The sequence below is a fragment of the Fibrobacter sp. UWB16 genome (assembly GCF_900215325.1).
Classification (GTDB): domain Bacteria; phylum Fibrobacterota; class Fibrobacteria; order Fibrobacterales; family Fibrobacteraceae; genus Fibrobacter.
Genome location: NZ_OCMS01000002.1, coordinates 115,344 through 173,014 on the forward strand (window position 1 = coordinate 115,344; position 57,671 = coordinate 173,014).

At 49.4% G+C, this 57,671-nt stretch carries 46 protein-coding genes (1 of these 46 only partly in view); 19 read left to right on the forward strand and 27 right to left on the reverse strand.

Annotation, left to right across the window (positions count from 1 at the left end):
- Positions 1-70: 70 nt before the first annotated feature.
- Positions 71-1,201, reverse strand: a complete 1,131-nt coding sequence (locus tag CRN95_RS05910) for a GGDEF domain-containing protein (protein ID WP_097020356.1) — start codon at positions 1,199-1,201, stop codon at positions 71-73.
- A 64-nt stretch (positions 1,202-1,265) separates the two neighbouring features.
- Between CRN95_RS05910 and CRN95_RS05915 the strand changes: the two genes are divergently transcribed.
- Positions 1,266-2,102, forward strand: coding sequence for a site-specific integrase (locus tag CRN95_RS05915; protein WP_097020357.1), 837 nt, complete (start codon positions 1,266-1,268; stop codon positions 2,100-2,102).
- An 86-nt stretch (positions 2,103-2,188) separates the two neighbouring features.
- On the opposite strand, the gene CRN95_RS05920 is transcribed toward CRN95_RS05915, so the two are convergent.
- A complete protein-coding gene (locus tag CRN95_RS05920; RefSeq protein ID WP_097020358.1) occupies positions 2,189-3,031 on the reverse strand; it encodes a hypothetical protein in 843 nt (280 codons plus the stop codon).
- 261 nt (positions 3,032-3,292) lie between these two features.
- Positions 3,293-4,798, reverse strand: a complete 1,506-nt coding sequence (locus CRN95_RS05925; RefSeq protein WP_097020754.1) for a radical SAM protein — start codon at positions 4,796-4,798, stop codon at positions 3,293-3,295.
- Positions 4,799-4,848: 50 nt separating this feature from the next.
- On the opposite strand from CRN95_RS05925, the gene CRN95_RS05930 reads away from it, so the two are divergent.
- The gene (locus CRN95_RS05930; RefSeq protein WP_097020359.1) at positions 4,849-5,469 is read left to right on the forward strand and encodes a toxin-antitoxin system YwqK family antitoxin; all 621 of its coding nucleotides are present in this window, start codon (positions 4,849-4,851) and stop codon (positions 5,467-5,469) included.
- 1 nt (position 5,470) lies between these two features.
- On the opposite strand, the gene CRN95_RS05935 is transcribed toward CRN95_RS05930, so the two are convergent.
- The 6 genes from CRN95_RS05935 to CRN95_RS05960 are packed head-to-tail and all read right to left on the reverse strand — an operon-like array spanning position 5,471 to position 12,137.
- Positions 5,471-6,229: a DedA family protein gene (locus CRN95_RS05935; protein WP_097020360.1), complete on the reverse strand. Its 759-nt coding sequence runs from the start codon at positions 6,227-6,229 to the stop codon at positions 5,471-5,473.
- Between the two features lie 18 nt (positions 6,230-6,247).
- Positions 6,248-7,852: a hypothetical protein gene (locus tag CRN95_RS05940; protein ID WP_097020361.1), complete on the reverse strand. Its 1,605-nt coding sequence runs from the start codon at positions 7,850-7,852 to the stop codon at positions 6,248-6,250.
- A 7-nt stretch (positions 7,853-7,859) separates the two neighbouring features.
- Positions 7,860-8,489 carry a hypothetical protein gene (locus tag CRN95_RS05945; protein ID WP_088630710.1) on the reverse strand — a complete coding sequence of 210 codons (630 nt, stop codon included), beginning with the start codon at positions 8,487-8,489 and terminating at the stop codon, positions 7,860-7,862.
- On the reverse strand, positions 8,486-9,862 hold the full coding sequence (locus tag CRN95_RS05950) for a hypothetical protein (protein ID WP_088630709.1): 1,377 nt from the start codon (positions 9,860-9,862) through the stop codon (positions 8,486-8,488). Before CRN95_RS05950 ends, CRN95_RS05945 begins: the two co-directional genes overlap by 4 nt.
- Positions 9,862-11,433: a hypothetical protein gene (locus CRN95_RS05955; RefSeq protein WP_088630708.1), complete on the reverse strand. Its 1,572-nt coding sequence runs from the start codon at positions 11,431-11,433 to the stop codon at positions 9,862-9,864. The genes CRN95_RS05950 and CRN95_RS05955 overlap by 1 nt, the downstream gene beginning before the upstream one ends.
- On the reverse strand, positions 11,430-12,137 hold the full coding sequence (locus tag CRN95_RS05960) for a hypothetical protein (RefSeq protein WP_088630707.1): 708 nt from the start codon (positions 12,135-12,137) through the stop codon (positions 11,430-11,432). Before CRN95_RS05960 ends, CRN95_RS05955 begins: the two co-directional genes overlap by 4 nt.
- Positions 12,138-12,199: 62 nt before the next feature.
- Between CRN95_RS05960 and xseB the strand changes: the two genes are divergently transcribed.
- Together xseB and CRN95_RS05970 are read left to right on the forward strand one after the other, a co-directional pair.
- Entirely contained in the window at positions 12,200-12,367 is a 168-nt protein-coding gene (gene xseB, locus CRN95_RS05965) for an exodeoxyribonuclease VII small subunit (RefSeq protein ID WP_235002902.1), read from the forward strand.
- Complete coding sequence (locus CRN95_RS05970) at positions 12,367-13,191, forward strand: ABC transporter ATP-binding protein (RefSeq protein WP_088630706.1); 825 nt, start codon at positions 12,367-12,369, stop codon at positions 13,189-13,191. Before xseB ends, CRN95_RS05970 begins: the two co-directional genes overlap by 1 nt.
- 190 nt (positions 13,192-13,381) lie before the next feature.
- Here CRN95_RS05970 and CRN95_RS05975 read toward each other — a convergent pair whose 3' ends face one another.
- The 4 genes from CRN95_RS05975 to CRN95_RS05990 are packed head-to-tail and all read right to left on the reverse strand — an operon-like array spanning position 13,382 to position 16,785.
- Entirely contained in the window at positions 13,382-13,978 is a 597-nt protein-coding gene (locus tag CRN95_RS05975) for an ABC-type transport auxiliary lipoprotein family protein (RefSeq protein WP_088630705.1), read from the reverse strand.
- A 15-nt stretch (positions 13,979-13,993) separates the two neighbouring features.
- Entirely contained in the window at positions 13,994-14,917 is a 924-nt protein-coding gene (locus CRN95_RS05980; RefSeq protein ID WP_014546865.1) for an MlaD family protein, read from the reverse strand.
- Positions 14,918-14,929: 12 nt separating this feature from the next.
- A complete protein-coding gene (locus tag CRN95_RS05985) occupies positions 14,930-15,712 on the reverse strand; it encodes an ABC transporter ATP-binding protein (protein WP_088630704.1) in 783 nt (260 codons plus the stop codon).
- Positions 15,713-15,720: 8 nt separating this feature from the next.
- Positions 15,721-16,785 carry an ABC transporter permease gene (locus tag CRN95_RS05990; RefSeq protein ID WP_088630703.1) on the reverse strand — a complete coding sequence of 355 codons (1,065 nt, stop codon included), beginning with the start codon at positions 16,783-16,785 and terminating at the stop codon, positions 15,721-15,723.
- Between the two features lie 180 nt (positions 16,786-16,965).
- Here CRN95_RS05990 and CRN95_RS05995 point away from each other — a divergent pair, with 180 nt between their 5' ends.
- The 4 genes from CRN95_RS05995 (at position 16,966) to CRN95_RS06010 (ending at position 20,384) form a co-directional block, all read left to right on the forward strand.
- On the forward strand, positions 16,966-18,393 hold the full coding sequence (locus CRN95_RS05995) for a class I SAM-dependent RNA methyltransferase (RefSeq protein WP_088630702.1): 1,428 nt from the start codon (positions 16,966-16,968) through the stop codon (positions 18,391-18,393).
- Positions 18,394-18,442: 49 nt separating this feature from the next.
- A complete protein-coding gene (locus tag CRN95_RS06000; RefSeq protein ID WP_088630701.1) occupies positions 18,443-18,886 on the forward strand; it encodes a hypothetical protein in 444 nt (147 codons plus the stop codon).
- A 12-nt stretch (positions 18,887-18,898) separates the two neighbouring features.
- Complete coding sequence (locus CRN95_RS06005) at positions 18,899-19,825, forward strand: hypothetical protein (RefSeq protein WP_097020362.1); 927 nt, start codon at positions 18,899-18,901, stop codon at positions 19,823-19,825.
- 115 nt (positions 19,826-19,940) lie between these two features.
- On the forward strand, positions 19,941-20,384 hold the full coding sequence (locus tag CRN95_RS06010; RefSeq protein WP_145993966.1) for a hypothetical protein: 444 nt from the start codon (positions 19,941-19,943) through the stop codon (positions 20,382-20,384).
- Positions 20,385-20,575: 191 nt separating this feature from the next.
- Here CRN95_RS06010 and CRN95_RS06015 read toward each other — a convergent pair whose 3' ends face one another.
- Positions 20,576-24,124, reverse strand: coding sequence for a PD40 domain-containing protein (locus CRN95_RS06015; RefSeq protein WP_097020364.1), 3,549 nt, complete (start codon positions 24,122-24,124; stop codon positions 20,576-20,578).
- 276 nt (positions 24,125-24,400) lie between these two features.
- A complete protein-coding gene (locus CRN95_RS06020; protein ID WP_097020365.1) occupies positions 24,401-26,413 on the reverse strand; it encodes a carbohydrate binding domain-containing protein in 2,013 nt (670 codons plus the stop codon).
- A 207-nt stretch (positions 26,414-26,620) separates the two neighbouring features.
- Between CRN95_RS06020 and CRN95_RS06025 the strand changes: the two genes are divergently transcribed.
- On the forward strand, positions 26,621-28,003 hold the full coding sequence (locus CRN95_RS06025; RefSeq protein WP_097020366.1) for a nitroreductase family protein: 1,383 nt from the start codon (positions 26,621-26,623) through the stop codon (positions 28,001-28,003).
- Between the two features lie 207 nt (positions 28,004-28,210).
- Here the strand turns inward: CRN95_RS06025 and CRN95_RS06030 are convergent, their stop codons facing one another.
- A complete protein-coding gene (locus CRN95_RS06030) occupies positions 28,211-28,879 on the reverse strand; it encodes an LrgB family protein (RefSeq protein WP_088630695.1) in 669 nt (222 codons plus the stop codon).
- A gap of 12 nt (positions 28,880-28,891) precedes the next feature.
- Positions 28,892-29,248 carry a CidA/LrgA family protein gene (locus tag CRN95_RS06035; protein ID WP_097020367.1) on the reverse strand — a complete coding sequence of 119 codons (357 nt, stop codon included), beginning with the start codon at positions 29,246-29,248 and terminating at the stop codon, positions 28,892-28,894.
- A gap of 150 nt (positions 29,249-29,398) precedes the next feature.
- Here CRN95_RS06035 and fmt point away from each other — a divergent pair, with 150 nt between their 5' ends.
- The 4 genes from fmt to CRN95_RS06055 are packed head-to-tail and all read left to right on the forward strand — an operon-like array spanning position 29,399 to position 33,895.
- The gene (gene fmt, locus CRN95_RS06040) at positions 29,399-30,322 is read left to right on the forward strand and encodes a methionyl-tRNA formyltransferase (protein WP_097020755.1); all 924 of its coding nucleotides are present in this window, start codon (positions 29,399-29,401) and stop codon (positions 30,320-30,322) included.
- A complete protein-coding gene (locus tag CRN95_RS06045) occupies positions 30,316-31,587 on the forward strand; it encodes a transcription antitermination factor NusB (RefSeq protein WP_097020368.1) in 1,272 nt (423 codons plus the stop codon). The genes fmt and CRN95_RS06045 overlap by 7 nt, the downstream gene beginning before the upstream one ends.
- On the forward strand, positions 31,584-32,186 hold the full coding sequence (locus tag CRN95_RS06050; RefSeq protein WP_097020369.1) for a hypothetical protein: 603 nt from the start codon (positions 31,584-31,586) through the stop codon (positions 32,184-32,186). The genes CRN95_RS06045 and CRN95_RS06050 overlap by 4 nt, the downstream gene beginning before the upstream one ends.
- On the forward strand, positions 32,186-33,895 hold the full coding sequence (locus tag CRN95_RS06055; RefSeq protein WP_097020370.1) for a hypothetical protein: 1,710 nt from the start codon (positions 32,186-32,188) through the stop codon (positions 33,893-33,895). Before CRN95_RS06050 ends, CRN95_RS06055 begins: the two co-directional genes overlap by 1 nt.
- A 60-nt stretch (positions 33,896-33,955) precedes the next feature.
- Here the strand turns inward: CRN95_RS06055 and CRN95_RS06060 are convergent, their stop codons facing one another.
- The 7 genes from CRN95_RS06060 to aroE form a co-directional block, all read right to left on the reverse strand.
- Positions 33,956-35,176, reverse strand: a complete 1,221-nt coding sequence (locus CRN95_RS06060) for an A/G-specific adenine glycosylase (protein ID WP_097020371.1) — start codon at positions 35,174-35,176, stop codon at positions 33,956-33,958.
- 73 nt (positions 35,177-35,249) lie between these two features.
- Positions 35,250-36,680 (reverse strand): glycosyltransferase, encoded by a 1,431-nt coding sequence (locus tag CRN95_RS06065; RefSeq protein ID WP_088630688.1) that lies wholly within the window; start codon positions 36,678-36,680, stop codon positions 35,250-35,252.
- Positions 36,643-37,425 carry a phosphoribosylformimino-5-aminoimidazole carboxamide ribotide isomerase gene (gene hisA / locus CRN95_RS06070; protein ID WP_097020372.1) on the reverse strand — a complete coding sequence of 261 codons (783 nt, stop codon included), beginning with the start codon at positions 37,423-37,425 and terminating at the stop codon, positions 36,643-36,645. Before hisA ends, CRN95_RS06065 begins: the two co-directional genes overlap by 38 nt.
- On the reverse strand, positions 37,425-38,477 hold the full coding sequence (locus tag CRN95_RS06075; RefSeq protein ID WP_088630686.1) for a lipocalin-like domain-containing protein: 1,053 nt from the start codon (positions 38,475-38,477) through the stop codon (positions 37,425-37,427). Before CRN95_RS06075 ends, hisA begins: the two co-directional genes overlap by 1 nt.
- A gap of 102 nt (positions 38,478-38,579) precedes the next feature.
- Positions 38,580-39,563: a GDP-mannose 4,6-dehydratase gene (locus tag CRN95_RS06080; protein ID WP_014546883.1), complete on the reverse strand. Its 984-nt coding sequence runs from the start codon at positions 39,561-39,563 to the stop codon at positions 38,580-38,582.
- Positions 39,564-41,186 carry a 3-dehydroquinate synthase gene (gene aroB / locus CRN95_RS06085; RefSeq protein ID WP_073423296.1) on the reverse strand — a complete coding sequence of 541 codons (1,623 nt, stop codon included), beginning with the start codon at positions 41,184-41,186 and terminating at the stop codon, positions 39,564-39,566.
- Position 41,187: 1 nt separating this feature from the next.
- Positions 41,188-42,105: a shikimate dehydrogenase gene (gene aroE, locus CRN95_RS06090; protein WP_097020373.1), complete on the reverse strand. Its 918-nt coding sequence runs from the start codon at positions 42,103-42,105 to the stop codon at positions 41,188-41,190.
- Positions 42,106-42,583: 478 nt separating this feature from the next.
- Here aroE and der point away from each other — a divergent pair, with 478 nt between their 5' ends.
- The 4 genes from der (at position 42,584) to CRN95_RS06110 (ending at position 48,556) form a co-directional block, all read left to right on the forward strand.
- On the forward strand, positions 42,584-44,011 hold the full coding sequence (der, locus tag CRN95_RS06095; protein ID WP_014546886.1) for a ribosome biogenesis GTPase Der: 1,428 nt from the start codon (positions 42,584-42,586) through the stop codon (positions 44,009-44,011).
- Positions 43,959-44,585 carry a glycerol-3-phosphate 1-O-acyltransferase PlsY gene (gene plsY / locus CRN95_RS06100; protein ID WP_159462283.1) on the forward strand — a complete coding sequence of 209 codons (627 nt, stop codon included), beginning with the start codon at positions 43,959-43,961 and terminating at the stop codon, positions 44,583-44,585. The genes der and plsY overlap by 53 nt, the downstream gene beginning before the upstream one ends.
- A gap of 294 nt (positions 44,586-44,879) precedes the next feature.
- A complete protein-coding gene (locus CRN95_RS06105) occupies positions 44,880-45,911 on the forward strand; it encodes an NAD(P)H-dependent glycerol-3-phosphate dehydrogenase (protein WP_088630681.1) in 1,032 nt (343 codons plus the stop codon).
- A 650-nt stretch (positions 45,912-46,561) separates the two neighbouring features.
- Entirely contained in the window at positions 46,562-48,556 is a 1,995-nt protein-coding gene (locus tag CRN95_RS06110; protein ID WP_097020375.1) for an FISUMP domain-containing protein, read from the forward strand.
- A gap of 408 nt (positions 48,557-48,964) precedes the next feature.
- On the opposite strand, the gene CRN95_RS06115 is transcribed toward CRN95_RS06110, so the two are convergent.
- The 3 genes from CRN95_RS06115 to CRN95_RS06125 all read right to left on the reverse strand — a co-directional run bounded on the left by CRN95_RS06115 (position 48,965) and on the right by CRN95_RS06125 (position 53,603).
- Positions 48,965-49,894, reverse strand: a complete 930-nt coding sequence (locus tag CRN95_RS06115) for an Rpn family recombination-promoting nuclease/putative transposase (RefSeq protein WP_088630679.1) — start codon at positions 49,892-49,894, stop codon at positions 48,965-48,967.
- A gap of 185 nt (positions 49,895-50,079) precedes the next feature.
- Entirely contained in the window at positions 50,080-52,227 is a 2,148-nt protein-coding gene (locus CRN95_RS06120) for a glycoside hydrolase family 30 beta sandwich domain-containing protein (RefSeq protein WP_097020376.1), read from the reverse strand.
- A gap of 203 nt (positions 52,228-52,430) precedes the next feature.
- Positions 52,431-53,603 (reverse strand): sugar transferase, encoded by a 1,173-nt coding sequence (locus CRN95_RS06125; RefSeq protein ID WP_088630677.1) that lies wholly within the window; start codon positions 53,601-53,603, stop codon positions 52,431-52,433.
- Between the two features lie 246 nt (positions 53,604-53,849).
- On the opposite strand from CRN95_RS06125, the gene CRN95_RS06130 reads away from it, so the two are divergent.
- Both CRN95_RS06130 and CRN95_RS06135 read left to right on the forward strand, forming a co-directional pair.
- The gene (locus CRN95_RS06130; RefSeq protein WP_235002903.1) at positions 53,850-56,621 is read left to right on the forward strand and encodes a TIGR02171 family protein; all 2,772 of its coding nucleotides are present in this window, start codon (positions 53,850-53,852) and stop codon (positions 56,619-56,621) included.
- 46 nt (positions 56,622-56,667) lie between these two features.
- Positions 56,668-57,671, forward strand: the 5' portion of a protein-coding gene (locus tag CRN95_RS06135; protein WP_014546893.1) for a homoserine dehydrogenase. It continues 286 nt past the right edge of the window; only the first 1,004 of its 1,290 coding nucleotides appear in the window; it begins with the start codon at positions 56,668-56,670; its stop codon lies beyond the right edge, outside the window.

Consider the following 57,671-nt stretch of genomic DNA (forward strand, 5'->3'; position numbering starts at 1 on the left):
GGCGCATCGCCGCTTTCCGCGCGCATTCCCTTTGCTTTTGTTCTTCCTACTGTCTACTTCTAACTGCTTATCATCTCCCTTCCCGTGACGCCTTCTTTTGCAGGTACATCTGCCTGTCGGCGGCTGCGATGACCTCTTCTTCGGATTGCAAGCCTGTCGTGCGGACCGCAAAGCCGTAGGCGGCGCTTTCCGTAATTCCCTGAACTTGAGTTTGTTTGGATTCCTCAATGAAACGGCTTAAAAACGCTTCACATTTTGCGCGGTTGAATTTGGGAATAATCACCAAAAATTCATCCCCTCCGGTGCGGATGGCTTCGGCGTTTTCGGGGAGAATCTTCTTTAGAATCTCGGCAAAGTTTCGTATGTATTCATCACCCTTGCTGTGTCCGTAGTTGTCGTTAATTTCCTTGAGGTGGTTTAGGTCAAACATCACGTAACTGCATGGGAGCTTGCGCTTCACATCGTCGGGGTGCATCACAAGGTAGTTTCTGTTGAAAAGTCCCGTCATGGCGTCGTTGAAACTCAGCTTTTCGAACATTTTATGCGATGTGTTTTCGCTGACCTGAACACCGACAAAAAGGCAGACAATTACGAAGACCACGCTGACGATATCCACGCGGATCCCTTCGACAAACGGAGCTGCCGAGCCTGCAATAAAGGGCAGAATAAAGTAGATGATAAAGAAGGTAAAAGTCCGTAGTCCAAACTGCTTGCGGTAATAAATGATGATTCCCGTCATGAGAATGCCCCAAACGCCTGTGGCAAGCCAAGAAACGATTGTCTCGTTTGAAGTCCAGTCGCGGGTAATGTCGCCTGTAGAGATGTCTACGCCGACGTTCAGCAAAAAGTCAAGGACGCAAAGGGCGTAAATGGTGTAGTGTGTGATTTTGCTGAGTTCGCACTTTCTATTTTCGAGGAACGCGAATACGTACTGCGAAAAGTAGTAGATGCATAGCGCGCTCGAAACAAAGCTGACTAAATCGACAATTGCGTAAACTGGGGCCGAAAGTTCACCGTCGCAAAAGTGGATGATGGCGTACGTGATAATCACGCCGTGGTAGGCGATTATCATGCCTGTGAAGTTGTACTGAAGCCTGTCGTTACGCCAATGCCCGACCCAGAGGAGAACCAAAATGAGGAACAATATGGAAAGGCTGAACAAGTCTATACAGATGTTTACCGCCTGGATAATATCGTTCATGGTTCCCTCCGTAAAAACGTGTAATAAATACGTTAGCATAAATATATAAACAATTGGAGGTTTTATGCGTTTTTTGGACTGTGCGCTTGACTATTTAAAGAAAGATGCTGATGAACTTGCACCTTTGACGGTACGCACGTATTACTGGAATTTGAAGAAAATTGCGCTTTTTGAACCGGAGCTCGAATGCGATGCTGTGACTTCTGAGACGGTGCGGAATTACAAGCGCTATTTGGAAACGCTCCACAATAAAGAAGCGACTGTGGTCAAGGCACTTTCGGTGTTCCGTATTTTTTGCAACAAGATGAAGGCGGACGGAGTGATTCATGGCGACCCGTTTGAAAACGTGAAGGTGGGGCGTGCCTACTCGCGTCGTGGATTTTTGACGTTGCGTGAGCTGAAACATCTTTATTTGAGTTACATGGAGTCGCATGTCGCTTTGACGCGGGCAGAAGATGACGTGATGCGCGTGTTCCTGTTCAGCTGTTTTACGGGGCTCCGTTACGGGGACTTGCGTACGCTTGATGCCTCGGAAATTTTCGACTGGAAAATCCGTAAGCAAATGCACAAGACGGGCGAGGCGGTGTACATCCCGATTCCTGTGCAGGCGCGGCTGTTGCTCCCGAACCCGCTAACTTCTGGGCGTGTGTTCCATGTGGTGGATAATTCGACGTTCAACCGCACACTCCGTAAAGGGGCGAAAAAGCTAGGGCATTACAAGCATATCCATTGTCACCTGGCGCGGCATACATTTGCAACAACATGCATTACGATTGGAATCCCGCTACCTGCGACAAGCAAACTTCTCGGCCACCGCAACTTGGATACGACGCTTATTTACGCCAAGTACGTCGACACGTTTTTGGACAAAGAAATGAAAAAGTTTGACCGACTGAAATAAAATGTCTTCGGCTTTGTGGTCATAAAAATTGTACAAAAAAAACGGCCTGCAAAACTGCGGGCCGCTCCTGAAATTTAGAGATGCATCTAGGACGGGTCTGCGTTTTGATTTTCTACATCGCGCTGGGCAATGAGTTCTTCAGCCTTGTGATTTACGGCATTGTTATAAAGCAATGTGTGCAATTCGCGTTCGTTGTTCATTGCTGCCTTTATGAGTTTTAAATTGCAGATGATGAAGATAACCCATGAAATGGCCCCAAGAAGCAAATAGGTCACTTCATTGTTGTTGTAGAAACTCACGAAATTGCAGATGGGCATGATGATGTTGATGGCGAGGTATCCTTTCAGCATTTTGCTTGGGATGGGCTTTGCGTTGCCGCCTAGAATCGTTAACGTCTTGTTTTGACTTTTAAGCAAGTCTTTGAATATAAAATAATTCACAACAGGAATGAAATAGCATAAAACGGCTCCCCATGGCGCAAAGAAGGTCTCTGTGAACGAGCCCTGTGTTTTTTGAGCGTGGTAAATCCATACCCAGTTTTTCCAAGTGTACACGCACGTGGGTATTGCTATAAAGAGCAAAAAACCGATCAGGATAAAACCTGCCAGAAAGAATTCATTGGACAGGGGAATGTTGACTTTTTGGCCTTCAATCCCGGCATTGATGGGTTCAAAAGTTTTTATTTCTACAAGGAGTAAAAGGATGTTCAAGACAATCGTAAATTTTGTCCACGATATGACGCTCTTTCCACGATAGAGGTTGTCTAGCAGAGATTTTTCAAGTTTGGGGTCTACAAGTTTTTCAGGAGAATCCTTGTAAGAGTCGCAATAGAGTTCTGTCGGCGTGGGTTCGCAATCTTTAGGCGCATCGCACCACAGACATTTCGGCATATCGTCTTCGTATTCTCTTCCGCACTTTTTGCAAATCATAAGGCCTCTGTTACGGGAAAATTTGTTTGTGAAAAAATAACAAAAATGTGTACAAGAATCTCGCAAAAAAAACGGCCCGCTTATTTGCGGGTCGCTTTTGAAATTTAACTGGATTCTTCGAGGCTATTCGCCTCTCAGAATGACGTATGATTCCAAGGAAAGGAGTCTAGAGGGAAACCTCGGGTTTCCCTTTACGACTTATCAAAACATTCCTAGCCGCAGTAAAGGATAGGAGTCTAGGGGAAAAACTTAGGTTTTCCCCTACGTCTTATTAGTCGGAGCCTGTCTTGCGACCGGGGCGAGTTCTCCATGCTTTCTGAACAGGTGCTTCACGAGCGTGCCGAATCCACGGAGAACGCGGTAACGTTCACGCGGGTTCTTGATCGCCATGATGCCCTGACGGATGATGTAGCTAGGACGCAGGTAGAATTCACGGCGGGCCTTGTCGCAGAAGTCCACGAGAGCCTGGCTTGTGAGTTCGCCGCGCTGGATTGTGGTACGGTGGAAGCCGTCCTTGTCGAGCCACTGGCTGTAATCCTTCGACTTCAAAGCGCCGCTGGCGAGAGCTTCCTTGTAAGCTTCGGTGCCTGGGTATGCCATGATGGGGTAGAACTGGGCTGTGTTCGGGTTCAGCTTCTTGGCGTAGTCGAGCGTCATGCGGAGCGTTTCCGGCGTGTCGCCCGGGTTACCGACCATGAAGCAACCGTGAACGAGGAGTCCTGCCTTGCGGGCATTCTTCGTAAATTCAATTGCCTTGTCGGTGTTCTTCACGCCCTTGTGGATCTTTTCGAGAACCTCGGGGGAGGCACTTTCGAAGCCCACGCACATTTCGCGGCCACCGGCCTTCTTCATGAGCTTGAGCAAGTCGAGCGGCACATCGGCGCGGGCGTTGCAGCTCCACGTAATCTTGAGACCGCGTTCGAGAATCAAGTTGCAAATCTGGCGCACGTGTTCGTGGCTTGCCGTAAACGTATCGTCTTCAAAGAACACTTCGCCTAAATCTTCGAAGTTTTCCTTGATGTACTGGAGTTCGTCGACAACGTCCTTCGGATCGCGGCGGCGGAACTTGTGACCGTTGAGCGTCTGCGGAATCACGCAGTAGCTGCAGTGGTTCGGGCAACCACGACCAGACAAAATCACGATAAGCGGGTTCAGGTTTGCACCGTAGAAATACTTCTTGTAGCAGCTGTAAAGGTGCTTGCGGTAGACCTTCGAGACCCACGGGATTTCGTTCAGGTTTTCAATCTTCGGACCTTCGGGCTGGAAGTCCACCTTGCCTTCGGCGGTGCGGTAGGCAAGGCCTGCAAACTGACCAACAGGAGCGCCGTCGCCACGGAGGGCGCGGACGAGGTTCCTACAGGTGTAGTCGGCTTCGCCAATCACCACGTAGTCCAAAGACGGTTCCATTTCCATGGATTCGAGCGGCTCTGCGGTCGCGTGCGTACCCATGATGGCAACCTTTACGTTCGGCAAAGTTTCCTTGATCGCATGGACGACCTTGAGGTCGTTCAAAATACTCGGGGTGCTAGTGCTGCAAATAACGAGTTCCGGACCGAACTTCTTGATGCCTTCGAGCGTCTGGGACAAGTCGAGTTCCATGGCGGGGCTGTCAATCAGCTGGATTTCGTTACCGTCGGCTTCACAAACGCCGGCAGCATAGCTCAAAAACATGGGCCAGTAAAGCGTACTGGACTTCGTAACACACGGGGATCTAGATTCCCGACTGAACATCGGGTGGAAGGGGGGATTTAAAAAAGTAACGTTCATGACCGTCACAAAATACATAATCTAAAAGGATAATGCTACATTATAATGCGATGGAAAAGCGTTTTTTTACAATTTTGGCGTGTATAGTGATTGGGGGCACGGTAATATCGGCCTCTGCGGCGCCAAAGCCTGCCAATATGGCGCTAGATACGGTCCGCACGACGTATGAGAATGGTCAATTGGCCCGAATTTACACGGTCAAAAAGGGTACTGATGTTCGCGAAGGGATGGCTCTTTCGTACCATCCGAACGGAAAAATAGCCGTTGAAGCCCCGTATAGGGATGGCAAGTTAGATGGGGTTTTACGTTCATATGATGAGAACGGAACGCTACACGAGACCGTCGGCTACCTAGATGGTGAAGAAGAAGGCTTTAGCATTGTCTATTACGAAAACGGCAAAAAGAAAAGCCGCGAGACGTATCGTCGCGGCGAGCTAAATGGCATGATGGAATCTTGGGATGAAAACGGTAAGCTCCGTCGCCAAATTCCCTATGTCAATGGCCAAATTCATGGCGTCGTGAAGTTCTACGACGAAATGGGCAATATTCACGAAGACGTTCGTTTCGAACGAGGGCTTCGCCATGGACCGTACCACCGCTACACCTTTGGCAAGGTCACTCTAGAAGCGGAATTCCAGAATAACCGCTGCGTCAAAAATTGCAATTTCTAGTCTATTGCTTTTTCTTTGGCTTCATGGCATTCCAGACCATGTAACCGATGAAGAGCACACCGAAGCCAAGCAATGCGATGGCGAGTTCGGAGTTGTACTTCTCGATAATGTCCTTTTGTCCGTGGGCAAAGTAACCAAGCAGTGCGAGGACGCAGTTCCAGATGGCGGCGCCGAGGAACGTGTAAAGCGTGAACGGAGCGAGTTTCATCTTTGCAAGGCCTGCCGGAATCGAAATCAGCTGGCGGATGACCGTGATGAGGCGGCCGACAAATGTCGAAATGGCGCCATGTTCACGGAAGTAGTTTTCGGCTTTTTCAACCTTTTCGACATCGAGCAGCAAGAAGTGTCCGAGACGGCTATCGGCGAACTTGTAGATAATCGGGCGACCGAGAATCTTGGCAAGGAAGTAGTTGACGTATGCGCCGATGAGTGCGCCAAGCGTTGCAAAGAACACGATGAGTGCGATGTTGAGACCCGAACCCGGCTGTAAAGCCTTGTAAGCGGCGGGCGGTACGACAAGTTCAGACGGGAACGGAATAAACGAGCTTTCAATCGCCATCAAAAGCGTAATTGTTCCGTAGTTCAAGTTTTCGTTGTACCAGTCGATAATCTGATTGTAAATGCCTGTCGATTTTGCGGTATCGGCGGCGGTGCTTGCGACAGCACTTGCAGCGTCTACAGAAACGATATCGTCCGCGAATGTAAATGCAGTAAAGAGGAGAGCTAAAGCTATTGTTGTTTTAAGGATAGAATTTTTCATTGGGGCAAATTTAGAAAATTAAAAATAGAAGTAAAGTCCGACGCCGAGGAGGGCGGCGCCTGTACCTAACAAAATGCTACCCGCGATGGCCTTGTTGTCGCCCTGGTCTACAAGCTTCTTGTTCTTTTTGACTTTGTCCTGATAATTCTTGCCTTTTGCAGATCCTGGAATTTTAAGGTCTGACTTGATGTCTTCGGCATCGCTGTAGTCCAAATGAGCAAAGTACATGAGCAAAGACCCGATGAGGATTGTTCCTGCGGCGCCTCCGATAAAGGCTTCGCCAATCGTTTGCATCTTTTTGTCGTGCAGCCACTTGTTCTGTTTCTCGATTTCATCGAAGTCCGTTAATTTTTCTAGGTCAACGCTCAAGTCGATTTGCGAGACGGGGGCCACATAGAAATTGATGAGCGTATCTCGATAACCCGCTTTGCGGATCAGGAGGCTGTCGGTGCCCATGTTGTACACCGGAATTTTTTCTGGAGTCTTGGCGATGGCTTTGGAGCGCTTTGTAATTGGAGCGCCAGCCTTATAGACGCTTGCACCTTCTGGGAATGTCAGTATCCTGATTTCAGGTGTGACGCGCTTGAGCTTGAGCGAAACGTGGACCGTGTCGCCCGGGAGCGGTGTGATATTTGTGCTTGCGCCCCAAAGGTGCCTATCGACGTTCCAGTAAGCATGGACGGTAAACTTTGTAGTGTCCGACGTGACGAATGTGCAGGGCGATTTGCATATGGCGTCTTTTTCAGAGCGAGAAATCGTAGCGCCATCGGGGTCTGTTTCGATGTGAATGTAAGTCCTGTTTTTCTTGGTCTTGATGGTTTCCTTGCCTTGGGCGTCTAGCAACTGGTTCTTTAATTTGTTGTTCGTAATGGCGTCGCCAAAAGCAGATGCTCTTGAAACGTTTACGCTAGACCTATGCAAAATCGGGAGAGAATCTTCATAGAAGGCGTGGGTGAGGTTTAACGTCAGACTGTCCGTCTTGATATTCTGGACAATTTCACCAAAGTAAATAGATCTAAAACCATGCGCGGCCAGTTCGTTTTGAATGCAGATATTGTCGTCGCAGTTGCTGATGTCGCTTTTGCGAATTACTTGCGGCTTTTCGCCGGCTTCCATGAGCAATCGCGCGGTAAGGCCTGTAAACTGGTCGGCGATGGAGGGCTCGATACCTTTTGCAGTGTATGCAACAAGTATTGTTTTGATGGGTTGCGGTGTCGGCTTTTCTATTTCTTCTGTTTTTGGGGCTGCTTCTAAGGAATCTTGAGCCTGTGATTCAATCGGCGCTTGGGCTTCTGAACTGGACGATGAAATTGCGGCTTGCTTTGTATCTACTTTTGTACTCGAAGAACTTGCGACGGTGTCCGTTGCCTGTGGCTTGGACGTTTCGTTCAGCAAATCGTTTCCTTTTTCGTCTACGATTTTCTTGAATTGCTTCTTCGCAATTTTGACAACAGTAAACTTGTTCTGGATGTAACCGCCAAGGCTTACAGTATCGTTTTCGATGCCTAGGAACTTAGCTCGTTGATGCGTGCCAGACATAAGTTCTACATCGACAAACACTCCTTCGGGTTCTGCGAAGGCGGCTGTTAGGGCGAATACGAGGAGTAAGAAAATCTTTTTCATATTTTACCTAGAATGAAAGGACGAAGCCTGCGGTAAGGAATGCTAGACCTGTTGCGAAAAATACTTTCGAAACCGTTTTGGAAGTCTCGGCTCTGTTTTTGTGATTCTTGAAATCTTCCATGTGGCGCTCGTATTTTTCGGTTCTGAAATGCGTTTTTTCCATTGCCTTTTTGTGGTCTTCCGCTTTACTGATGTTGTAAAGCGAGACTATTGCAGAAATCCCGCTAATGGTAAAGGGTGCAATAGATGCCCACTTAAGATACCCGCCAAAAATGCGCCTGTTTCTGTGCTTTAGCAAATCTTGGTTGTGTACAAGAATGTCATCATCATAAGTTTGGCGGAGTGCCACGATGATGAACGACGTATCGTTTGCGGCAAGCGCAATGTTTATTGTCGTATCTGCATAATCGGGGTGGAAAAATGAAACGATTACGCTGTCCTTGCCTTCGGGAACCGGTATAAATGCAGGAGATGTGTAATCGGGCTTGCTTGCAAAATCAGGAAGAACTTTGCCTACATACAGGTCAACGGTTGATGGGTTCGTTGAAACTTGTAAATAGCGCGTTTTCTGTGCAAAAACGTTGCCGCAAAGTGCAAATAATAAAACGATTATGGCAAGGGAGGTCTTCTGGATCATTCGTTGTCCTCCATTCTTGCATAAGGCCCAGATATTGATGTCCCGGTTTTGTTGACTTTGATTTTCCAGTAAACTTCGGGGACTTTGTTGCGGGCGTAATCTTCGGCGCTTATGATGAGATTGCACTCTTTTTGGCATGTGTTTTCGAAAGAGAGGATGTTGTCCTCGAATTTTGTTTCAAGCGTGTCGCCGTTCATGACGGCTTGGACTTTCGAGGCGTTGATTCCTGAACCGTTGTCGAGTATGTAAAAACGTATAGCTGAAATGGTATGTAATTCAGTTTCGACAGGAATCATGTTGGGCTTGGTTCTGTCGCGCAAGAACAATGTGTCTGTGATGGTCTTTGTACTTGGAGCAAGATCAACGATGATGGAATCACAACCGTATTCCTTGCGAATGTCATCGCATACGAGGACTTTCAGGTTTGATTGCGGGGGGAGCGTTTCCTGGATGATTGAGTTTGATGTCGACATGGCCGAAAGCGTGTCGCCTGCAGACGAAATGAATATTCCCGTCAGCTGGAATTTTTCAGGGAATTGGCTGTATAGGCACGAAACAGGAATTTGGATGATGGCATCGCCTTCGTTATGCAACTTTGTCGAAAAACTGAAAATGTCGCTGAATGCCTGGTCGTTATATCCTTCTTTGCTTTCGGTTGTCGCCTTTATGCCCCAGTATATCGTGGTATTGTTTGTACTCTTGCTTGAAGAATCGATCACATTGTTTTTATAAAGATCAAGCTTGCCTGTCAGATTGATGCTTTGGAAACAATCTGCTTTGCCGAGAGGTGAATTCCAGACGGAGTTGATGTCGTAACCTGCATAGAGAATGCATGATGCAGTTTCCCAGGAATCTACGCCATAAACGCTCCAGGCGAGTTCAAGGCCATCTTCATTATCGCCGTCGACTTGATTGTAATTGTTCGCTGGAGAAAGCAGTGTAACTTTGGCTGGTGTATTGACGTAAATTTTGGCGTGCGAAATCAACGTGTCGCCTAGATGGTCGACCGTTTCAAACGTTACGTTATGTATGCCTGCGTTGCTAAAACTGTAGTAGACCGACGATCCATGATTTTCTTCATTATCGATGGTCCATTTGTGCGTGTTGTAGTAAGGCATCGCCTTTTCAGTCGATACATATTTGCCGTCGATAGAATAAACGCCACAGATGCGAATTTTTTCGTTGACGTTGACGTAGAATTCATCCGAAGTATAGCTGCGGTTATAAGGTTCTCCGGTGTATCCTTCGGGAACGATGAATATGGACTGCGTGATTGTGGAAATGTCCGAAGAGCTTATTTCGGAATCAGAACATGCTGCCATCCAGAATGCTGCCGGAATGACTAACGAAAGCGAGAAAAATTTACGATTCATTAGTTTTCCTCCTTTTTCGTTGCAGCATCCTTAACGTACAGTTTCCAAGCCTTGCTTTGTCTTATGCCGTTCTGGTAGATGACGGTAGACTCTATCGTTTGTTCTTCATCAAATAAGCTTGCTTCAAGTTCTGCGGAAAAATGCCCTGTGTTATTTGTGCTCGGGACAGAAATGATGGTCTCGTTTTTGGTGAGGTTGAACAATTTTAGGGAATCGACTTTAAAACCATACGGATTCCTATCGTAGATGAACATGGTGATAATCCCATCTTTATCAATGGTGGTATCGTCATTTGCCTGGAACCAGAGCGTACTTGGCCTAATGTAGAAGTATTTTGCGGTTCCGTTGTTGCTACCGTCAACTGCCGAAACGGAGAGAATGCGGTATGCCCAGCTCTTGTCCGTTTCTTTAAGGACGACCGTTAAGATGCTGTCGTTGTAGAAATGGTTTGCGACGAGTTCATCTTCGAGGCGGACTATAATGTTTTGGTTTGAGATGGCCTTGCTACCGTCTTTGACGACAAATCGGAGCGTGTCTTCAAAAACAATCGTGTCGAGCTTGCTGATGGAATAAATGGTAGGTGGAATGGAATCGATTAATGTTAGTCTTTTTGTTGTTGTAACGAATCCGTCGTTTATTTTTACGTCTTGCTGGATTGTGCCGAAGTCGGGGTAATCTGTTTTGATTGTCAAATTGTAATTCCCGGAAGGTATGGCTCCAAGGGAAATTTCGTTGTTTGATCTAGACAGATTGAATTTGTAGCTGAACTGCTTGTCCGTCTTGTTTTTTAGCGTTAAACGGATTGGAATAGAGGTGGCTTGGCCAATGTCAATGGTTGCCTGTAGTGAGCCTTCTCCTGGAATTCCTTTTGTGTAAAAGAAACTTTCGATGGATTCTGCGGATGCAAAGTTATATTCGTTAAAGGCTTGAACGGTCCAGTTATATTTTGTAAAAGGATTTAATTTGTTGTGAAGTGTGAAATGGGGCTCGCTTAAGATGGTGTCGATTGTTGAAAAATTTGTTTCGGTATTTGCAAATTTTTGCTCGCTCAATGTAAAGTGGTAGTGGTGCTTGAGGTCAATGCCTTCTGTTTTTGCACTCCATGTAAAGTAAACCGTTTCGTTTGGGTCTATGGCTTGCGTCCCCTCTGCCGGGATGAAGGCGCTATCGTTTAATGTCGGGTGCCCTGCTACCCAGACGTCCACGGAATCGTAGTGCATGTCGCCAAAATGGTCTTTTAAGACAAATGTGAATTTATGATGGCCTGGCTCTTCGATTTGCTTTTTGAAGTTGTAATCGGAGGAACAATATTTGCCATCCATAAGCCATTGGTAGTTCTGGAGCTTTATGACTTTGCTAGGTGTAATTCTCGTTAAGAAGTAGACGGTGTCGGTAATGAGAAACGTGTCTGCCTTAGTTAAAGGAGTTGTCTCGATAATCGATCTCGAAACGGATGCTTCGACCTTTATCTCTGATGTATCCGCTTCGTTAAAAATGTAATCGTCTGTGTTGAAGCAGGACTGGAGCAGGTAGGCAATTGCTGCAACGGCGAATGATTTTATGAATTTCATTTTGCCTCCAGCGTGTCGACGACGTAAAATTTTTTGTAGGCTAGCGTATCCGAATCGTTATAGAGATCTCTGACGATTATGCGGAATATGTGCTCGCCTGGTTTGAAGCCGGATTGCTTGACTTGCTGGAGCGTTCCGACTTCGTATGGCTTTCCATCAATTTCAAGAGTATGGAAAAGTGTATCGCCGTTGGAATAGTCCATGTCGAAGCTATACCATTCAAAAAGAAATGCCGATTCTTTTGTGCCGTAGAGTGTGTCGCCGTCAGCAGGGATGGTTGAATCCGAAAGAACCGGAGCTGTGTTGATGATAATCGTGAAATCAAACACGAGTTTGTTGTCGTCGCCGTCGGTTACGATAAGCTTGTTGGGGATGTTCTTGTCTGAGCGGGTGGGGTAAAATGAATATTGCTGGCCTCGTTTGAGGAGTTCTTTTTGACCATCGGTTTCATAAAACCATTCGTAGGTCATTTCATCTTCAATTTTTTTTGGCGTGATGGATGCTGTAATCGTTGCCGTATCTGATGGGTTCACCTTGAGCGTTGTCGAGTAGTCGTTATGGCTTTGCTTGACCATGACGATGATGGATTCTACAGGGCGTATGTCTTTGGGATAGTCCGGTGCATCAAGACACCCGACAAGAAATAGGCCTAAAAAGGTGAAGACTATAAAAAACGGTAAAATGGAACGATTGAACAAATTCATTTGGTATAAATCTAACTATATTCGTGAACATGAGTGCGCAAAATTTTGAATATAAAAACGCAATGGAGCGTTTAGAGGAAATTCTCTCGAAAATCGACAATTCCGAGATGGAAATTGATGAACTTGCTGTAGAGGTTCAAGAGGCTACGCAGCTTTTGCGCAAATGCCGCCAGATTTTGATTGCGACTGAAAAGAACGTTCAGGACGCCCTTGCTGAATTGGATGGTTGATGAATACCGAAAATTTTGATAAAACGGTGCCTGCCATCGAGGTAAACGGGCTTACGGTCAAGTTCCCGATTCGCGGGGGCGTTTTTAGCAAGGTCAAGGATTATTTCACTGCCGTAGATAACGTTTCGTTCACGCTCCCGCAAGGCAAGATTCTTTCGATTGTGGGGGAGTCTGGCTGCGGAAAGTCGACTCTCGTGAAGTCTTTAGTTGGGCTTGTGCCGGTTTCTAGCGGTAAGGTTAATTTGTTTGGACTACCGGTGAACGGCGGCAAGGCCGGAACCGGAAAAGATTTTGTACGCGTCTCGGACCTGGTGCAGATGATTTTCCAGGATCCGTTCAGCAGCTTGAACCCGCGACAGACGGTGACGGAAATCTTGACGGCGCCTGTGATTGCTCGTGGCGTTCCGTATGACGAGGCTTGCGCCCGTGCGGTAGAGCTTTTGAAACGTGTTTCGCTCCCGGCAGGGGCAATGGACAAGTTCCCGCATGAATTCTCGGGCGGTCAGCGCCAGCGCTTGTGCATTGCGCGCAGCTTGATGGTGCGCCCAAAGGTATTGCTCTGTGACGAAGTGACGAGTGCATTGGACGTGTCCGTGCAGGCGCAAATTTTGCATTTGCTCGACGATTTGCGTAATGAACTCGGGCTCAGCATCCTCTTTATCAGCCACGATATGCAGGTGGTCCGTGCTTTGAGCGACGAAGTTCTGGTCATGTACTTTGGGCATGCCGTAGAGCACGGCCCCGCCGATATCGTCCTCACGAATCCGCAAAACGATTACACGAAAAAATTGCTCGCAAGCGTCCCGACTATTAGACGGGAATAAAAAAAGCCCACTGTGTGGGCTTAATTGCACTCGTCATTCTGAGTCCTTTAGGACGAAGAAAACTCAGAAGGCGAGTGTTGCGGCCATGCTTGCATGGGCATAACCGAGCCAAAGAGTTGGGGGCAGTCCCCATCCAGTTAAATAATGCTCTGGATCCTTCGGGGAGAACCCCTCAGGATGACGTAAAACGTCACTTCACTTTCGAGATGTTCTCGAGTGCGTCTTGCATATATTTGGCGTAGAGCTTCGAGAGCGCTTCGGCTGCAGAATGTGCATCGCGCTTGCTCATGCTCTGGCGTTCGTCGTAACGCTTTTCCCACAGCGGAGCATCTTCACCGACCTTGCGGAACGTGAGCTGCACGGCGAGGTGAGCTTCTTGCGAGCTGCCTTCGTCGATTTCTTCAATCGCATCGACATTGCCAAGCAATTCAAAGTCTGGCTTGCCCATCGGCTTCAAGTCCACGGACTTGAACATGTTGCTCTTGATCAGGTATTCGCCTGCAACCTGCGTGAGCATCTGTTCCGGGCGAGTTGCCCAAAGGTCCAGATCGTAGAACATGAAGTCGTACGGAGATTCGCGATAGACAATGTTCGTGCGCTGGTAGGCCGGGTCAATCGTAAATTTCTTGACGTGTACGCGGGTATCGCTAGTAGCGCCTGCGACGGAGATGGATTCTGCCGAAACGGTGTAATAGCGGGAAGGTTCGGTCGAACCGCCGAGGCAACCCGTAAGCGTGAATGCGGAAAGGAGGGCGGCGACTGCCAACAAACGATTTGCTTTAAACATCTTGGTTTCTCCTTTTTAGCGACCGTTCTTGCCTTCGGAACGGATAAGTACAGACGGGTTGTTCTTGATTTTCTGTGAAAATTCTTCGAGGTTTTCAAGAATCGTGTTGAGTTCATCCATGGCATTTCCGACCTGGTCTTCGTTCTTGTAAACGATTGCATCCACGCGCTGGGCGAGCTTGTTCATCGATTCGGCGGTCTGCATCAAGTTCTCGTTCAAACCCTTGGTGTCGATCGCTTCGAGCTTTTCCTTGAGCACTGTAAGATTTTGTTCGGTCTTGGCGGCGAGCTTTGCTTCTTCGATTTCTGCAAGAATCTTCTGCAGCGAAGCGGCGGATTTGCTCATGTTGTTGAGCGGCTTTCCGAGATTGGCCGTTATGTAGCTCAAGTTTGCGGTCGTCTTTTCGAGATTCTGGAGTGTGCGAGAAATGCTTTCGGCGTTTTCTGGATTCAGCACACGGACCAGCCCGTCTACAATCGGATTGACTTTGCCAAAGAGGTCGCCCATTTGGCCTGTAATCTGGTCGAACATTGAGGCTGCAGCCGGGACGAGGCCGCCTTCAGGAACGTTCGGTTCATTGAAACTTCCGCCAGAGAGGATCACCTGCTTTTCGCCGGTGAGGTTCATGCCTGCGGTAAGTCCTGCACGAGTGCCAATCTTGATTGGTGTTCCTTGCGTTACCTTGAACGCAACGACGACCTGGTTCAAGTCCTGTTCGTTGATTGTGATGCTTGTGACGCTACCGACGGAGATACCGTTCAACTTCACCTTGGCATCGACAAAAAGTCCGTTCACGTCCGTGTCGAAAATGGTGTAGTAGTTGTCAAATTGCTCGCTCAGGTAACGCTTGAGCACGTAACCCAGGAACACGCAAATAAGTACTCCGCAAAAGAGCATAAATGCGCCAAGTTTTATTCTTTCGGATCGGGTGGTTTCCATTATTTCTCCAACTCAATCAATAAAGTCAAAGTGGTAAAAGTCTTCGTCATTGTATTCTTTGGGGCATTGCCTATTGAAGAAATGCCTGAGGATGGGATCGTCAGATTCCATGCCTTCTTTCAAAGTCGCATCTTTCAGGACGTAGCCGTCCTTGAGGTACACAAAGCGGTCGCAGACAATCTTGATGCTCTCGAGTTCGTGGCTCACAATCACCATCGAAACGCCGAGCGTGTCGCGCAGTTCGAGGAGCAGTTCGTCGAGCGAACGGGCAGTCACCGGGTCAAGGCCTGTGGATGGTTCATCGCAGAACAGAAGTTCCGGCTTGAGCGCAATCGCGCGGGCAAGTGCTGCACGCTTTTTCATACCGCCAGAAATCTCGCCGGGGAACTTGTGGAACGCGTGGAGCAGGTGCACCTTCTCGAGGCGGTCTGCGACAATCGCTTCCATCTGGCTCTTGGGCATGTAGGGCATGCTACGCTTGAGCGGGAGCATCGCGTTTTCGGCGACGGTCAAGTCCGCAAGCAGAGCGCCACTCTGGAAGAGCACGCCGGTGCGCATACGCGTTTCGCTGTCGAGACCTTCTTGCGGGCCGAACGACTTTCCGAAGTACGTAATCGTACCCGCATCGGACTTGATGAACTTGAGCACGTTGTTTAAAAGCGTCGACTTACCGCAACCGGAACTGCCGAGCACCATGCGGATTTCGCCCTTACGCACACCAAACGAAATATCCTTGAGGATAGTCTCGTTGCCGTAGCTCGCTTTCAAATGGTCAACTTTTAGAATTTCGTCCATATTGACCTCTAGTAGAAAATGAAGGCGAAAAGGGTATCCGAAATCACGATCGTGCAAATAGCTGCAACGACGCTTGAAGTCGTCGCTTTACCGACCGCTTCTGCACCGCCGTGGGCGTTGAGGCCCTTGTTACAGGCGATGAGCGTTACAATCCAGCCAAATACAAGTGCCTTGATAGTGCTCTTGAGGAACGTCATCGGGTCGATGCCGTCGCGAAGCCCCATCATGTAGTTCGAGAAAGAAATATCGCAGAAGAAATACGCAATAAGGAACCCGGCGAAACTACCGACGATGGATGCGCTAAACGAGAGGATCGGCGTCGTGATGCTCAAGGCAATGAAACGCGGGACCACGAGGTACTGCACCGGCGGGATGGCCATGGACTTCAATGCCTTGACTTCTTCGCAGACGCTCATGTTTGCAATTTCTGCCGCCATGGCGCTACCGGAACGCCCTGCCAAAATAATCGTCGTGAGGAGCGGGCCGATTTCAGCAAAAATGAGGAACCCAAGCCCCGAAGCGAGGTAAGAGCCGCCACCGACCGCATTCAGCATCACCGAACTCTGGAGAGCCATCGTAAGGCAGATGAGGCCTACGAACAAGAAGCAAATGCCCATGGCTTCACTGCCCGACTTGAACATCTGCTTCGTGATACCGCCAAAGTGGATTTTACCCTTGTCGAACGGTCCGACGATGGTCCAGTAAATTGCCGTAAAGAGCAAAACGAGGACTTCGAAGACTTCCTTGAGCAGCGAAAATCCGGCACCACCCATCATTTCGAGGATGTTGTTGGTCTCGCGCTGCGGCTTCTCGGGCGGAACCATCTTGCGGAGGTTCTGCAAATGCTGCTTGATTTCGGGCGGAAAGTGCTCGAGGACGAGCTTGTTGCCCGTCTTTTCGGAAAGTTCCGCTAAAAGTGCAAAAAAGGCATCGGCACTATAGTCCATCGAGGCAAGGCTTGATCCGTCCAGATGAAGCTCCCCTTTGGTGAGGGCGCTCCTGCAACTCGAAAGCAGCTTTTTGCTGTTCGCGGCAGTGAGAGCACTAGGCAAAACTATCGATGTCGTTTCCATTGGGCGACAATTTAGAAAAAATATGCAATTTGAATATGGTAATAATGACAGACTATTAGATATACGTGATGAAATGCATAAATACGGTAATGTCGTTTACATGTTATTGCCTTGTCATGCCCAACTTGATTGGGCATTACCCTCTCGTGAGGGGCTCGTAAAAATTCTATTTTTGCAATTATGGTAGAATTCCGCAGAAACAATCACTCGAAACAAGACCGCTTTAATCGAGGTAATTCTCGTCCGAATCGCAATAATGACCGCCGTGACTCTAGCCGTGAGCCGCGCGGTGAATGCTTGATGCTCCGCATCGAAAAGATGGTGCAGGGGGGCGAGGGCATGGCGCGCTTGGAAGATGGTCGCGTGTGCTTTGTGGCGGGAGCGTTACCGGGTGAACTCTGCAAGGTGCGCCTCACGTTCCAGAAAAAGGACTTTACCAAGGGCCGCATTGTCGAAGTCCTGGAAGCAAGCCCCGATCGAGTAAAACCGCTTTGCCCGTTGTACGGCAAGTGCGGTGGTTGCAGCTTGCAGCATCTGGCTTCCGAAAAGCAAGCGGAATATCTTGAAAAAGTCGAACGTGAAAATTTTAAGCGCCTCGCTCATGCGGAACTGCCCGAAGATTTTGTCATTCACACAGGGAATGCCTGGGGTTACAGGAATCGTGCCCGAGTCGTGTTCCGCGGCAATTCCGGTTATGGTGCTGCAGATCGCGATGGTGCTGCAAAACGAGCTGCCTTTGGTTTCCGTGGTGAAGAAAGCAATAACATCGTCCCGTTTGAAAAATGCCCCGTGCTCACGGACGGCTTGAATGAATTCTTGCGTGGACCTGCCGCGACGCTTCTCGCGGATAATCGCAATCCGAGCGATCGCCGCGATGTCGATGTGAACATTTTCGATAACGGTGCTGGCGAAATCTCATTCTATTACCCAGGAATGCACAAGTCCGAATTCGATGCTCATGCCGTGAGCCATGTCGAAATTGCAGGCCGCAAAATCGAAGCGGACGCATCCGTATTTTTCCAGAGCAATTTGGGGCTTTTGCCAGAACTTGTCGAATCGGTCCGCAAGGCTGTAGATGAAGGCTTGGCAAGTGGCAAGTCCTCTGACGCTTGGCTGATTGACTTGTTCAGCGGAGTCGGTTTCTTTGCCTGTATTTTGCAGGACAAGTTCAAGAAGATTACGACTGTCGAACGCGAAGAAGGTTGCTTTAAACACGCGAAAGTTAATTTGTCTGTTCCGGCGGCGTTTCCCGAAAATTCTGCGGCATCTCGAGACTGCGCGGCTTCTTGTGACTCTGAAAATCGCGCGGCGTCTTGTGCTGTAGAAAACGTCTCGGCTCCTGCCGAAGATTGGCTCGTCGAAAACGTCGTCGAAGTCCCCGCAACCCTCATCGTAGACCCGCCGAGAACGGGGCTCCCCAAAGAAGCTTTGACCGCCATCGTGAAAAGCTCTGTCAACCGCCTGATTTACGTTTCTTGCGACCCGGTGACGCTTGCTCGCGATTTCGCCAAGTTCTCCGAGGCCGGATTTGCCCTTTCTCATGCCGAAGGCTTTGCTTTTTACCCTCAAACGCCCCATCTTGAGATGATGTTTGTACTTGACAGATAGTTTTTTGCTATTTTGGAAAGTGCTGTTGGGCAAAAAAGAGAGGGATACAATGAACAGAAAACAGAAAGTCGTTATGCTTGCAACTTTAGCCTTGGGTGGGCTTTTTGCAGGTTGCTCAAAATCCGAACCCATTATCGCCTGTGGCCGTGAATGGAATCCGGCTGTGGGTTATGTTGCCGATACGGGTAGCGTTTTCAGAATGGCTGATGAACTCATCATCCAGTTGCGTTATGGAACGGGTTTCGACTTTAACACATTGAAATTTGCTTTCTACGAAGGCTCGCTCACGAATAAGGGCGAAAAACTTTGGGAACACGATTTCCGTGTGACGAACAAGATGGAAGCTTTTACTCTTGAAGCTCGCTCGCGTCGTGGTGGCTATGCAACCGCCCGCGAAATGACGAAGCTCAAGGCCCCGGGAACAGTCGTTGTCGAAGTCTCTTCTGAAAGGGGCTTAATCGCAGCAAAACAGCTGTCTATTGTCAATCAATAATTGGTTATCTTGATGAATAAAATAAAATTCTTGAGTGGAATGTTTGTCGCTGCAATGCTCACTGCTTGTGGCGAATCTGAAGTATCCGTTGACTATAAATTAAACGCTCCTGTCACGCTCGAAATGTACACCGAAAGCTTTTATGCGACGCTGGACTTGAAGGGCGAAGAAAAGATGGGGACGATTACAGCGACGTATGCCGATTTGAACTACTCTTCAAAAGGCGATACGACGTTTGTCAAGCGCAATTACGTGATTGACAAGTCTCGCGGATACCTCAAGAATTTTATGCCGACGGAACTCGCCTGGCGCATCAAGGAAGTGAACATCGCTGCCGTGGACCGCAATGTGACGAGCCTTACCGGCATTGATGATGGCTATGACACGCTGCTTGCCCATGTCCCGATGCCGAGCCGCTGGCGCGATCAGCTCTTGAATCCTGAATTCAAGCCGCACCTCAAGCGTTTGGAAAAGCACCGCTGGGAAATGGACCACTTGCTCAAGGGCGTCGTGCCGGTCAAGGGCAATGTGACTGAACTCCTCAAGCAGCAGGGCCGTTTGAACTTTGCGCTTATCAAGGTGGACTCCGTGGTGACGAAGGGCTTTACGAATCGCGACCACCGCAAGTGTTTGGACTACGTCGTCTACTTGCAAGAAACGGAAAGCTTCCCGTATTTCATCTGGGAACAGCACGTGGGCAGCAAGATTGTGCCGGACAAGTTTAAGGCTTATACCTCTGGACTCAAAGGCGAATACCGCACCGAGTTCGAAGTCATGATTGAACCGGAAACGGGTCTCCCATGCCAGGAACGTGAAGTCAAGGTCGGAACGCACACGATGATCCACCCCGAAACAAAGGATACTGTCACGTTCACGAGCCACATCTCGTACGAAAGACTTTACAACACCAAGCGTGACATCCCCGACGCCGCTGAATAAATTGCAATGTCATGCCTGCCACCGAGCAGGCATCTCCATTCAATGTCATGGCAACATTCTAATAACCATTGACTAATAACTAAGTTCTGCTTATTATTTTTTGTACCTTTATTTTATGCGTTTGACAATCCCTCTCTTCCTTCTCCCTGTCGCGATGAACTTCATCGGTTGCGCAACTCACGTCTCCTCGCAGCAGACCATGGCTGATGACCGTAATCTCGTTTACGAAGATACGTACAAAGCGTACCGTGAAGCCGAAGAAAAGTATTTGAATTTGCTGTTCAATATCGAACGCATGCCCGAAGAACAGGAACTCTGGGTGATGAAGCGCGAACGCATGATTGAACTCATGCAACTCAAGGAACTCATGCTTAATGCGCGTCAGGAACTTGATGGCGCCATTCAGGAATGGGAACGCCACTTGATTGATGTTCAGGCCGAAGTGAAATCTCGCGAAATCAAGAAGCTTAATCCGAATTTCAAAGGCCGCGATGCGGAGCGCACCAGCCCCGGCCAGCTCCTCCCCGGCGAATCCAAAAATCCAAGCTTCAACTACTAAACCATAAAAAAACGGCGGCTCTAAGCCGCCTTTCGTTTATGCTAATCTAGAACTGCATACACAGTTATAATTGCAGATACGTTTTATAATGCAATAAGCGTCGGCCAAGGATGGGGAGGGTGCAGGGAGGGGCCCGTGCGGCCTTCGCCGCCTTTTTATGTGTCATGCCTGCCGCTGAGCAGGCATCTCCTTTATTGCCAGCTGTTGGCAAACCCCATCCCAATGGAAAACTTGATTCTCGTGGGGCAAATATTCTTGTGCAACAGCGGCAAGTCAATCGGCTTCAACTTCGTTCCACCGCGCAAATCCTTGTCCTCACCAATGCGGCTCAATCCACGTGCCAGCGTGAGCGAAATATCGAACGGAATGTTATCCCAAATCTTGTTGCTCATGCGGAAGCTTAAACCTACGGAACGGTCCCAGAATTCGTGCTTCGTAAGCTTGCTTGTCCAGAACTTGCCATCCCATGCGGCGCCAATCTGTGCAAACAGGTCTACGTACAAACTACGAGTCGAGAAAATCCAGAGGTCGTGTCTCCAGTCATCGTAAATCGGGTAGAGGTAATGGAGTTCTGCTATTGCAGTCTTTGTACCTGCGAGAGTGTAATCTTCATTGCTGCGCAAGTACGGATAACCGTCGAGGAATACTGGGGTCAGGTAATACGAGTCGAGCGTGTCGCTTACGTCATCGGTGTTCCAGAAGAACGTCGTGAGTTTACCGCCTGCGGCAAGTCTTGCATGGAGGAGCGGCGTCTGCACGCTTCCATAAAGGTTCAAGCCGAACTGGTGCAACGTGAAGTTTCTGTAGTGGCTTTCGATTCTGCCGTTCTCGGTGACATAAAGTGAGCCGGGGCGGCTAAGGTCGCTGTTGGCGTACTGGTAATAGGCAAAGAGGCCGTTCCCTTGTCCAGAAATTCCCGAGCCACCTTCGCCTTCGTGGTCGCCATAAAGCCCGAGGCCGACAGTTGCGCTAAATCGTTTTTGGTACGTCCATTCGATTCTTTCATCGTAGAAGTTGACATTTGCCCAGTCGTAACTGATGGCCGCTTGCAATGTATCGATGCTCTTGAAAATGCTATAGCCTGCGGTACCCGTAATGGCTTGTGTGGCGTAAGCGTAATGAGTTGTTCCGATACTATCGCCGCCGTGGGCTCCAACGTCTTCGTAACGGACGGTGTCCTTGTTGGTGTAGTTTGCGTAGCTGTAAGAAAGTCCAAGATCAAGTGGCGTGCTGCGGTTATCCCATGCAATAAAGAATTCCTTTTCTTGCTTGGGGTTGAGGCCGTCGCCATTGATGTAGTCGAGTCCTTTGCCGAGTTCCAGCAACAGTCCTAGCTGTACCGTGTTTTTCTTGAGCGGGTCGCTGATGACAACGGCAAGTCCAAGCTTAGCCTTGACTTCACCTTCGCCAAAGACCGTCATGCTCGGGGCGTTTTCGGAGATGCTAAAGATTGGGACGAACAGCGGAATGTTCGGTATAGGCTTGTAGTTTCGTTCGGCTCCGGCAAATTCGCGGTCGACGAGCTCAAGCTCTTTGTGGGGCTTTTGCGGGATTGTCCCATGCAAGGTGATTTCGTGTTGAGTCGTGTCCTTGACGGTAACCTTGATGGTGTCGCGGTGTTCCACCTGAATCACGTCCTTGCGCAAGACGACTTGTGTGCATTTTGCGGAATCAGCAACGTTAACGGCGACATTCGTTGCCTTTGTTGAATCTGCGGTTTTGACCGTGTCGGTGCATGCGACCTGAATGGTATCGGCTTTTTGCAAAACGCTATCGCGGATGGTCACGACAACGCTATCGCGGAACAGGGGGGCTGCTTCTTTTGCGTAAGGCAACTTGTAAAGCGAGAAACCGTCCTTGTCGTACTGCGTAAAGAAAATCGTATCGCCAGAAAGTGTCGGCGTGAATGCGCCACCGATCACGTTTGTGAGCGCACGTTCCTTGCCGGTGTTCAAGTCCTTTTCGATCAAGTTGAAAATGTTATTTCTGTTGCTTGCGAAAACAATCTTATCGTTGTCGATCCAGTTGACATCGCGTTCGTCATAGCCTGCGGTACTTACGACTTTGAAGTTTGCACCGTTTGTGTCAATCACCGCAATGCCACGCTGCTTGTCGTCAAAGAAACTGAATGCGATGCGTTTTCCATCCGGGCTGAACTTGGGACTGTAAATATTATAGTAGAGCAACGAAGTGTCCGGCTTGAAAATGTCAATGGGTTCTTCGGTGGAGGCGTTCTTCAAATCGCTATTGAACGGAATCTTGCTCAATACGAATCTTGTGCTGAACGGCTCGCGTCTCACGAATACAATTGCGGAGCCTTGTTTATTGAATGACGGGTAAACCGCATCGACGAGGTACGTGATGGCAACTTCGTTCTTGTTGGTGTCGCTCACGGCAACGTCAAAGTGTGCGTGTCCGTCCTTGTCGCGATTCTGGTAACTGATGTAAGCGAGAATGGGGCCGTGCGCGCTGTCTTCAAAAACGTCGATGCCCTTGTCGAACCAAGGCTTTTTGGCCTTGAAACCGGACTTTGCAAATTCTGAAATATTGATGAGGGTGCTGTCGGCGCCTTCCACTTCGATATCGCCAATTTCAACCTTTGTGGAATCTTGAGCCTTATCGACCTTCGTGGAATCCGCGACTTTCGCGGAATCTGTCGCCGTACTATCTTTCGTCTCTAGTCTCTCGTCTTTCGTCTTGAGAATGTCTTCCAGCGGAATCTTGAACACGCTTCCGTCAAACCACGGGCCGCCAAAGTTCGATATGCCGTAAAGGTTCTTGCCACTCACGACGGGGAAGTCCTGCCAGAAAGCGTTCTTCGTGATTTTGATACCTTCGACAAGCGTGCCGAGAGAATCTTTTTGCGCTTGGTAATGCTCGGTAATTTCCTTTTTCCAGTTGTCGTAAAGTTGCTGTTCGCTGATGCCGAGTACGCTTTTGATGGCCCCGTTCAGCGTAGCGCGGTAAGGCTTTCCGAGTTCGTGCCAGATTTTTGGAATGGCGTCATCGCCGTAATGCTTGGCAATGTAGAGTACAAGTGAAAATCCTTGCGTGTATGGCCCGAGTTCTGCAAGCAGCGAATTATCCGAAAATTCGTGCATGTACGGGAGCGTCATGAGGCTGTCGTTCAAGGCGGCAGTGCGGAGGAGCATGTCGCGATGCGTGTCCCAGGCGTCAAAACCCATGCGCGAAGATTCGTACTGGGCTGTACCTTCGGCAAACCAAAGCGGCTGCAACGTAAACGGAATCATCGTGAGAAAATCCGTTCTCGTGCGTTCGTTATAATAGTCGGTATAGCTGAACTGGAAACCGTAAAGGTTCGGGACGATTTTGCTCCCGCTTTCGATGCTCACGAGGTGGCTGAATTCATGGGTGACCACATCCGAAATCCAGCCGTGGCTGCTGCGGATTTTGAAGTCCCAGTTGGTGAGCCAGAGGTTCAATGCATTTTCGCTCGGGATGGCGCTGCCGTTGCTGTAAAGAGCGTTGTTCAAAACAGCGCTGATGCGTGGGAGCGGCTTGTTGTAGCGGCTAGTGACGGAGTCGTAAACTGCTTCGGCATAGGCTGAAACTTTTGCGGCGTGAGAGGAATACTCTGTAGGGTAGATGAACTGGAAATGTTCGGTGCCTGCGGTTTTCCACTTGATGTCGCTCTGGTTGCCATAAAAGCCGGCGGCGCTTGCTGTTCCCGCCAACAATGCGGTACAGACTGCAAAAATGCTCTTGATTTTAAACTTCATAATTGTAATTTAGAATTTTAGGAGAACGTAGAAAAATGGAAATAAACGGAAAAACCGCATGATTGCTCATGCGGCTTATTTTTGGAGGAGATGAGGATCTTCCATTGTTGTATTTAAAAGATACCTAATATCCCCATGGCGAAGAGTCGCTAAAAGTTGTATTTTGTTGGATGTCTGTATCGACTGTACTTAAAAACTGTCAATTTCTTAATTCCGAATTAAAAAAGCCACGCATTTCTGCGTAGCTTTTTTGTGTGTGGATTTCAAGGAGAAAAATTACTTGCCGACGCCGAGAGCCTTGTCGAGGCCTTCGATCAACTTGCCGTTTTCAATCACGGAGAAGTTGCCGGTGTAGCCCCAGTGAGTCCAAGGAATCTGGAGAGTGTCGCAGATTTCGCGCATGGCCGTGAGGTAGTTGATGCGGGATTCTGCAGAAGAGCGGAGGTTCAATGCGCCGAATTCGTTGATGATCACCGGCACGTTGTTGGTGGCTGCCCACTTCTTGGCCTTGAGAATCTGTTCCAAGATGGCTTCCTTGCTGCCTGTCTTGTAGTAGTTCTTGATGTTGTTCTTCACTGCGGTTTTTGTGTTCTTGTTGACACCGAAGTCGCCAGAGATCGTAGACCACTTAGCCGGATCGTAGGGGAACGGAATATCGTGGATGGTCGCGTAGTCCGTCCAGGAACCGCCCTGATGCGTGAAGACGAACGGTTCGTAGGTGTGGATCACGTAGATGATGTTGTCGTCGGTGAACGGAGTGCGGCGGGTAAGCAAGCTGATGGAGTACCACTGGGCATCACCGAAGAGGATGGTGTGCTTGGTATCGACTGTGCGGATGGCGTCAATCATCGCCTGGGCTGCAATCGTCCACTGAGCGGAGGTGACCTTTCCGTTGGACATATCCGGTTCGTTCAGGAGTTCAAAGAACAAATCTTCACGAGTGCTTTCGGCATAGTGGGCTGCAACATGCTTCCAGGTTTCGGCCATCATTTTGATGTAGTTTTCGTCCTTGGAAGTAGTGACATTGTAGCTGTTGTCGTATTCGTGGTAGTCGATCACGAGAGACATGTTGTACTTGGCTGTCCATTCAACGAAGGAGTCGAGAACCAAGAACAAGGTGTCGTCATCAAACTTGAGTTCTGTGTCGGTGCCTGCGATAAATGCATCGCGGTTTGTGGCATAGAGGTCTAGGTCAATCGGCAAGCGGAGGCTCTTGAAACCATTTTCGGCGAGAATCTGGACATCCTTTTCGCCAAATTCAAAAGACTTAAACTTGCCATCTGCATTTTCGAGCCAGTTGGTGAAGTTGACACCCTTGTTGAGGTACTTCATGGCCTTTTCCTGCAACGGGTTCGTCACGGTGATTTCGGCATCGGTGAAGGTGACGGTTGGAATGACCGGATCCATGATTTCCATATCCGGCTGGTCCTTTTCAACTTCAGAAGAATCCTGCAAGTAGATGTTGTCGATGAAGAGGGAGTCGGTTACGACCTTGCTCTTGTTGCCCTTGGCCTGGAAGCTAATTGCCATGAGGTGCTTGGCATCGAACGTGACTTCCTTGCCCCAGCCGCCCTGGACGAGATCCTTGAAGCGGACAACGGCCTGCTTCCAAGTGCGGGATGCCGGGAATTTGGCGAGATGCACGTCGTAGTCTTCGACGTCGGTAATTTCGACATGCACTTCGTGAGCGCCGCCCTTGTACCAGTAGGTAAGGCCACCGTAACGGCCGTTTGCGTCGTCCGGTGCAATCTGCAGGCCCCAACCCACGTACGGATCGTAAGCGTATTCGCCTCTGTCGAGCGTGTAGTTGACTTGCAAAGCGTAGTTGGAACCGTTGTTGACGCGGCCCGGGATAATGTTTTCTTCTTCGTTCAGCGGAGTCGTGATGATGGATGCACCGTCGTTGTCGTTATCATTGTAGGTGTACCAGTAATCGCCGATTTTGCTCATGTTGTCGCCATCTTCAAAGTCGTCGACCAAAGTGCCGAGACCTGCAGGCATAGTGATGGGGCCTTCTGCGGGGAGCGTTGACGGGTCAACTGCAGTGGCTGAGCTTGAAGATTCTGTGGGGAGAATTGTGTTGGAGGAACTGGAGGTCGGGTCAAGTACAGCGTCGCTAGAAGTTGGATACATGTCGCTGCTAGAACCCGGAACAGGGTTATCTGCAATGGAAGTGCCTGGAGCGTTGGCAAACGTTGCTTCTGCATTGTCATCGCCACAGGCGGTAAAGGCCATTGCTGCGGCGATTCCGAGAATGCTCATCTTGGGATAAATTTTCTTGAGTTGCATAAAACCCTCTTAAGGTGATTTTTCTTTTTTACCAAAGATATATAGAGGGCGTTGTTTTATGCTATGTAAAATGATATATCGGAATAAAAAGTGTAATAAGTGTTTTGGTCGAAAATTCCACTTTTTGTACGAAAAACGTTAAAAAATATTTTATTTATCTGACACAACGCATTTGACAAACGCTAAACTTTTTATCTTTGGGCCTAGATGCGCTATTTTTCGGAAATTTACCACGAATCGACCCAGTATATTCCCCATGGAAGTGGGGATCCCGTCATTATGCACTGGGAAAAGCAAGCGTATGCCGATAAGCGTTATGAGGGGTGCAATCGCTATCCTCTGACGGCCGCATTCATGCCGCTTTTGGCACCGATTTCGGCGGATTATCTGAATCCGGTTTGCGTCTATGCCGTGGTGCATGGGGGAGACGTCCCCGATGGCGTTTACTACGTGGATCGCGAGGAATCGAAGCTCGTCAAGTTGGGCGGTGCTGATGCTCGCAAATCAATTCTTGCATCGTTTCCGGAACAGGATTTTATAACCGAAGCGCAGACGATTTTCATTTACACAGGGCTCTTGGAACGAGCGGTTTGGCGATTCCGCGAGGCGGCGTATCGACAGGTGCAAATGGATGTGGGCTCTGCTTGCGCCAATACGATTCTTTTGGCAAAGTCGCGCGGGCAAAAAGTCTTTGCGCTAGGCGGGTTTGTCGATGATTCTATTGCGGTTGCGCTCAAGCTTGGGGCGACTGAAATGCCGATGGCGGCGATTGCTGTGTTTCCGGAAAAGAGCATGGTCGCATTCAATTCCGTCGATGATGGCGTCGGTGAACTTGCGTATTCGAACCATGCGGAGATGAGTGCGTATGTGGGCGAGGCGGAGAGTAATTTTGAAATTTCTCGCTATCCGTCGCGATTCATGTTGCAGAACCATCTCGAAAATATTGACGATTTGAACCTTTGCATGAAGGTGCGCCGTTTGAATGTGCAGGCGCTCCCGGGCGATGAATTTCCGCTGACGCCGTCGAAGTTTACGAACGAGTATTATTTGCGTGAACTGTGGTATTTGCGCACCGATAAAAAAGTCGCCGCGCCTTTTGTTCACGGAACGCTAGACTTGGATGATTTCTCGTCGTTGTTGCGCTGGTTGGAACTTGCGCAGTTGAACGCATTTGGCGCAGGACTTATAAAAATTTGGGTGGTGGTTTTTGATGTGATGTTCGTGTATGCAGGCGTGTACCGCTACATCCCAGTTCGCAAGTCCATCTACATGCAAAGCGGTTCTGCCAATCCGAAAAAGTTTAACAAGTGCTTTGCCGTTCCCGAACAAGTTCAAAATTCCATGTTCGCCGTGGTGCTTACTTCGAACTTGAATGAATCCTGCCAAGTGCTTGGAAATCGCGGCTACCGCTACATGAACTTGAATGCGGGCGTGCTCGCCGAATCGCTTTACGTCTCCGCGCGCTTGCTCAACAAGACCGCTCGCGAAGAACATTTCTTCTATCACGACGAACTCAAAAAGCTTCTCGACATTCCCGAAACCGAAAGCATCATCTCGACCGTGCTAATCGGAAAAAGTCCCGCGAGATAGCCTGCATTGTCATGCCCGCCAGAGCCCGTAGCGTCATGGCGGACTTGATCCGCCATCTTGTTGCATTGTCATGCCGGATTTATTCCGGCATCGCCATCTTGTTCCATTGTCATGCCCGCGAAAGCGGGCATCTCCCTCACATCCTGATGAGCTGTTATTTTCACATTGTCATCCTGAAGGCGTAAGCCTGAAGGATCCAGTTACATTTTACGCAAACACTTTAAGCAATACCGGCGTCACGAATACGGTCATCACGCCCGCGACTCCGATGGACAAACTGCTCATCGCACCCTGAACTTCTCCAATTTCCATCGCCTTTGTCGTTCCAAGCGCATGGCTTGCGGTTCCGATGGCAACGCCTTGCGCAACCGGATTCCCGATGCGGAAAAATTTGCAAACGAGCGGTGCTGTCACGGCGCCTGTAATTCCCGTAATGACAATCGCCACAATCGTGATGGACGGAATACCGCCAATCTGCTCGGATACCACGGAACCCATCGGAATGGTGATGGACTTCGGAATGAGCGAAAGCATCAGAGTCTTGCTGATGTTGAAAATTTTGGCGCAAGCGATCACGCAGGCGATGCTTGTGATGCAACCCACGAGAATTCCCGTTAAAATCGGGAGCCAGTTGTTTTTGAGTGCCTGGATGTGTCTGTACAAAGGAACGGCAAGCAGAACTGTTACAGGTCCGAGAAAGAACGAAATATAATCGCCGCCTACTTTGTATGTTTCGTATTTGATTCCCGTGACGGTTAAAAATCCGATGATGAGAATGGTGGCGATGAGAATTGGGTTCAAAAGCGGGTTACGCCATTTGTTGCGGATGGTGACGCCAAGCTCAAAAGCGATGATTGTAAGAATAATTCCAAACATAGCGCGTTAAAATCAATTTTTGTTTTTGTTCTTTTTGCTTAAAAGTTGAACGGTCCAGCCGGTTGTTACCATGGTCACGACCGTAATCACGATGCAGAGGAACAGCAATAGTGGCCATTGACTTTTAACGTCATCGCCGACGAGCATAAGGCCGATTGCAGGGGGCAAGAAGAAGAACGAAAGGCGCTTCAAGAAGAAATCGCTCACTTCGCGAATCTGGTCGAGTTTCACGATTTTTAGGCAAAGTAACAAGAGCAGGATGAGCATTCCGAGAATGTTGCCGGGAACGGGAATGCCCGTGTAATCATGAATGAGGTCGCCTGCGTAGCAAATTCCCAAAATCAGGGCTAGTTGTAAAAGTACTCGCATGCGCCCAAAGATAGAAAATAAGGGCTCACGCCAAAGGTGTTTTTTTTAATGCAAAAAGTACATTATGAATTAGAAAACTCAGATGTCATTCCGGCCTCCGAGCCGGAATCGCCTTTTTTGAGTGGCAAAGAAAAACCTATATTTTGCGGTATGAAAATTGTATTTATGGGAACGCCCGCGTTTGCGGCACAATTCTTGGAGCACCTCGTTGCTTCCGATAACGAAGTTTTAGCTGTTGTCACACAGCCCGATCGCCCGGCAGGCCGTGGCCGCGTGCTTACGCCTCCGCCTGTGAAAGAGGCTGCGCTCAAGCACAATTTGCCGGTCTTGCAGCCGACGGACTTGAAGTCTCCTGAATTCGAAGCAGACCTCCGCAAGTACGATGCCGATTTGTATGTCGTCGTGGCGTATTCCATCTTGCCCAAGAACATTCTGGGCATCACGAAGTTTGGTGCTGTGAACGTTCACGGCAGTTTGCTCCCGAAGTACCGCGGTGCCGCCCCGGTGCAGCGTGCCATTGCCGATGGCCTCAAGGAAACGGGCGTGACCGTTTTCCGCTTGGACGAAAAGATGGATCACGGTCCGATTCTTGCACAACGCACGGTCGTGATTGACCATCAGGACACAACCGCAAGCTTGCTCGACAAAATGGTCGCTCCGGGTTGCGATGCTTTGGACGATGCTTTGAACCAGCTCAAGAACGGTTGCGAAAAGGATTTGACGCAAGACCACGCTCAGGCAAGTGGCGCTCCGAAAATCAAGAAAGAAGAAGGCTTGATCGATTTCAATTTGCCGGCACGCACGATTCACGATCGCATCCGTGCATTCAATCCGTGGCCGGGTGGCTATGGAAAGCTCGGTGGCCGCATGGTGTACTTGCGCCAGACGGATACTCCCGAAAATGGTCCGAGTCTTGCTCCGGGCGTTGTCGAATTCAAGGACAACCGACTCTTTGTCGGCACTGGTGAAGGCGTTCTCGAAGTGATTGAAATTCAGGCCGAAGGCAAAAAGCCGATGCCTGTGGCTGATTTTATGCGTGGCATTCAAAAGCGCGAGGGACTTCAATTTTGCTAACGGAACGTGAAGAAGCCTATCGAGTTCTTTTGCTTTGGCAAAAAGACGGCTCGTTCATCAAGGAAAGCGGACTTTCTCCTTTTGCGATGGAACTTGCTCTGGGCGTTTGCCGCAGGCACTTGTACCTTGAATATTTCGTCAAGTCGCTCACAAAGAAATTGCCATCGCTCGAAGCCCGCGTGATTCTTGAAATGGGCCTCTTCCAGATGTTCTTTATGGACGTGCCGGATTACGCTGCGATTAACGATAGCGTGGAACTTGCAAAGTCTGCAAATCTTGGCGAGAGTACTGCGCGGCTTGTGAACGCGGTGCTTCGCACTGCTCGCCGCCAGGGCGAGCCTGCGCTTCCACCGCAGCGCGTTCGCCGCGTGAGCGTCGAGAATTCCGTTCCCGAATGGCTTGTGCGTCGTTGGTTCGACGTGTACGGTGGCGACCGCGCCGAAGCCTTGGCGAAGGCGACGCTGGAGCGCCCGACCGAATGGATCCGCGTGAACTTGCAAAAGACGAGCGCTCCGGTGCTTGCCGAAAAAATCGGCATTACGGGCGCCTCGATTCTCTACGACCGCTTTATTGAAATCCCGCGTGACGTGGGCGTGAAGCTCTTGCTTGCGCTTCCGGAATTTGTGAAGGGTGAATTCTCGTTCCAGAATCCGTCTGCATTTGAAGTCGTGAAACTCCTCGACTTGAAGCCTGGCTTGAAAGTCTGGGACGCTTGTGCTGCTCCCGGCGGCAAGACCGCTCTCATGGCAGAAATGGATAGCTCGCTTGAAATTCTTGCGAGCGATTCGTCCGCCTCGCGTCTTGAAAAGATGCAGGACCTGATGAACCGCCTCGGCCTTACAAACATCAAGACCGAAGTCATCGACCTTGCCCCAGCCCAAGCTCCCGCGACCTCCCCGCAGCATTCCTCTCTCCTCTCTCGTCTCTCGTCTAAGTTCGACCGCATCCTCCTAGACGTTCCTTGTAGCAACATGGGCGTGATCGCTCGCCGTCCAGAATCCGTCTACCGCATGACTCCGGAATCCATCAACGAAGTCGCCGAGCTACAGTTCCGGATTCTTGAAAATGCATCTGCCGCACTCGCTCCAGGCGGGCGCCTCGTGTATGCCACTTGCAGCCCCGACCCGACGGAAACAACGCGAGTTATCGCACGATTTGTCAAGGCTCATCCTGAATTTGTGAAAGTTGGCGAGCCCGTTTTGCCTGGCCTCAAGGATTCTCGTCTCGATGGCTTTTTTGCACAAGCTTTGGAATACAAAAAATGAAAAAACTCATTACGATCCTAGCTATAAGTCTGGTATCGCTTTTGCATGCTGAAGATCCGCTTGCGTTTAGAAACGACTCTGCGGCAGTTGCAAACGATATCTCGTTCTCGCATTTGTCCGTTTTCCTTGAAGGTGGCGAAATCTACCCGATGGGTGATTTGATGGATGCTGTCGAAAATACTTTATATGGTGGTGTTGGCGTGCGTTACACTTATTGGGAAAACGTCGATGGAGTCGTGATGTTTCAGTACGCCTATTTTAAGCCGATGACCGATATTTATTATGATGGCGTTCACCAGTTTATGGGTCGTGTCGGTGCTGATTGGAAATGGCAATTGATTCACCCGGTTATCCTTGGCGCGGGCTTTACATGTAGCTGGACCCGAGCCGATGCTGAACAAATTCATTATACCAAACGAGGCGGTACGCTCACGGATAACGAAACTGAATTTGGCTGGTACGCAAGAATCAGCTTGCCTGTGTTTAAGTATAAAGAATATAGTGCTGGTTTCCATGTGATGTGGGAACAGCTTTGGACTCTTCCGGAACGTTCTAATATGCTCTCTGCGGGTGTATCTATTGAAAGGAGTATTTGGTAATGAACTCCTTTTTAAATAAAATATTTGCTACTTTGGCCGTTTCTGCAACTTGTGTTTTGGCTTCTGTTGATGCCGAAATGGAAGGCATGGAAGTTGTCTCCCGTGATGATGGAACGTTTTTGATTGGTTCTCCGACGTTCTATTTTGATCGTGCTTTGGGTGCTGGCGGTATTCATTCTGAAAGTGAATTATGGACACCGCGTAAATTGCGCTATCGTCAACTTTTTAATCGTCTGTCAGTGTTGCCCAGCTGGGATCCCATTGAAACACCCTCGGTCTGGATGAAAACCGGTAACGAAGTTGGCGATTTGATTTATCAGGATTTCTTGACGGATGTTGAAGATAGACCTATCAATAGAACTCCAATTTTAGAGGTTGGTGCTCGTACTCCGTTGTTTCATGGATTCTGGGCGACTTTCCGCTTGTTCCAAGATGACCATTATTGTTTCCGTTCTGCATATGCATATCGTCAATATCAAACCGATGGTCAATTCTCGTTCTTTGGCGAGAACTGGCCGATGTTCAGTTCGGCATATGGTGGACTTGGCTATACCAATGATTTCATAAATGCTTCAGTTCTTGCTGGTATGGAATACATGTGGATCTTTACTGAAAGTTCCAGGTGGATTCCAGTGCTGTATAAGCCGCGTATCGAAGCGCGTGCCGACTTTGGTAACTTCTCGACAACGCTTGTCTACGAAAATGCAGAATACCAAAATCATAGCAAAAAGGAAAATGGCGAACGTAAAGAAGTGAATGGCTCCGTTATTTACAGCTGTGGTGAAAATTGCAAGCGTAGCATGCTTCAGCTTTCGGCGGGTCTTGCTTTCCGCTTTGTCAATGACGATGGTGTCGTCTATACCGCACTTGAAAATGACCGTGTCTTATGGCCGTTCCTTGAAATGCGTGTCCGCCCGATGGATAAGCTCAAGTTTGATGTCATGTTCGGCGTGAACGATCGTGATTGGCTTGTGCAAGACAGCGTTGAATATCAGGTGCCCGCATTCGACAAGATGGATATTACTGTTGGCGCAAAGAATATTTCTGGTACTCGTTTGAATCCGATTGCCGATACACATGAATTTTTTGATGGCGATACGATTTCTCTTACGGCAAGTGGCCGCATGAATTTATTGCAAGGCTATGTCCGTTTTGAAGATTCTCTCACGACTTTCCTTGGCTTTGGCCTTCGTGGAAGTTTTTGGGCAGAGCATGGTGCCGAAACGTTTAAAACAGAAAAATTCGTTGAAGACAAAATCTATACGTTCCGTCATGGTGATGTTGACCGCATCAATTCCTGGATCAAGGGCGTTACGGGTGAATTTTGGTTAAAGCTCTGGTATGAGGATATGTTTAACTTTACGGCGCTTACAGGCTTTGAACGCATCGATGGTGATGAAAAGCGTTTTGAAGTTAATCCGGCTGAATTTTTTGTTGCCTTTAGTGCCGATTGGCTGATTAAAAAGATGTTCCGTATTTCGCATTCATTGCGCTATAGGAGCGATGCAGAATGGAATCTCCGTTCCAAGGATCCCTTTATTGTAAAGGGCGATTGGTTCTGGGATGCAACATTTGAACAGCGTTTCCCGAAGTATGGAATTTCTTTGGCTGGCTCAATAATTCAGGCTTTGGGTAAAGAAGTGATTGAAACTCCAAATGGCGAATATAGCCGCATTCGATTCTTCTGCACTGCAAAGAAAGCCTTCTAGTCCCGACTGTCATGCCTGCCGGAGCCTGTCCTGAGCAAAGTCGAAGGATGCAGGCATCTCCTAAAATATTTTTTTTAAAGCTTTTAAACTGAATGAATTTGCGAAAGTCTCAAAGGCTTTCGCTTTTTCTATCCATTCAAAAGCGGTTGGTTTTTCGCTATTCACGATTGATTTAGGCAAATGAGTTGCTTTTGCCCTAGTTGCGAGTCGCACATGCAATATATCGCATTCAATTTTATGCACCGTGATGCTGTGGCGGAATGTTCCGCAGTGTTCAACGGATTCGACCTCGTCGGCGTTGATGTAATCTTCTGCCTTGGCGGGGAGAGCTACGGTTGCATGGCGAGCGCTTTCGAAATGCGGGAGTGCAAGTTGCTTGTCCAGGAATTTTTGCCCGCCGTTCACTGCTAAAATTTTTTCGTCCGCACTTTCAATAACAAGTACGGTTCCGTGCCAGTTCTTTTCGGTACGCTTTTTAGTGGGTGGAAATTCAGCTGTGCGGCCATCCAAGAACGCGCGACATTCACCGCGGAGCGGGCAGGTTTCGCAGAGCGGAGACTTTGTCTTGCAAACTGTTCGTCCGAGCTCCATCAGAGCTTCGTTGTGCATGTAGGCCTTCGGAGAATCCGCCACTTCCCACGCATATTCCCAATAAATCTCGGAGGATGATTTTTCTGTCACGCCCGTTTCGTTACTTGTCATGCGTGCTTCTTTGACTGTCATGCCAAATCTGTCATCCCGGACTCTGTTCCGGGACGGGCATCTCCTTTCTTTGACTTTGTCAGTCGGCAGAAAGTCAAGTTCGTACAATCGGCTAAAAATCCTGACGAGATTACCGTCCAAAATCGCTTCGCGTTTATGGTAGGCGAGGCTTAAAATGGCCCCAGCTGTGTATGCTCCGATTCCAGGTAGCGCTTCGAGTTCCTTGCGCGTCTCGGGCATCTTTCGCATTCCCGTCGTCCTCGATGCTGAGCAAAGGGCGGCTACAATCTTCGCCGTCTTCAATATATTCCTAGCGCGGCTGTAATACCCAAGACCTTGCCAGTAATTGAAAACTTCGGCTTCATCAGCCTTGGCGAGCGTCTCCACATCCGGGAACCGCCTCATCCAACGGATAAAATAATCCTTGACTGTTGAAACCTGCGTCTGTTGCAACATCGTCTCGCTGATCCATACGGCATACGGATCGCGCATTGCGTCCAAGTCCGCAGGTCTCCACGGCAATTCTGCCGCGTTCGCCCTGAACCACTCGCGCAAACGTTTCAAAGAATCAGGAGTCATTTGTCAGTTATATTGTCATGCCAAATCTGTCATCCCGGACTCTGTTCCGGGACGGGCATCTCCTTTGGAATGCTCAAATCCCGTACGTTTCCTGCTTGAGTTTCCTGAAATATTCGAACTGCGTCTTGGTCGAGCTTGCAAGCGTGTAGCGTTCGCTGCGCTTGTGGCTGTCGATGCGCATCTGTTCGTAGAGTTCCGGCTTCTCAAGCTTGATGGTGCGGCATTCTTCGAGCGTTTCCAGCCACTTTGCTTCGTCAATCGGCAAAATGCGTCCGCAGCTGTCATCCTGCACAATGTCGTGCGGACCACCGTAGTTGCTTACGATAGCGGGCGTGCCCGTAGACATCGCTTCTACAACCACATTGCCGAACGTGTCCGTCGTGCTCGGGAACAAGAAAAAGTCCGCATCCGCATAAAGGCTTGCGAGCATCTCGCCGCCCTGTTCGCCAGCAAAGCATACGCTCGGATTGTCCTTGAACTGCTTCTTGATTTCTTCAAGATACCAGCCGTAACCCACGTACATGAGTTCTACATCGTCATGCTTAGCAGAGAACTTGCTCCACACAGAGTTCAAAAATTCCAGATTCTTTTCTTTGGAAATTCTACCGATAAAAGCAAATCGTACAGGCTTGTTAGCTCGTTCGCTGCCGAACTTTTCCCAAGCGCCTTTACCGCGCAATGTCGGCGAGAAACGATCCAGCGGCAGCCCACGGGGGAGAATCTGCACCTGGTTTGCAGGCACCTTCAAGTCTTTTTGCAGAATGTTTGCATAGTCATCGCAAGGGCTGATGACCGGGCGTGCCATCCAGTAGAAAATGCGCATGAGCCAAAGTACGTACGTGTGCATCCATTTCGCCTTCACAAGCGTTTTTGCGTAAGTCGGCACGTCGGTGCGGTAGTGGCTAAAGACCTTGATGCCTGCAATCCATGCACATAGGCAAACGACCCAAGCGCCAGGGCTCGGGGTTTCCAGTTCAATCATGTCAATCGGGTAGCGCTTGAGCAATCTCAGTGCCGGCGAAATGCGCGGAATGGCAAGTTCGCTGTTCGCGTACCCGAGCTGTTCCATGCTGAACAAGCGCGGCAACAAAATGCAGTAGCTGTTTTCAATCACACCGCAAGGGCGGGTGTTGAATGCACTGCCGGCGAGGTAAGCCTTCATGCCATGTGCGCGCATGTACGGAATCACGTTTCTCAAGTTGTTCGCAATGCCGTTCGTCTCGTCCAGATTGTCCGAGTAAAACAGAATGCGCACATCGTCCGGGTCTCTTTTTTGGCGTTCCTTTTTCAAATAGAAACGCAATTTTAGGAGCTTGGGCACGTTCAGGAGAGGCGTGAGCGCTACCAATGGCGGGATCCAGCAAGTGCGGATGTTTCCGGGCGGTCTGTGGTCAAACGAGAACATCTTGCGGAAGGTGCTCGTGACTTTGCGTCCAAAGATGGCCGGGCGAGAATCGAGCTTGTCGCTAGCCTTGAGCTTTGTTGAACTTGACGCAGTCGTCATACTTCACTCCTTTGCCACCGAACAAGTCTAATGCACTACCAATAGTGAGGTCTATTTTGCCGTTCGAAATTTCCTTGCAATGTTCCAAGTCTTCAAGCGATTTTGCGCCACCTGCATATGTCACAGGAATTGGGCTGTTCTCGGCGAGGTACTTGATGAGCTCGTCGTCCATGCCCTGCTGCTTGCCTTCGACATCTGCTGCGTGAATCAAGAATTCATCACAGCTCTTGGCTAGGTCTTCGAGCGTTTCCTTGTTGATTTCGATATCGATAATTGTCTGCCAGCGGTTGGTTGCAATCTTCCACTGCGGCTTGCCGTCGACCATGCCGGTACGCTTGCAACTCAAGTCCAAGATCAAATGTTCCTTGCCAACCGTGCGCACGAGTTCTGCTAAACGTTCGCGGTCGAGTTTTCCGTCGGGGAAAATCCAGCTCGTCACAATCACATGCGATGCGCCGGCCTGGATGTACTCCAGTGCGTTCTGGGCATTAATGCCACCGCCAACTTGCAGGCCCCCTGGATACGCCGAAAGCGCGTCCTTTGCCGCGCTCTCGTTTCCCTTGCCAAGCATAATCACGTGCCCGCCTTTGATGCCGTCTCTCTTGTAGAGTTCGGCAAACCATGCGGATGATCTGTCAGTTTCAAAATTGGTCTTAAGTCCAGTTCCGCTGTCGGAGAGTGAACTTCCGACAATCTGCTTTACTTTTCCATCGTGCAGGTCGATGCAAGGTCTAAACTTAGTCATTAGTCCTTGACCCCTGTAATTGCCCAGTCGATATTCTTGCCGAGACCGTTCTTGCTTCTACCACGGTAGAAGAGCACTTCGCCACCGGCGGCGATCTTCATGGCCTTCTTTGCAAACCAGCCTTCAATCTTGTCCAAAAGCGAAGCCTTCTGCAAAACCTTGTTCACGGGGAACACCATGGCCGGGACGCCGTTCTTCCATTCGAAGGCTAATGTCGTTTTGGGGAACTTCTTGCCATTGTAGTCGGCACCGCCTTCCTTGACCTTAGTCGGGATGGCGACCTTCATGCCCTGCGGGCCGTTGTACAAGGCGTAACCCATAATCTGCCCATCCGTCGTGAGCGTAATACGTCCGGCGTGCATCGGTGATTTGTCGCTTGTGCTAAAGTTGATGGTACGTGCGGCGATTTCCGTTGCCTGGGTAGTTTGCCAAGTCTGGTCCATGTAGGCATAGCCCTTGACCGTCAAAGTATCTTCGTTGTAGGCAATCTTACCCGTCACGCGACCGTACGGAATATGGATATACTGGGCAAACTTTTCCTTGCCGTAAGTCCAGACTCCGTTCCCGGGAACCATCCCCTGGACAGCACTTTCAAATGTCACGTCCAGGAGGAACTTTCCACCCTTGTCGGCACTGTAAAGGACGCGGTGGCCTTTACCCGGTTTGTTCTGGAGAATGTATTCGTCCGTCTTGATGGTAATCGTTGATTTTTCCTTGTTTGCGACAAGGCGTTCAGGCGGGTACTGGCGACCGACGGAATAGGTTTTACCCTTGAAGTTCCAAAAGCTCAAGTCGCAGCCGATTTTGCGGCCCGATCCAGGTACGTTGAGCAGGGAATAGTTCACAAAGGCGCGCGTGCCGTTGTCGAACACGAACTGGTAACTCCAAGTTTCGTTGAATTCCTTGGTGATAGCCTTGTGGGGCATAAAATCGCTTACAGTGAGGGCTCTGTCGGCACCTTGAGGTTCCGTAACGGTTGCTGCATATGCTGTTGCAGAAAGGGCGAACAATGCGCAAATGGTAAGCGTAATATTTTTTATTTGTAATCTCATACTTGAAAAAATAAAAAAAAGCTGTTCCAGAGGAACAGCCTTATTCCAGAAATTCGCTGAAAGGCGGTTATCGCGGAATGAACCGCCGATAAACGGAATAAGTTACAGGCGCAAGTCGCGGCCCATGCCCATCTTGAGTTCTACGCGGCGGCGGACCACCATTTCGTTGAACAAGTCCGAGAGGCAGTCTTCCATGCAAATCATGGGTTTCCAGCCGAGATTCATAATCTTGGTGGGGTCGCCAATCAAGAGCGGAATATCGTTGCAACGGTCGTAACCCGGGTCAAAACGGAAGTCCACGCTCACGCCGGAGATGTCCACGAGCATTTCCACGAGTTCGCGGAACGTGTAGGACTTTCCGCAGCAAATGTTGAATGCTTCGCCGGATTCGGCGGTATTCAAAATCTGGATGGCGGCGCGGGCAACGTCACGAACGTCAACCACGTCACGGCTTACGTCGAGGCTTCCCGAATAAATGACCGGTTCTGCTCCGTAATACTTTATCTTCACTAGCTGGTAGGCGATGGATGGGATTACAAAGCGGCGGCTGTGATGCGGACCCGTAAAGTGGAACGGGCGAGCAAACACGATGTGCAAGCCGTTTGCATTGCGGAACTGGTTCCCGAGAATTTCCATGCATGCCTTGGACGTGGCATACGGAGTAAGCGGGTTAGGAGGGTCTGTTTCCTTGTGCAAGTATGTCAATTGCTGTTCTGTTCGGCCGTAGATTTCGCTACTGCTGAGGAGCAAAACTTTTGCCTTCGGCACAACCTGTCGCACCGCTTCGAGTAGCGTCTGCGTACCCAACAAGTTGATGTTGAGCGTTTCGTAAGGCTTCTTGTAGCTGAGCCCCACAGAGGATTGGCTAGCCAAATGGTAAATGTGCGTCGGTGAAACTTTCTGAATCATTTCCAGCACATTCCTGAAGTCTAGCAAATCACCGGTCAGGTACTGTACTCCTTCGACCTTTTGCCACGGCTGCGGAAGTTCATCACTGAAGCTGTACAGCTCGTGATTAGTGCCGCTTAAGTTAGATAGAATACTGTACCCAAGTGATCCCGTTCCCCCGGTAACCAATATACTCATCTAAACCTCACTTGCCTGGATGGCTTTCCAGGCATCTGCAATAATACCCTTATCAATATTACAAACTTTTTCGACCTTTCCGATCTTTGTAGGCAAAATATAAACTCTAGTGCCTTTTTCGGCCTTCTTGTCGACAGCCATTGCAGCCCAAGCCGCTTCGACATCTGTGTTGTATGTCTTCGGGAATCCGAGATCGTCGAGCAACTTGTTTTGACGTTGTTCATCTTCTTTCGAAAGCTTTCCGAGGAGCACTGCAGCGCGTGCGGCCACTCGCATGCCCAAAGAAACGGCGATGCCGTGGCTGTAAAGCTCGTAATGCGTGAGCTTTTCAATCGCGTGACCGAACGTATGACCGTAATTGAGGATGGCGCGGAGACCTGCTTCCTTTTCGTCGATACCGACCACTTCGGCCTTGATTTGGCAGCTGCGGAAAATCATGTGCTTCAACACGTCAAAGTCGTGAGCCTTGATTTTTTCAACGTTGTTTTCAAGGTAGGTGAAAAATTCTTCATCGTAAATCACGCCGTACTTGACGATTTCGGCAAGACCCGCAAGGTATTCGGTTGGGGGGAGCGTGTTCAGCACAGAAATGTCGCAGACAACCGCTTTCGGCTGGTAGAATGCGCCAATCATGTTCTTGCCTTCGGCATGGTTCACGGCAACCTTGCCGCCAACGGAACTGTCGACCATCGACAAGAGTGTTGTCGGGAACTGCACAAACGGAATGCCGCGCTGGTACGTGGCGGCACCAAAGCCAGCCATGTCACCTACGACGCCACCGCTGAATTGCAAAAGACAGCTCTTGCGGGTATAACCGCGGTGCAGCATAAAGCTGTAAAGTTGGTTCAAGTTGTGGAGCGTCTTGTGGCCTTCGCCTGCCTGGAACTTGAAAATCGGGCAACGGCCTGCCTGGCCGCGGAGTTCCGAAAGCTTCGTGTTCTGTTCCTTGGCAATCGTCGTGTCCGTGCAAATCAAGAATTCGTAAGTCGGGGCAAGACGTAAGCCTTCAAGCATAATTGCTGCATCCGGCACAATGTTCTTGCCGATGAAAATCGGGTAGCGGCCGCCTTCGCTCGGGTGCACGTCAAGCGCATGGCTTTCCCAGAACTTGAGCATGTGCATAATGCGTTCCGTGACGTGCGTTTCGGAATAGTCGTTCGAGCTTTCGACGCTAAAGTCCGCATTGGCGTAATTCTTTTCGCGGTCTTTTAGCATCTGCTTGATCTTTTCGAGGCGTTCTTCGTCCGAAAGGTTGGCGAGGAGCGGGCGCGTGTTCTTGCGGCCAATGCGTTCCGAAAGCACTTCGGGCTTTGCCCACAGGCGAATAATCGTTCCGTTTTCGCGGATGACCTTCAAGTTTTCGGCCTGCGTGAGAGCGCCACCGCCGAGAGAAACGACGAGCGGCTTTTCGCTCTGTGCAATTTCGGCAATCACGTCGCGTTCCATCTTGCGGAATGCGGCTTCGCCTTCTTGTTCAAAAATTTCGCTAATGGACTTGCCGGCGCGTTCTACAATGACGTTATCTGTATCGACAAACGGGCGTCCGAGGCGGTCTGCGAGGGCGCGACCTGTACGGCTCTTGCCGCTGGCCATGAATCCGGTAAAGTAGAGATGCTTCTTCATATTAGCCCTGCATTCCTTTGCGCATAATCGCAGTAAGTTCTTCGTTTGTTTTGTTTTCGGTTTCCTTCGGGAACCACTTTTTAAAGCTTTCGAGGCCCTGGTGTACGAGCATGCCTTCGCCAGTTACAATCTTGCAACCCTTGGCTTCTGCCATCTGCAAAAGCTTGGTGTGTGGCGGCGTGTAGACGATGTCGCAGACGACCTGGCCTTTGTGCAGGCATTCGTCTGTAATGGGGGAGGCATCGATGTTTGGGCTCATGCCGACCGATGTCGCGTTGATGATGATGTCAAAGTTTGCAGAAATACTTGCAAACTCGGTGAACGTCGTGACTTGAACGGTCTTGAAATTCTTGTCGTCTGCTTTGCCCGACTGGAAAAACATGTTCAGAGAACCTGCGAGAGCTTCGCCTTTTTCCTTGGTGCGGCAAACAATAGTAAGCTCGTTTCCTTGTTCCACAAGCGTAAACGCAATCGACTGCGCTGCACCACCGTTTCCGAGGAGCGCAATCTTCTTGTTAGACGGACTTACGCCATTCTCTTCGAGATTTCGCACGCAACCATAAGGGTCCGTCGTCGTCCCGCAGAGCGTTCCGCCGACAATGCCGTCCTTCCAGTACAGCGTGTTCACGCTACCGGTGAACTTCGAAATTTCCGAAAGTTCATCCACCAGGCGGGCAGTTCCGTCTGCATTGAAGAATTCCGTCTTGTAGGGGATGGTGACGTTTGCTCCGCGAAACTTCATCGCCTTGAAGCCTTCAATGGCTTTGGCAAAATTTTCGGGTTCGGGTGCGTAGGGGAGATAAGCCGCATTGATGCCAAGGGCGTCAAAAAGGGCGTTGTGCATAGCGGGCGATTTGCTGTGAGCAACCGGATGCCCGAAAATGCAAAGAGTTTCCGTCTTTCCGTTTATGGAAGCCAAAGTAACCTCGTATGTCCTTCCCACCTGTGGGGAAAAACTCTAAATAATACACTACAAAGATATATTATTCTAGGCTAAAAAATATGCAATAAGAAATTAACAGAGGTTAGTAGGCAGTAGAAAGTAGACGGTAGGAAGAGGCTTTCCCGCCGGAACCTGTCATTCCCCTAAAGGGGCTTGACATGTTCGCCTCGGATATAGAAACATGCAAGCATGTTTCTGCATCGCCCGGCTCCATTGTCATTCCACTTCGTGGCATGACAGCTGCGGCTCGGTAATAAGAATGAGTATACTCATTCTTGCTGCACTCGCCTTGCATGTCATTCCCGCCTACCTGTCCTCGCTTGACGGGGACGAGCGGGAATCTCCTTCTTGTATATAGTAACGATTTTGAAAGCTTTCGTCTTTCGTCTTTAGCCGCGTAGCGGCGTTCTCTCGTCTAAACGCCCCCTAGACACAATTTCTATATTTGTGCCCGATGAAATTACCTATCGTTTGCATAATTGGACGTCCGAACGTCGGAAAGTCCTCCCTCTTCAATCGCATTCTTGGCCGCCGTGCTGCCGTGGTGAGCGACCGCGATGGTGTTACCCGCGACCGTCATTACCAGAATGCGATTTACAAGGGTCACGAATTTACAGTCGTCGATACGGGTGGATTCTTGCCCGATGATTCTATCGACGTCTTGGCGGACAGCGTCCGCGCTCAGATTTTTAACGCCGTGAACGAAGCCGACCTCGTGCTCTTCATGGTCGATATCCGCGTGGGCATCACCAAGCTCGACCAGCAGTTTGCACGCCTCATCCGCAAGCTTGACAAGAAGGTCATCCTCGTCGCGAACAAGAGCGAATTGCAGGGCGACCGCCAGGAAAGCTACGAATTCCTCAAACTCGGCTTTGGTCAGCCGCGTACCGTCAGTGCCTTGACCGGCTACGCTTGCCTCTCGCTTTTGGACGAAGTTGTCTCCGTGCTCCCGACTCCGGTGCGTGGCGAACGCCGCGAAGAACGCCCCGTGCGTTTTGCCATTCTCGGCCGCCCGAACGCAGGCAAGAGTACGCTCCTCAACCGCCTGTTGAACGAAGACCGCGCCGTTGTTTCCGACATCCCGGGTACGACCCGCGACTCCATCGACTGTGACTTTGTCGTTGACGGACAGAAGTTTGTCGTTACCGATACTGCTGGCCTTCGCAAAAAGGCCCGCGTCGAAGACGAAGTGGAAGTCTTCAGCAACATGCGTACGCTCGAAAGCATCCGCCGTTCAGACCTGTCTGTGCTCGTCGTCGATTGCACGCGTGGCATGGAGATCCAGGACTACCGCATCATCACGGAAATCCGCAAGGCCGGTAAGGGCCTCGTCGTTGTGCTGAACAAGTGGGATATCCTCCCGAACAAGAACGACAAGTCCTTCGACCACATGGTCAAGGAACTCCTCGAACGCGAACCGATGCTTGAATTTGTACCGATTCTCTCGATCAGTGCCAAGGAAGGCCAGCGCGTAGGCCGCGTGATTCAGGCTATTCAGACCGTCTATGCCAACTGCCGCCGTGTGCTTGGCCGTGACCGCGTTGCCGAAAGCTTTGCGAACTTCTTGCAGGAAAAGGCTCCTCCGAGCCACAACGGCCGTGTCGTCATGCTTACTCGTGCCTGCCAGATCATGGTGGAACCGCCGGTCATCGACATCGAAACCCGCACGCCGGAACTTGTCGACGAATCGTACAAGCGCTACTTGCTCAAAAAGTTTTATGACGAATTCCAGTTGCAGGGCGCTCCGCTCCGCCTGAATTTCGATAGAAAGTTAACCCTCAGAAAGGATGAAGAACTTGAACAGTTTACTGAGTCTTCCAATAGCGTACTTGCTGGGGTCGATCCCCAGCGCCATATGGATCGCAAAACTCGCGAAAGGTAAGGACTTTGACATTCGTGACTACGGCTCCAAGAATGCGGGCCTCACGAATACATTCCGCGTGCTCGGCTGGAAGCCTGCTCTCCCGGTCGTGTTCATGGACCTTTTGAAGGGCTTCTTCGGACCGTTTATCGCTCAAAAGATGTGTGAAGCTCAGGTCGCTGCTGGCGGTGCCGATTACAGCGCTTGGGTGCCGCTCCTTGCAGGTCTCCTCGTGATTCTCGGCCACAGTTTCACTTGCTTTGCAGGTTTCCGCGGTGGTAAGGGCGTGCTTGCTGCACTTGGCGTGTTCCTCGCGATTTCGCCCTTGACGGTTCTTTGCGCATTTGCCCTCTGGATTATCCTCACGGTCACCACGAAATATGTCTCCGTCGGTAGCATCTTCGGTTGCGGTCTTCTCGGCGCACTTTCTGTGTTTGGCTATGTCTGCCCGGAATACTACTTCGAAAGCATCAACCTTGGTCAGATGATTCTCGCCGTGATTGTCGCTGTGTTCGTCATTGTGAAGCACAAGTCGAACATCAAGCGCCTCCTCAACGGCACCGAGAACGGCTTCGGCTCTAAGCGAAAAAAGTAAGTAAGAAGTGGGCTATGGGCTCGGCACGTTGTGCCTGTGAGCTCGCTTCGCTTTGAGGAACGGATTGCTTGCATTGTCATGCCGGCCTTTGTGCCGGCATCACCATTTCGGGACTGCATAAGAGTGAACCTGTAACAAGTACGGGGTGACAGCGATAAGAACCTATGTGTGCTTACATTTTATGAATATTGATGGCTGCAAGTCCATAAAATATTGTAGATTATATGCGGCAATAATTTTTGGCAATGTGAACCATTGGCAAAAGACTATAGACTATTAACTAGGAACGATATTATGAAAGTTACAGTTTTAGGTACCGGTGGCTGGGGCCTGACCCTCGGTCAAGTTGTTTACGAAAACAAGAACGAACTCACTTTTTGGACCAATTCCCAAGCAGAAGTAGACCTTCTCTCCACCGAACACCAGTACAAGGACAAACTCCCTGGCGTTATTTTCCCGGCTGATTTTAAGTACACGACCGATATGCACGCCGCCCTCGAAGGCTGCGATATGGTCCTTATCGTCGTTCCATCGCAGTTTATGGCTGGCGTTGCCGCAAATCTTGGCTCTTGGACCCCTGCAAAGGGCAAGGAACCGATTGTCGTCTGCGCCACGAAGGGTATTCTCGAAGGCACGGACCAGCTCATGAGCGAAGTCATCCTCGAAAAGGTTCCATGGCTGACCGAAGACAAGATGGTTGCCTTTAGCGGTCCGTCTCACGCCGAAGAAGTGAGCCGCCACGTGCTGACCGCCATTGTTGCTGCTTGCGTGAACGAAGACTCCGCAAAGATCGTGCAGAAGGCTATGAGCTGCTCTTACCTCCGCGTCTATACTTCTACGGATATTGTCGGTGTTGAACTCTGTGGTTCCGTGAAGAACGTGATTGCAATTGCTTCTGGTGTGCTCTATGGCCTTGAAGCTAGTGGCAAGTTCAAGATCGGTGACAATACCCGCGCTGCCATCCTCACGCGTGGCCAGGCCGAAATGTGCCGCTTGGGCAAGGCTCTCGGTGCAAAGCCCGAAACGTTTGCAGGCCTCGCCGGTATGGGCGACCTCATTGTGACGTGCCTTTCCCAGCATAGCCGTAACCGTTACGTGGGCGAACACATTGGTAAGGGCGAAACGCTCGACCAAGTGCTTGCAGGCATGAAGATGATTGCCGAAGGTGTGCCGACTTGCCGTAGCACGCGCGCGCTTGCTAAGAAGCTCGGCGTTGAAATGCCGATCGTCGAAGCCGTCTATCAGATGTTGTTCGAAAACCGCAAGGTCGAAGACGTGGTCAAGGAAATCTGGGGCCGCGAACTCAAGGCCGAAAACTGGGCTTAGTTAAAACAAACTAACAAGTACTCCGCCACGAGCGGAATTCACCTTTACATTGTCACCCCGGCCACCGTGCCGGGGTCTTTTTTTCATGTCATTCCCACCGCAAATAGCTGTCATTCCCGCCACCGAGCGGGAATCTCCTTCTCGTCGCTCTGAACTGTCCATCTCGTCGTCCTGAACGAAGTGAAGGACCCAGTTAAGTCTCGTTTCGCAAAAAACTTTACTGGATCCTTCCACCTTCGGTGTCAGGATGACGTTCTACACTCGTCATCCTGAGGGCTAAAAGCCCGAAGGATCCAGTAAAATTCCCCCAAAAATCTCATCAAAACACGAAAAAACTCGAAAATCTTGCTAAAATTCAGTTTGTAAACTAAATTTTACAATTTAAAAATCAATCGATATTTTTATTCTTTTGTCTAAAATTGTCAAAAACCAAAATTGCCGTTTTTGAAATAAATTCGCCAAATATTGCAAAAAATTTACAAATAAACAACGTAATCTTTTTGTAAGAAAAAGGGTGTGAAATTGTAACTTTATTCCAAGTTGAAATAATTTTTTGTAAGCAAAACTTAATTTTCTCGAAAAAATAATGTAAACTTTGTTTTGTGAAAGTTTTTCACAAAGATTGGAGAAAATCAACAAGGGAGCATATTATGCATTACACAAAACTCAGTGTTGCGGGTTGTGCCGCACTCATGTTTGGCCTCATCGCGTGTTCCGGCGAAGACGGAGCAGACGGTACAAATGGAACTAACGGTCTTAATGGTACTAGCTGCGAAGTGAAGTCCCTCAAGACTGGCGACGGCTATAAGGTGCTTTGCGGAGGGGATTCCGTTGGCGTCTTGCTGAATGGTAAAACCGGTGCTACTGGTAAAACGGGTGCTACTGGTGCTCAGGGCAAGAAGGGTGACACTGGTAAGACTGGTGAAAGCTGCACCGTTAAGCAGGTCACTGATGGCTATGACGTCTACTGCGGCAACGATAAAGTTGGTCAGTTGAGGAACGGCGTTGCTGGTGAATCTTGCACGACTGAAAAAGCAACAGATGGCATTCTCGTGAAGTGCGCTGGCGAAGATCCGGTGAAGATTTCGAACGGCGTTAGCTGCGAAGCTAAGGCTTACTCTAAAGAAGGTAGAGATGGTCTTCAGGTCACTTGCGGTGATGCAGATCCGGTTTATCTGTGGAACGGTACAAAGGGTGATAAGGGTGATGACTGTACCGCTAATGAATTCACTGATAAAGATACTGGTAAGAAGGGCTTCAAAGTGTCTTGTGCTGGTGAAGTCGTCGGTACCGTGTGGAACGGTGATGATGGTGAAAACGGCGTAAGCTGCGTCAGCAAGGACAATGAAGATGGTACCGTGACGGTTACCTGTGGTGACGCAAACCCAGTGACAATCTACAAGGCTATGTGCGGTGAAGACTCTTATGACCCGGAATTCAAGTTCTGCGTTCTCGGCAAGCTTTATGACAAGTGCGATGGTAAAACATTCACCGTCAATAGAGAATATTGTAATGACGGTGTTGTTGCAACCTTGTGTAACGAAGTCGAGTTTGACAAGAAGGGTAACCCGACCAAGATTGTTGGCTTCCGTGGAACTACCAAGAAGGAATTCTGCTGGAACGGCATTATTACCAAAAAGTGCGCTGGCGAAGAATTCGGTGTAAACCAATACTGCGGTAAGACCATGGATGGAAAGGCTGACTCTGTCTGGACTTACTGTGATGAAGATAAGATGGCACAACTTCAAACTGCTTATAACAATATAGGCATTGATCTTTTGGCATCTTCGTCTAGTACTGGTGGCGTTAGCAGCAGCAGTGCTGGTTTCTTTGGAAACTTGATTGGTGAAAAACTTGTCGCATATGAATTAGGCCCGGTGCAGGAATTCTATTCTACGCTTGAAGTCTTAAAGGAATCCTGTACAGATGATGCTACAGTAAGATGCGGTCTTGTGGTTTACGATGCAAAGAAGGAATTCTGCGATGAACGTGATGAAACGATTTATGGTTACACGATTATCAATAACTTGAAGGTGATGACAGAAAACCTTGCATTCGTATACAAGCTGCCTGTTGTTAACACTAAAAAGGACGATGATGGTAAAATCATAGAAAAGTCTCTTGAAATCACTAATAGTAGACTTGCTTTTGAGGAAGATGCTTTTGAAAACTTCGATGCTGGTGAAGGTAAGGGCCGTTATTACACTTGGAATTCTGCAATGGGTGTAGGCGACTTGAGAAAGGATTTGTCTGAAAACGGTGAACTTAAGGATCAGAAGCTGGTAAGTATTGATACCGTCTTTGGTGCCTGCCCGGAAGGTTGGAGATTGCCGAGTCAGCTTGAACTTGAAGATCTTAAGACAATGGCAGCTGAAGCTCAGGAAGGCTTTGCAAATCTTAACGATGAACAAGATCCTGAAAAAGTCATTAACTTTAATGTTCAATTCTTGGGATATCACGATGGAACCAAGGTTAAAGAATTGAATAAGAAGGCTTTCTTCTGGTCCTATGATGAAATCATTACGGGAAATGATGATAAACAGGCCTATGGCTTAGTTATCAAGGGTGCCGATGAAAGCGATGTTACTTCGAATAGTAAGAAGTTTGCATTCACGATCCGTTGCGTTCAGGATACTAGAAACTAATTAAGTCTCACATAATACAGCTCCAAGGCACCTGGCTCTCCACCAGGTGCCTTTCGGCTTTTTTTTACATGTCATTCCCGCCGCAAAAAGATGTCATTCCCGCCTTGAGCGGGAATCTCCTTCACGTCGTCCTGAACAATACATCGCGTCGTCCTGAGCGTAGCGAAGTACCCAGTAAAGTCTCGTAACCGTCGTCCAGAGGGCGAAAAGCCCGAAGGACCCAGTTAAATCTCGTTCCGCAAAAAAACTTTACTGGATCTTTCCACCTCCGGTGTCAGGATGACGTTCTGCATTCGCCATCCAGAAAACAAAAAAGCCCGGACATCAATCCGAGCTAAAAAGAAATTGCTTTGGCGCAACCGCCCCGCAATGACGTGGATGTCGAGCGCAACAGGAGCGCCTGCGGTCCTATTGTTTCTCGATCTCCGTCTTAATCGCAAGAACATCTGATTCTGGAAGATCAGAAATACGTACGACCTTTTCTACAGAATCACCTTCGACAAGCATTTTCTTTGCCATCTCGTGTTTAGCCATATTCTGGCCCCGATCAATGGCAGCCTTGTTGATGGCATATTCATCCCATTTGGCTTTTTGAGCTTCGTCAATCATTTTCTGTTCCTCTTTCGATAATTTAGCCAAATATGCGGTCGAAAACAAGAGCTCAAAAGCTGTGTTGGCATACTGCTTGGGCATCTGCGTCATATTTTTTATGTTCTTGAGTACGTAAAGTCCTTTATCTAGAGTTGTTTCCAGCTGGTCCAATGGCTTATTGAACTTTGGAAGTTCCACAAATGCAAAAGAGAGTATGTTGCTCACGCTAGCTCCATTAATCTCGCGAAGCTTTGCCCGACGAATGTAGCGGTCATCGGCAAATACATTAAATTCCATGAAAACAACTGTAACGACGGGATTCAGTTCATAATTGTATTGCTTGCCGCGTACCCCTTGTGCAATAATCGTCTGTGATGCGTAATAAATAGCACGGTTGACGATGTTTTCCTGCATAAGAAGTTGCACTTCGATGATAAAGCGTCGCTGTGCAGAATCAATGCAATATAGGTCAAAGACTGTTGTTCGATTTTCGTTTGACCCATCATTAAATTCCTTGTTCCGGGACTGTACATCAACAATTGGCGATGCGATTTCGCCTTCGAGCACAGCGTTCAAAAGCGCAATCAAACAGACTTTGTTTTTAGTATCGGGATTGAAGGCCTTCTTGAATGTCCTATCTGTAAGGAGGTCTGCAAAAACACCTGCCCCCCTATATTCCTCATAAGTTCTAGCCTCGCTAATGGTTTTGCCCCAATGAATTTCAGATATGTTATTGTTGTTTTCCATAATTTTTTCATAGTTAAACGCCCGATGATGTCGGGTTCATGGACAGAAATGAGTTCCCTACCCATTATATTAACACGCACGAACGAGGATTTTATTCCGAAAAATTTTTGTAAAAATGAAGAAAGTCTAAAAAGGAAAAACGGCCCGCGTTTGCGGACCGTTTTAATGAATAATAGAAAATCCTGTTACTTCTTGATGACGCGCTGGACGTTGGCTTTGGTCTTCAAAATGTAGGCGCCTTGGCGGATGCTCGGCTTGAGCGTGCCGTTTTCGTTGAGAGCTTCGCTCTTGAGGCCCTTCCAAACGAGGTTGCCGTTCATGTCAAAGATGTATGCCTGCATCTTGGAGTCGTTGATGACGGAGCGGTGGGCCATCTTGATTGCAGATCCGGTGCCCGTGCAACCCGTGGCGACAATCTTTGCGATGTAGATGCCTGCGGCTTCGCTGTTGAAAGTGAGGGCGGTAGAACCGTTTTCGCCTTCCTTCTTGAGGGAGACCTTGGTTTCGCTCCACTTGGATCCTGCGGCGAGCTTGCCATATTCGTAATCGACCCAGCTGCTGCCTGCAGCGCCGCCCACGTTCACGTAAGCGTCAGAAGTGCCCTGGCTGCGCATCGTGATAACGAGGCTTGCGCAAGAGGAGAGGGCTTTGGCGCCTTCGGCGCTGATGTTCAAGAGCTGGTTCTGGTAGCCGCAAGATTCTTCGGACTGGTCGCAGCCGGCGAGCGGAACGCTGGCGTAACCTGCAATGCCGTCGATGGCGGTTGTGCCGTAGGTGACGTCGGAGAGCTTGTCGCTCATGGCTTGCCAGCCAGAAACATCGGTGGAAGTCGTGTAGTCGACAATCACGACATCATCGGTCGGAACGATAATCGGTTCGACGTAGCTGGAGTCGCTTGTTTCGTCCTTGCAGTTGGCGACTAAATCGACTGTGGCGCCTTTCTTATATACGAGTGTTGTAATGGAACGAGCCGGCAAGACCGTGCAGTTTGAAATTGTCACGTTCTTGCTCTTGAGGCCGTTTTCCTTGGACTGCACGGCGGTAATGAGGCCGTAGCCTGCGATGGCCGGGTTCTCGAGCTGGATGGCTGCACTACCCGTATTGACGAGAACTGTTGTGACGGAGTCGCCGCTTGCGCTGAGGAAGGCGACCGTCTTGAGGTTTGCTTCGGCAGTCGTGGAGGCGATGACGCTTGCACCCGGATTCACGAACTTGGAATAGTGGCGCATGGCGTGGTATTCCGGGTGAATCTTGAAACCGGCTTCATCGCAAACAAATTTGCCGCTGCCGTCCAGGTCCCAGCCTGCACCCGGGCAGACGCTGATCATCTGGGAGTGGTAACCCCAGAATAGTTGCCAGGCGATGTAGCCGGAGAGGCGACCGTCGGTAAAGCCGATTTGCATAATCTGTGCGAGACCGAGCATGTCCTTTTCGCGCGGTTCGTCGAGCATCGGGCAGAATTCTGTCATGATGATGGGCTTGTCGCCCTTGCCGTACACGTCAGCAATAGCCTTCATCGGCTTGCGGAAGTTTTCCGGATCGAGGTAGTTGTTGCCTGAGTTGTCGTTTCCGTCACCGGCATGGTAAAGGTGGTAGGCGTAGCCGTCGAGCTTGTTGGCGTCAAGTTCCTTGGCGTACTTTTCGAAGTTGCTGTAGCCGATGCCGAGAGGTTCAGGTCCGAGGAGTTTAGTCTGTCCCTTCACGGCGTCGTAGACGGCGTTCAAAGCTTCCTTGTAACCGGCGATTTCATTTGTTTCTGTCGGTTCGAAGAGGGTTTCTTCGTAATCGGCTTCCATGTCCGGTTCGTTTTGGAGAGAAATGTAGTCCGGAGAGATGCCTGCGGCCTTGTAGGCTTCGAGGCTCTTCTTCCACCAGTTGGCAAAATCACTGTAGACGTATTTGCCATACGGGTCGCTGTTCGAGGGCTTGAGCGTGTTCTGGCTCTTGATCTTTTGTCCGTCCACTTTACCGTTCAAGTTGCCGCTCGGCTTGAGCTTTGCCGGAGCAGACCAGCTGGACATCTGGATTTTCATGTGGTCGCCGAGACGTTTTTTGGCTGCCTTGACGATGTCGATATCGTCTTGCAATTTCGTGGCGTCTTCGTCTTGATACCAGTTGCCGACACGGAGTAGGGAAAGGTTAAGACCGGTAAATGCTGTGTCGAAAATGGCTTCTTGATCTTCGGCAGGGAGGTTCTTGATCCAGCTCTGGTAGTAAACGCTTGCGCCACCGAAACCCGTAACTTTCTGGGCTGTTGCGCTCGGATCGACCGTAACGCTTGCGGCATAGGCGCTAGCTGCGAGCAATGCCGTAGAAATCAAATATTTTTTCATATTACACTCCTAAATTACACCGGATATATCCCTACACCGGTTCGACCATACACCGAGAGTTAAAGATACTAAAAGTAATAAGGAGTTTCAAGAATGTTTTATTCCTGCGTCATCCTGACCCTGCAAGGGGAAGGACCCAGTCAATTTATTACTAGAATTAACTGGATGCTTCGTTCTTCGAACTCAGCATGACGAGAGCGTGACTAGTATGCGCCGTCGCCCTTGAACACGACCTTGAACGTCTTCAAGATGAGCTTGAAGTCGTCCCCGAGCTTGCCATCGCGACGGATATAGTCGTTGTCGAGACGCATCTGCCCTTCAAACGGAATGTTGCTACGGCCGCTGACCTGCCAAATGCAAGTAAGACCCGGTGTCACGGAAAGGCGCATGCGGTGCCACGGTTCATATTCGGCCACTTCGGACGGAATTGGCGGGCGTGGTCCAACGATGGACATGTCGCCTTTGAGAATGTTGATGAGCTGAGGCAGTTCGTCGAGACTGAACTTGCGGAGAACGTGTCCGAACGGGTAAATACGAGGGTCGTTCTTCATCTTGAAGGTCTTGCCGCCTGTCTCATTCAAGGCCATGAGTTCTTTTTTGCGTTCTTCAGCATCGGCGTACATGCTTCGGAACTTGTACATGGTGAACAGAGCGCCATTCTTGCCAACGCGCGTCTGTTTGAATATAATCGGGCCCTTTGGATCGCTGATTTTTACGGCGAGTGCACAGAACAAAAGGAGCGGGGACAGTACAACCAATGCTGCGGAAGTGCAGGTGATGTCTACGATTCTCTTGATGATGTGTCTAAAGCGGATCTTGTGGGGGTGAACCCAGATATCCGAGAGGTTAAGCCTGTTGAGCGTGAAGAAACTTCCGTTGGTGCTGTTGAATTCCTTCAGCTTGTCGTCCATTTCGAGGTTGTCCTTTTCCTGATAGCCGGTGTAAAGGTATGCTTGGAAAATGGGTGCCTTAGGCTTGTGGCGAAGGGCCTGGATAAGGCCAGCGTCGTTGAGCTTGTGAAGAATTTCCTTGCGGATGCCCTCAAGCGTGCTCATGTCGGAATTCAAAAGGATGATGCCGATACCGCTGTTGTCACTCAAATAACCGAGAACATCGATAAAGCGCAGGTGCGAAAACATCGTAAGCACGCTGATCTTCCAGGTGTTTTCGACAATTTTAGAGGGACGGCCCCAGCCGAGCACATCGAACTGGTGCGAATAAATCTTGATGAAAAGGAATGGCTTGCGGGTGCGGTTCGCGCGCAAAAACTCCTCGTTTAACCGGGCTTTGAAGAGCCTGGCCGGGTAAACGATGTTCTTTAACTTTTGCTCGTTCAGAATCGAGCCGATTGTTGGATTTGCAGCTTCCTGTTCCATGGCCAACAATATAGTAAACTAAAGGCTTTTTTCAGTATATGTTGAATGGCGTTTTGTTGCCGAATTCCCGATTATATCGTAGATTTTGTGGTGAAGAAAGGAGAAACAGTGTTCTATAAGTTTTTGGGGATTATTTTTACAGTTTTTGTTTTGTGGGGGTGCTTTTCGAATTCAGTATCGGAGTCGGAAAGTGTAGTGGATTTGGGGAGCGATAGCCATGCGCGGTTTGCATTTGTAGATGACCGGATGCAACTTGTGGAGGGCGCAAAGGATACCGTTGTTCTCGGCACAAATAAGAAAGGTGCCAAATTTGATGAAACCCCAGAAATGAGGGTCTTACTTGATTATGATTTTTGGATGGATGTCCGAGGAGTGACTTGTGGCGACTTTATGTCGGTCTTGGAGTCGTCAACTCTTGTGAAGAATTTGGACTGCGGAAAAGATGATGAACCGATTGTCAGTATTACCTTTTTTGATGCTGTCCTCTATGCAAATGAAAAAAGCAAAAATGAGAATCTAGATACCGTTTATGAATATTCGAAAAAGACATTGGACAAGGCTGGGCATTGCGTTGGTCTAGAAGGTTTTTCGTTCCATTTGGACAAGGAGGGCTTCAGGCTCCCGACCGAAGCGGAATGGGTTAAGGTGGCATCAAAGGCCGATGGAAAAAACTTCGTCTTTTCTGAAAGTGTGAAGGAATTTGTCAATGACTTTAAGGGGTTGTTGAATAATTCGATTGTTGAAAATTTCGCTGGCGCATCGAACACGAACGAAGCGGATGAACGTATTGTTAAGGGCGGTTACGATTATGACTTGTCCTCCATAAACCTTTATTCTAGAAGCGATATTTATGCGGTCACACCGTCTACACTTGCCGACTATGTTGGATTTCGTTTGGCTCTAGGTGCAATCCCTAATGCGACTTTTTTGGATCAGGGCGGAAAGAAGGTGAATTCTCCTGTCAAGAAGGTTGCTTCTGCACTGAATTTGTGGGATTATACAAAGACTTCTAAAGTCAAGCTTGTCTTTAAAAACGAGGCTACAGGCAACCTCAATTACATTGATTATACAAAAGAAAATGATGTTGTAGAAATTGAAGATACGATTCCGGCTTATCATCCCGATATTTCCCCGGATGGATCTAAAGTGGCGTTCTGTACGGGTATTGAAGGTGTCGACCAGACTTCCCGACTTTATGTCCGAAATTTGGATCCGAACGGCTCTGGCCTTGTAAAGCTGGATGTCAAGAGCGCTGCTATTCCTCGCTGGAGCGTGCTTGTTAATGGCGATACCGTTATTACCTACGTGACTAATGCTGGTGATAATTCAAATGATAAGACTTTCAAAAGTGCAAGCACTTGGCAAGTGACTTTCATGAATGGAAAGTTCGGAACTCCGATAAAGTTGTTCGACGGTTCGTACCATGGCGGTATCAGTGAAGACGAGTCGCTTGCTGTGACCGGGTCGAAAGTTCTCCGCGCTCGTGTCCATAAAAAAGAGAAAACCTGGTATAATAAGGAACAGGCGTGCAACGTGTCGCTTGCTAAAGATTATAGCAAGCGTACGGCTTTTCTTGATTTTGGTGGTGAAATAGGCGCGGCTTTTGTTGGCGAAACGTACAGAGTCCACGAGTATCTGTTTATTGCGGACAGCTCTGGAAATCTTGTTCAAAGCGTGAGGGCGCCTGAGGGCTTTGTATTTGACCATTCCGAATGGGCTACGGGGCGTGTGAACCAGAATCTTGTGGCTACTCTTACAAATGTAGAAGGGGCTCACTCGAAAATAGTTCTTGTCCATTTGGCAGATAGTTCTGTTACAAGTCTTGTTGAAGGCGAAGAATTGTGGCATCCGAGCCTCTGGATTCAGGGCAAATCGATTGCGCTCTCCAGTAGCTCAAGCTGGGTCTCTAGCAGTTCCCAAAAATCGAGTTCCTCAGCCGAACGCATCGAGAGTTCTAGCAGCGTGAAATCGAGCTCAAGCAGTGTAGAATCAGGCCGCGTAGAATCAAGCAGCAGCGAAGAGGTTGCTTCGAACTCTTCGAGTTCTCGCGATGACGGTAAAAGCTCTAGTTCTCGCAATGGCGACGAAAGTTCTAGCAGTTCTTCGGACAATCTGGTTGAAAATTTTGTGCTGGATGAAGATAGCGCTGGTTTTTATGTGAAAAACAATGAATTCCAGGAAGCTCATTGGAGTTACAAGATGGAACTCGTCTGGACGTACAATGACCAGGCTGATGTAGCCATTTTGGGATCCTCGAGAGCGCATCACGGTGTTATCCCATCGTTGTTCAGTGACAAGTTTTTCGTAGTGAATTTTGCCAGTGCGCATGGAAACCTTCACAGTTCCCATTATATGGCCATAAATTACATTTTGCCCCACTACAAAAAGTTAAAGTATATCATTGTCGATATCAGTTTTGACAGGCTTTGGCTTACAAAGGAAAACAGCTTCTTTTATAATAGTAGCCCCAGTATCAAGGGTTACGTTTACGATGCCAATCACGATTTCTGGAAGTCTGGAATCCCTGACGGTTTGCTTGAAATGACACAGGATGTTCCCAAGGTTTCTTCCTATGCGGCTAATTTGACCGAACGCGGCTATATGCCGTTAAGGGGATGTAGCGAGTGGAGGGGGAGCCCTCGCCCAGAAAAGGATAAGAATTGGCTGGATACGGGACGCGTTCGTCTCGAAGAAACAATGGGCTACCTCGCGGACATTGTCGAACTTGCTGCACAAAGGAACATTAAGGTGGTCGGGGTGGAGTTCCCTCAAAATCCCAATTACAAGAATGTGGATGCTTACGGAAAGTACGGGCTGCGCAACAGCGATGCTCCTGAAATCATTGAACGTTTAAATGGGCTAGCCCAGAAATACGGCAATTTCACCTTCTTTGACCAGCATAAAATGGGGGAACATGATTACCTTGAGGGGATGAATTACGATGATGACCATCTCTGCCGTACCGGGGCAGAGCAAATGACCCATCGCCTGGACTCGCTGTTGAAAACGCTGGAGTGACTTTTTACTACATTATAGCGCGTAAAATTTAAAATGGAGACGCTATATGTTGCGTATTGGTTTAATTGGCACGGGTACCGTTGGTGGTGGTGTCATTCAGATTCTTGAACAGAAGATTGCCGAATATAAGGAAAAGCTTGGCGTTGAGTTGGAACTCTCCTGCATTTGCGCTAAGTCCGAAGAAGAAGTGGCCCCGTACAAGGCTAAGGGCTACAAGGTCTCGACCAATGCCGACGAAATGATTGCTGGCGACGATATCGACGTGCTCGTGGAACTCGCCGGTGGCTACAACATGCCGCGCAAGTGGATCCTCGCAGCTCTCGAAAGCGGTAAGCACGTGGTTACGGCTAACAAGGCTCTCCTTGCCAAGTACGGTCACGAAATTTTCCCGCTCGCTGCAAAGAAGGGCTTGCATGTCCTGTTCGAAGCTGCTGTCGGCGGTGGCATTCCTATCATCCGCAGCGTCCAGGAAGGCTTCGTTGGCTCTACGGTCGAAAGCCTGAGCTGCATCATTAACGGTACTTGCAACTACATCCTCAGCCGCATGGCTGAAGAAGGTCTCGACTTCGACGTCGTCTTGAAGGACGCCCAGAAGCTCGGCTTTGCAGAAGCTGACCCGACTTTCGATATCGAAGGTATCGACTCCGCCCACAAGACCGCCCTCCTTGCTAGCCTTTGCAGCGGCAAGCGCGTGGACTTCGAAAAGATTCACGTCACCGGTATTTCCAAGATTACCGCCCAGGATATCGCATTTGCCAAGGAACTCGGCTGCTGCGTGAAGCTCCTCGGTATCTACCACCGCGACGGCGACCGCGTGGACGCCCGTGTCCATCCGTGCTTCGTCCCGAACACGAACTTGCTCTCTAACGTGAATGGCGTTATCAACGCTGTTTACCTCAAGTGCGACAATCTCGGCGAAACGGTTCAGACCGGTGCCGGTGCTGGCCGCCTCCCGACCGCATCTGCAGTCGTGGCCGACCTCGTGTCCCTCGCTCGTTCTACCGACCAGGGCAGCCGCAAGGCACTCCCGATGGGCTGGTTCAACGTCGA

Coding starts and splice junctions, on each gene's coding strand:
- CRN95_RS05910 (WP_097020356.1), bottom strand. CDS start 1,201: ATGAACGATATTATCCAGGCGGTAAACATCTGTATAGACTTGTTCAGC.
- CRN95_RS05915 (WP_097020357.1), top strand. CDS start 1,266: ATGCGTTTTTTGGACTGTGCGCTTGACTATTTAAAGAAAGATGCTGAT.
- CRN95_RS05920 (WP_097020358.1), bottom strand. CDS start 3,031: ATGATTTGCAAAAAGTGCGGAAGAGAATACGAAGACGATATGCCGAAA.
- CRN95_RS05925 (WP_097020754.1), bottom strand. CDS start 4,798: ATGAACGTTACTTTTTTAAATCCCCCCTTCCACCCGATGTTCAGTCGG.
- CRN95_RS05930 (WP_097020359.1), top strand. CDS start 4,849: ATGGAAAAGCGTTTTTTTACAATTTTGGCGTGTATAGTGATTGGGGGC.
- CRN95_RS05935 (WP_097020360.1), bottom strand. CDS start 6,229: ATGAAAAATTCTATCCTTAAAACAACAATAGCTTTAGCTCTCCTCTTT.
- CRN95_RS05940 (WP_097020361.1), bottom strand. CDS start 7,852: ATGAAAAAGATTTTCTTACTCCTCGTATTCGCCCTAACAGCCGCCTTC.
- CRN95_RS05945 (WP_088630710.1), bottom strand. CDS start 8,489: ATGATCCAGAAGACCTCCCTTGCCATAATCGTTTTATTATTTGCACTT.
- CRN95_RS05950 (WP_088630709.1), bottom strand. CDS start 9,862: ATGAATCGTAAATTTTTCTCGCTTTCGTTAGTCATTCCGGCAGCATTC.
- CRN95_RS05955 (WP_088630708.1), bottom strand. CDS start 11,433: ATGAAATTCATAAAATCATTCGCCGTTGCAGCAATTGCCTACCTGCTC.
- CRN95_RS05960 (WP_088630707.1), bottom strand. CDS start 12,137: ATGAATTTGTTCAATCGTTCCATTTTACCGTTTTTTATAGTCTTCACC.
- xseB (WP_235002902.1), top strand. CDS start 12,200: ATGGAGCGTTTAGAGGAAATTCTCTCGAAAATCGACAATTCCGAGATG.
- CRN95_RS05970 (WP_088630706.1), top strand. CDS start 12,367: ATGAATACCGAAAATTTTGATAAAACGGTGCCTGCCATCGAGGTAAAC.
- CRN95_RS05975 (WP_088630705.1), bottom strand. CDS start 13,978: ATGTTTAAAGCAAATCGTTTGTTGGCAGTCGCCGCCCTCCTTTCCGCA.
- CRN95_RS05980 (WP_014546865.1), bottom strand. CDS start 14,917: ATGGAAACCACCCGATCCGAAAGAATAAAACTTGGCGCATTTATGCTC.
- CRN95_RS05985 (WP_088630704.1), bottom strand. CDS start 15,712: ATGGACGAAATTCTAAAAGTTGACCATTTGAAAGCGAGCTACGGCAAC.
- CRN95_RS05990 (WP_088630703.1), bottom strand. CDS start 16,785: ATGGAAACGACATCGATAGTTTTGCCTAGTGCTCTCACTGCCGCGAAC.
- CRN95_RS05995 (WP_088630702.1), top strand. CDS start 16,966: ATGGTAGAATTCCGCAGAAACAATCACTCGAAACAAGACCGCTTTAAT.
- CRN95_RS06000 (WP_088630701.1), top strand. CDS start 18,443: ATGAACAGAAAACAGAAAGTCGTTATGCTTGCAACTTTAGCCTTGGGT.
- CRN95_RS06005 (WP_097020362.1), top strand. CDS start 18,899: ATGAATAAAATAAAATTCTTGAGTGGAATGTTTGTCGCTGCAATGCTC.
- CRN95_RS06010 (WP_145993966.1), top strand. CDS start 19,941: ATGCGTTTGACAATCCCTCTCTTCCTTCTCCCTGTCGCGATGAACTTC.
- CRN95_RS06015 (WP_097020364.1), bottom strand. CDS start 24,124: ATGAAGTTTAAAATCAAGAGCATTTTTGCAGTCTGTACCGCATTGTTG.
- CRN95_RS06020 (WP_097020365.1), bottom strand. CDS start 26,413: ATGCAACTCAAGAAAATTTATCCCAAGATGAGCATTCTCGGAATCGCC.
- CRN95_RS06025 (WP_097020366.1), top strand. CDS start 26,621: ATGCGCTATTTTTCGGAAATTTACCACGAATCGACCCAGTATATTCCC.
- CRN95_RS06030 (WP_088630695.1), bottom strand. CDS start 28,879: ATGTTTGGAATTATTCTTACAATCATCGCTTTTGAGCTTGGCGTCACC.
- CRN95_RS06035 (WP_097020367.1), bottom strand. CDS start 29,248: ATGCGAGTACTTTTACAACTAGCCCTGATTTTGGGAATTTGCTACGCA.
- fmt (WP_097020755.1), top strand. CDS start 29,399: ATGAAAATTGTATTTATGGGAACGCCCGCGTTTGCGGCACAATTCTTG.
- CRN95_RS06050 (WP_097020369.1), top strand. CDS start 31,584: ATGAAAAAACTCATTACGATCCTAGCTATAAGTCTGGTATCGCTTTTG.
- CRN95_RS06055 (WP_097020370.1), top strand. CDS start 32,186: ATGAACTCCTTTTTAAATAAAATATTTGCTACTTTGGCCGTTTCTGCA.
- CRN95_RS06060 (WP_097020371.1), bottom strand. CDS start 35,176: ATGACTCCTGATTCTTTGAAACGTTTGCGCGAGTGGTTCAGGGCGAAC.
- CRN95_RS06065 (WP_088630688.1), bottom strand. CDS start 36,680: ATGACGACTGCGTCAAGTTCAACAAAGCTCAAGGCTAGCGACAAGCTC.
- hisA (WP_097020372.1), bottom strand. CDS start 37,425: ATGACTAAGTTTAGACCTTGCATCGACCTGCACGATGGAAAAGTAAAG.
- CRN95_RS06075 (WP_088630686.1), bottom strand. CDS start 38,477: ATGAGATTACAAATAAAAAATATTACGCTTACCATTTGCGCATTGTTC.
- CRN95_RS06080 (WP_014546883.1), bottom strand. CDS start 39,563: ATGAGTATATTGGTTACCGGGGGAACGGGATCACTTGGGTACAGTATT.
- aroB (WP_073423296.1), bottom strand. CDS start 41,186: ATGAAGAAGCATCTCTACTTTACCGGATTCATGGCCAGCGGCAAGAGC.
- der (WP_014546886.1), top strand. CDS start 42,584: ATGAAATTACCTATCGTTTGCATAATTGGACGTCCGAACGTCGGAAAG.
- CRN95_RS06105 (WP_088630681.1), top strand. CDS start 44,880: ATGAAAGTTACAGTTTTAGGTACCGGTGGCTGGGGCCTGACCCTCGGT.
- CRN95_RS06110 (WP_097020375.1), top strand. CDS start 46,562: ATGCATTACACAAAACTCAGTGTTGCGGGTTGTGCCGCACTCATGTTT.
- CRN95_RS06115 (WP_088630679.1), bottom strand. CDS start 49,894: ATGGAAAACAACAATAACATATCTGAAATTCATTGGGGCAAAACCATT.
- CRN95_RS06120 (WP_097020376.1), bottom strand. CDS start 52,227: ATGAAAAAATATTTGATTTCTACGGCATTGCTCGCAGCTAGCGCCTAT.
- CRN95_RS06125 (WP_088630677.1), bottom strand. CDS start 53,603: ATGGAACAGGAAGCTGCAAATCCAACAATCGGCTCGATTCTGAACGAG.
- CRN95_RS06130 (WP_235002903.1), top strand. CDS start 53,850: ATGCAACTTGTGGAGGGCGCAAAGGATACCGTTGTTCTCGGCACAAAT.